At 33.9% G+C, this 57,671-nt stretch carries 50 protein-coding genes (2 of these 50 cut by a window edge); 13 read left to right on the forward strand and 37 right to left on the reverse strand.

The annotated features are described in order from the left end of the window. From AAEO57_RS05875 to murI, 5 genes are all read left to right on the forward strand, one after another. Positions 1-616: the 3' portion of an isoprenyl transferase gene (locus tag AAEO57_RS05875; protein ID WP_341690725.1), read on the forward strand. The gene continues 125 nt to the left of window position 1, outside the view; only the last 616 of its 741 coding nucleotides appear in the window; its start codon lies off the left edge, out of view; the stop codon is at positions 614-616. Beyond that, entirely contained in the window at positions 549-3,308 is a 2,760-nt protein-coding gene (locus AAEO57_RS05880) for a BamA/OMP85 family outer membrane protein (protein ID WP_341690486.1), read from the forward strand. Before AAEO57_RS05875 ends, AAEO57_RS05880 begins: the two co-directional genes overlap by 68 nt. Positions 3,309-3,351: 43 nt before the next feature. Next, complete coding sequence (locus AAEO57_RS05885; RefSeq protein WP_341690488.1) at positions 3,352-4,425, forward strand: OmpH/Skp family outer membrane protein; 1,074 nt, start codon at positions 3,352-3,354, stop codon at positions 4,423-4,425. Positions 4,426-4,439: 14 nt separating this feature from the next. Continuing rightward, a complete protein-coding gene (locus tag AAEO57_RS05890; protein ID WP_341690490.1) occupies positions 4,440-4,943 on the forward strand; it encodes an OmpH/Skp family outer membrane protein in 504 nt (167 codons plus the stop codon). Between the two features lie 236 nt (positions 4,944-5,179). Then, positions 5,180-5,953, forward strand: coding sequence for a glutamate racemase (gene murI / locus AAEO57_RS05895; protein ID WP_341690493.1), 774 nt, complete (start codon positions 5,180-5,182; stop codon positions 5,951-5,953). On the opposite strand, the gene bamG is transcribed toward murI, so the two are convergent. Together bamG and AAEO57_RS05905 are read right to left on the reverse strand one after the other, a co-directional pair. Next, positions 5,950-7,185 (reverse strand): BamG family beta-barrel-assembly machinery protein, encoded by a 1,236-nt coding sequence (bamG, locus tag AAEO57_RS05900; protein ID WP_341690495.1) that lies wholly within the window; start codon positions 7,183-7,185, stop codon positions 5,950-5,952. The two genes, murI and bamG, sit on opposite strands and share 4 nt — an antisense overlap. Further along, a complete protein-coding gene (locus tag AAEO57_RS05905; RefSeq protein ID WP_341690497.1) occupies positions 7,186-8,505 on the reverse strand; it encodes a DUF4270 family protein in 1,320 nt (439 codons plus the stop codon). A gap of 232 nt (positions 8,506-8,737) precedes the next feature. Between AAEO57_RS05905 and AAEO57_RS05910 the strand changes: the two genes are divergently transcribed. From AAEO57_RS05910 to AAEO57_RS05930, 5 genes are all read left to right on the forward strand, one after another. Next, entirely contained in the window at positions 8,738-9,580 is an 843-nt protein-coding gene (locus AAEO57_RS05910; RefSeq protein ID WP_341690499.1) for a DUF6268 family outer membrane beta-barrel protein, read from the forward strand. Between the two features lie 16 nt (positions 9,581-9,596). Beyond that, on the forward strand, positions 9,597-10,604 hold the full coding sequence (locus AAEO57_RS05915; protein ID WP_341690501.1) for a Kelch repeat-containing protein: 1,008 nt from the start codon (positions 9,597-9,599) through the stop codon (positions 10,602-10,604). Beyond that, positions 10,594-10,929, forward strand: coding sequence for a DUF4907 domain-containing protein (locus AAEO57_RS05920; protein ID WP_341690503.1), 336 nt, complete (start codon positions 10,594-10,596; stop codon positions 10,927-10,929). Before AAEO57_RS05915 ends, AAEO57_RS05920 begins: the two co-directional genes overlap by 11 nt. Beyond that, a complete protein-coding gene (locus AAEO57_RS05925; RefSeq protein ID WP_341690505.1) occupies positions 10,930-12,036 on the forward strand; it encodes a sensor histidine kinase in 1,107 nt (368 codons plus the stop codon). 99 nt (positions 12,037-12,135) lie between these two features. After that, on the forward strand, positions 12,136-12,849 hold the full coding sequence (locus AAEO57_RS05930) for a LytR/AlgR family response regulator transcription factor (RefSeq protein ID WP_341690507.1): 714 nt from the start codon (positions 12,136-12,138) through the stop codon (positions 12,847-12,849). Between the two features lie 81 nt (positions 12,850-12,930). Here the strand turns inward: AAEO57_RS05930 and AAEO57_RS05935 are convergent, their stop codons facing one another. Both AAEO57_RS05935 and AAEO57_RS05940 read right to left on the reverse strand, forming a co-directional pair. After that, complete coding sequence (locus AAEO57_RS05935) at positions 12,931-13,455, reverse strand: gamma carbonic anhydrase family protein (RefSeq protein ID WP_341690509.1); 525 nt, start codon at positions 13,453-13,455, stop codon at positions 12,931-12,933. 12 nt (positions 13,456-13,467) lie between these two features. After that, a complete protein-coding gene (locus AAEO57_RS05940) occupies positions 13,468-14,457 on the reverse strand; it encodes a PorP/SprF family type IX secretion system membrane protein (protein ID WP_341690511.1) in 990 nt (329 codons plus the stop codon). 148 nt (positions 14,458-14,605) lie between these two features. On the opposite strand from AAEO57_RS05940, the gene AAEO57_RS05945 reads away from it, so the two are divergent. Both AAEO57_RS05945 and AAEO57_RS05950 read left to right on the forward strand, forming a co-directional pair. Further along, positions 14,606-15,505: a NifU family protein gene (locus tag AAEO57_RS05945; protein ID WP_341690513.1), complete on the forward strand. Its 900-nt coding sequence runs from the start codon at positions 14,606-14,608 to the stop codon at positions 15,503-15,505. 86 nt (positions 15,506-15,591) lie between these two features. Then, on the forward strand, positions 15,592-16,404 hold the full coding sequence (locus AAEO57_RS05950; protein ID WP_341690515.1) for a mechanosensitive ion channel family protein: 813 nt from the start codon (positions 15,592-15,594) through the stop codon (positions 16,402-16,404). 1 nt (position 16,405) lies between these two features. On the opposite strand, the gene tsaB is transcribed toward AAEO57_RS05950, so the two are convergent. From tsaB to AAEO57_RS05985, 7 genes are all read right to left on the reverse strand, one after another. Continuing rightward, complete coding sequence (gene tsaB, locus AAEO57_RS05955) at positions 16,406-17,080, reverse strand: tRNA (adenosine(37)-N6)-threonylcarbamoyltransferase complex dimerization subunit type 1 TsaB (RefSeq protein ID WP_341690516.1); 675 nt, start codon at positions 17,078-17,080, stop codon at positions 16,406-16,408. A gap of 33 nt (positions 17,081-17,113) precedes the next feature. Next, positions 17,114-18,403 carry an efflux RND transporter periplasmic adaptor subunit gene (locus AAEO57_RS05960; protein ID WP_341690517.1) on the reverse strand — a complete coding sequence of 430 codons (1,290 nt, stop codon included), beginning with the start codon at positions 18,401-18,403 and terminating at the stop codon, positions 17,114-17,116. Positions 18,404-18,409: 6 nt separating this feature from the next. Beyond that, entirely contained in the window at positions 18,410-19,861 is a 1,452-nt protein-coding gene (locus AAEO57_RS05965) for a TolC family protein (RefSeq protein ID WP_341690519.1), read from the reverse strand. An 81-nt stretch (positions 19,862-19,942) separates the two neighbouring features. Then, a complete protein-coding gene (locus tag AAEO57_RS05970; RefSeq protein ID WP_341690521.1) occupies positions 19,943-21,064 on the reverse strand; it encodes an efflux RND transporter periplasmic adaptor subunit in 1,122 nt (373 codons plus the stop codon). A 39-nt stretch (positions 21,065-21,103) separates the two neighbouring features. Beyond that, complete coding sequence (locus AAEO57_RS05975) at positions 21,104-22,369, reverse strand: ABC transporter permease (RefSeq protein WP_341690523.1); 1,266 nt, start codon at positions 22,367-22,369, stop codon at positions 21,104-21,106. 2 nt (positions 22,370-22,371) lie between these two features. Beyond that, complete coding sequence (locus AAEO57_RS05980) at positions 22,372-23,616, reverse strand: ABC transporter permease (protein WP_341690525.1); 1,245 nt, start codon at positions 23,614-23,616, stop codon at positions 22,372-22,374. Next, positions 23,609-24,310 (reverse strand): ABC transporter ATP-binding protein, encoded by a 702-nt coding sequence (locus AAEO57_RS05985; RefSeq protein ID WP_341690528.1) that lies wholly within the window; start codon positions 24,308-24,310, stop codon positions 23,609-23,611. Before AAEO57_RS05985 ends, AAEO57_RS05980 begins: the two co-directional genes overlap by 8 nt. A gap of 173 nt (positions 24,311-24,483) precedes the next feature. Here AAEO57_RS05985 and AAEO57_RS05990 point away from each other — a divergent pair, with 173 nt between their 5' ends. Beyond that, positions 24,484-25,890, forward strand: a complete 1,407-nt coding sequence (locus tag AAEO57_RS05990) for a DUF4403 family protein (RefSeq protein ID WP_341690530.1) — start codon at positions 24,484-24,486, stop codon at positions 25,888-25,890. An 11-nt stretch (positions 25,891-25,901) separates the two neighbouring features. Here the strand turns inward: AAEO57_RS05990 and AAEO57_RS05995 are convergent, their stop codons facing one another. The 26 genes from AAEO57_RS05995 to AAEO57_RS06120 all read right to left on the reverse strand — a co-directional run. Continuing rightward, positions 25,902-26,168: a hypothetical protein gene (locus AAEO57_RS05995; RefSeq protein ID WP_341690532.1), complete on the reverse strand. Its 267-nt coding sequence runs from the start codon at positions 26,166-26,168 to the stop codon at positions 25,902-25,904. Further along, positions 26,158-26,700 carry a DUF420 domain-containing protein gene (locus tag AAEO57_RS06000; protein WP_341690534.1) on the reverse strand — a complete coding sequence of 181 codons (543 nt, stop codon included), beginning with the start codon at positions 26,698-26,700 and terminating at the stop codon, positions 26,158-26,160. Before AAEO57_RS06000 ends, AAEO57_RS05995 begins: the two co-directional genes overlap by 11 nt. 2 nt (positions 26,701-26,702) lie before the next feature. Beyond that, on the reverse strand, positions 26,703-27,392 hold the full coding sequence (locus AAEO57_RS06005; protein WP_341690537.1) for an SCO family protein: 690 nt from the start codon (positions 27,390-27,392) through the stop codon (positions 26,703-26,705). A 10-nt stretch (positions 27,393-27,402) separates the two neighbouring features. Then, on the reverse strand, positions 27,403-28,059 hold the full coding sequence (locus tag AAEO57_RS06010) for a hypothetical protein (RefSeq protein WP_341690539.1): 657 nt from the start codon (positions 28,057-28,059) through the stop codon (positions 27,403-27,405). Between the two features lie 78 nt (positions 28,060-28,137). Beyond that, on the reverse strand, positions 28,138-28,488 hold the full coding sequence (locus AAEO57_RS06015; RefSeq protein ID WP_341690541.1) for a cytochrome C oxidase subunit IV family protein: 351 nt from the start codon (positions 28,486-28,488) through the stop codon (positions 28,138-28,140). A gap of 18 nt (positions 28,489-28,506) precedes the next feature. Beyond that, positions 28,507-29,493 (reverse strand): cytochrome c oxidase subunit 3, encoded by a 987-nt coding sequence (locus AAEO57_RS06020; RefSeq protein ID WP_341690544.1) that lies wholly within the window; start codon positions 29,491-29,493, stop codon positions 28,507-28,509. Positions 29,494-29,535: 42 nt separating this feature from the next. Further along, positions 29,536-30,123: a cytochrome c oxidase subunit 3 gene (locus AAEO57_RS06025; protein WP_341690546.1), complete on the reverse strand. Its 588-nt coding sequence runs from the start codon at positions 30,121-30,123 to the stop codon at positions 29,536-29,538. Positions 30,124-30,125: 2 nt separating this feature from the next. Then, positions 30,126-31,028, reverse strand: a complete 903-nt coding sequence (gene cyoE / locus AAEO57_RS06030) for a heme o synthase (RefSeq protein WP_341690548.1) — start codon at positions 31,026-31,028, stop codon at positions 30,126-30,128. A 155-nt stretch (positions 31,029-31,183) separates the two neighbouring features. Beyond that, entirely contained in the window at positions 31,184-33,325 is a 2,142-nt protein-coding gene (locus AAEO57_RS06035) for an energy transducer TonB (protein ID WP_341690550.1), read from the reverse strand. Beyond that, complete coding sequence (deoC, locus tag AAEO57_RS06040; RefSeq protein ID WP_341690552.1) at positions 33,325-34,068, reverse strand: deoxyribose-phosphate aldolase; 744 nt, start codon at positions 34,066-34,068, stop codon at positions 33,325-33,327. Before deoC ends, AAEO57_RS06035 begins: the two co-directional genes overlap by 1 nt. An 84-nt stretch (positions 34,069-34,152) precedes the next feature. Then, complete coding sequence (locus tag AAEO57_RS06045) at positions 34,153-34,491, reverse strand: VanZ family protein (protein ID WP_341690554.1); 339 nt, start codon at positions 34,489-34,491, stop codon at positions 34,153-34,155. 37 nt (positions 34,492-34,528) lie between these two features. After that, on the reverse strand, positions 34,529-34,909 hold the full coding sequence (gene gcvH, locus AAEO57_RS06050) for a glycine cleavage system protein GcvH (protein WP_341690555.1): 381 nt from the start codon (positions 34,907-34,909) through the stop codon (positions 34,529-34,531). 84 nt (positions 34,910-34,993) lie between these two features. After that, entirely contained in the window at positions 34,994-42,262 is a 7,269-nt protein-coding gene (sov, locus tag AAEO57_RS06055; protein WP_341690557.1) for a T9SS outer membrane translocon Sov/SprA, read from the reverse strand. 25 nt (positions 42,263-42,287) lie between these two features. Continuing rightward, a complete protein-coding gene (gene ruvA / locus AAEO57_RS06060; RefSeq protein WP_341690559.1) occupies positions 42,288-42,869 on the reverse strand; it encodes a Holliday junction branch migration protein RuvA in 582 nt (193 codons plus the stop codon). Positions 42,870-42,932: 63 nt separating this feature from the next. After that, positions 42,933-45,224 carry an NADP-dependent malic enzyme gene (locus AAEO57_RS06065; RefSeq protein WP_341690562.1) on the reverse strand — a complete coding sequence of 764 codons (2,292 nt, stop codon included), beginning with the start codon at positions 45,222-45,224 and terminating at the stop codon, positions 42,933-42,935. Between the two features lie 154 nt (positions 45,225-45,378). Continuing rightward, the gene (locus tag AAEO57_RS06070) at positions 45,379-45,804 is read right to left on the reverse strand and encodes a CBS domain-containing protein (RefSeq protein WP_341690564.1); all 426 of its coding nucleotides are present in this window, start codon (positions 45,802-45,804) and stop codon (positions 45,379-45,381) included. A 235-nt stretch (positions 45,805-46,039) separates the two neighbouring features. Beyond that, positions 46,040-46,963 (reverse strand): tRNA epoxyqueuosine(34) reductase QueG, encoded by a 924-nt coding sequence (queG, locus tag AAEO57_RS06075; RefSeq protein WP_341690566.1) that lies wholly within the window; start codon positions 46,961-46,963, stop codon positions 46,040-46,042. Then, positions 46,956-48,308, reverse strand: coding sequence for a cytochrome P450 (locus AAEO57_RS06080; protein WP_341690568.1), 1,353 nt, complete (start codon positions 48,306-48,308; stop codon positions 46,956-46,958). The genes queG and AAEO57_RS06080 overlap by 8 nt, the downstream gene beginning before the upstream one ends. An 11-nt stretch (positions 48,309-48,319) precedes the next feature. Beyond that, complete coding sequence (gene ruvB, locus AAEO57_RS06085; protein WP_341690570.1) at positions 48,320-49,342, reverse strand: Holliday junction branch migration DNA helicase RuvB; 1,023 nt, start codon at positions 49,340-49,342, stop codon at positions 48,320-48,322. Between the two features lie 106 nt (positions 49,343-49,448). Beyond that, positions 49,449-51,251 (reverse strand): cytochrome c oxidase subunit I, encoded by a 1,803-nt coding sequence (locus AAEO57_RS06090; protein WP_163408786.1) that lies wholly within the window; start codon positions 51,249-51,251, stop codon positions 49,449-49,451. A 30-nt stretch (positions 51,252-51,281) separates the two neighbouring features. Next, on the reverse strand, positions 51,282-52,472 hold the full coding sequence (locus AAEO57_RS06095) for a cytochrome c oxidase subunit II (RefSeq protein WP_341690573.1): 1,191 nt from the start codon (positions 52,470-52,472) through the stop codon (positions 51,282-51,284). A gap of 19 nt (positions 52,473-52,491) precedes the next feature. Then, entirely contained in the window at positions 52,492-54,015 is a 1,524-nt protein-coding gene (locus tag AAEO57_RS06100; protein WP_341690575.1) for a quinol:cytochrome C oxidoreductase, read from the reverse strand. A 27-nt stretch (positions 54,016-54,042) separates the two neighbouring features. Further along, positions 54,043-54,588 (reverse strand): c-type cytochrome, encoded by a 546-nt coding sequence (locus AAEO57_RS06105; RefSeq protein WP_341690577.1) that lies wholly within the window; start codon positions 54,586-54,588, stop codon positions 54,043-54,045. Positions 54,589-54,596: 8 nt separating this feature from the next. Next, complete coding sequence (locus AAEO57_RS06110; protein WP_341690579.1) at positions 54,597-55,121, reverse strand: DUF3341 domain-containing protein; 525 nt, start codon at positions 55,119-55,121, stop codon at positions 54,597-54,599. Beyond that, entirely contained in the window at positions 55,114-56,517 is a 1,404-nt protein-coding gene (gene nrfD / locus AAEO57_RS06115) for an NrfD/PsrC family molybdoenzyme membrane anchor subunit (RefSeq protein ID WP_008466839.1), read from the reverse strand. The genes AAEO57_RS06110 and nrfD overlap by 8 nt, the downstream gene beginning before the upstream one ends. A 34-nt stretch (positions 56,518-56,551) precedes the next feature. Next, on the reverse strand, positions 56,552-57,671 hold the final stretch of the coding sequence (locus AAEO57_RS06120; RefSeq protein ID WP_341690588.1) for a TAT-variant-translocated molybdopterin oxidoreductase. Its footprint extends 1,931 nt past the window's final position; the window shows 1,120 of its 3,051 coding nt (coding positions 1,932-3,051); its start codon lies off the right edge, out of view — the gene reads right to left on this strand; its stop codon occupies positions 56,552-56,554.

The following is a 57,671-nucleotide window of genomic DNA, read 5'->3' on the forward strand; positions in this document are numbered from 1 at the left end:
TAATTCTGTAAGAGAGATTATCAAAACATGCACTAAACTTAAAATTGAGTTCCTTACCTTATATACTTTCTCTTCTGAGAACTGGAATCGCCCAAAATTAGAAGTAAAAGCATTAATGAAAATATTGATTAGTTCCTTAAAAAAGGAAATAATTACTATGCAGGAAAACAATATCAAACTTACTGCTATTGGCAATCTTGATAAGTTGCCTGAGTCAGCTCAAAAACAAGTAAGAGAAACAATTGAACAAACCAAAAACAATACAGGATTAACCCTAACATTAGCATTAAGTTACGGATCCAGAGAAGAATTAACTAATGCTGTCAAAGTCATCAGTAATAAAGTTAAAAATAATATAATTTCAGTAGACACTATTGACGATTCAATTATAAATGAGCATCTTTACACGCAAAATTTACCTGACGTAGATTTAGTAATACGAACAAGTGGAGAACATAGAATAAGTAATTTTCTGTTATGGCAAATCGCCTATGCAGAATTGTATTTTACTGATGTACTCTGGCCAGACTTTAAAGCACAACATTTATATGAGGCTATCATTAGTTATCAAAAAAGAGAACGCAGATTTGGAAAAACCAGTGAACAAATTAAATAATATCTTAGTGTTGCAAAAAAAAATACAAATAATACTTACCCTGTTTATTTTGGGTAGTTTTTCTCAAATAAAAGCTCAGGAAAGAATCCCTTTCGACCAGGGAAAAAAATACATCCTAGCCAAAGTCTCTGTAGTTGGTAAAATAAGCTTCAATGAACAAACTGTTGTAACGTTTTCCGGTTTACAAAAAGGACAGGAAATTACTGTTCCCGGAGAAGAAATTAGTGGTGCAATTAAAAAATTAGGGAAACTTGGTCTTTTTGACGAAATCGCTTTTTATGTAAATAAGGTTGAAAACGACAGTATTTATCTGGATTTAAACATCGTAGAACTTCCTAAATTAAACGAAGTAAAATTTGTCGGAATCAAAAAAAGCAAGGTTGAAGGCTTGATAAAAGACAACAACCTTACAAAAAGTAAAATCGTAAATGAGAATTTAATCACTACGACGAAAAATTACATCGAAAACAAATACAAAAAAGAAGGCTTTTATAACACAAAAGTAACCATCACAACGACTCCTGACACTACCGCAGGAAAAAATGTAAATATGCTTGTACGTGTTGACAAAGGCGACAAAGTAAAAATCAGCAGTATCGATTTCACAGGCAACAAACAACTTACTGAAAGCCAGCTAAAAAGTGCCATGAAAGACACCAAGGAAAAAAATTTCCTAAGAGTCTTTAAAGCTTCTAAATTTATTCCGGAAAAATACAAAACCGACTTAGAAAAAGTGGTTGCTGCCTATAAAGAAAAAGGATATCGTGATGCTCGTATTATATATGACTCTGTCAAATATAACAAAGATAAAAACATGCTTGCGATCAAGATTAATCTTGAAGAAGGAAACAAATATTATTTTGGAAATATTAAATTCTTAGGAAATACGGTTTATTCTGATCAACAGCTTAACAGTTATTTGGGAATAAAAAAAGGGGAAACTTATAATGGAGTTTTACTCGAAAAAAGAATCGCAGATAAAACAAAACCTGACGGTGAAGACATTACAAACCTTTACCAGAATAATGGTTACTTATTTTCGAATATAAACGCAGTAGAAACAAGAACTGCAAACGATACTATTGATTTTGAAATTCGAATTACGGAAGGACCAATTGCTTATTTCAATAAGATCACTGTAGTTGGAAATGACAAAACAAATGACCACGTTATTTATCGTGAACTTAGAACCAAACCGGGTGAAAAATACAATAAAGAATTATTAGTACGAACCATTCGTGAAATCGGACAATTAGGATTTTTCGATCCTGAAGCAATTGATCCTAAATTCAAAAATGTCGATGCAGGTGCGGGAACAGTTGATATTGAATATAACTTAGTTGAAAAAGGTTCCAGCCAGGTTGAACTTCAGGGAGGTTACGGCGGTGGAGGTTTCATTGGAACCTTAGGATTGTCTTTTAATAACTTCTCGGCAAGAAACATGTTCAAGAAAGAAGCTTACAAACCACTACCTATGGGAGATGGTCAAAAAGTTGCTCTTCGTCTTCAGGCAAGTACTTATTTTCAGACGTATAGTTTATCATTCTCTGAACCATGGTTTGGAGGTAAAAGACCTGTACAATTTAATTCCTCTATTTCATACAGTAAACAATTTAATTATAGCTACGGTCGAAATGTAAATAAAAGTCAGAGTTTTAACATTTTTACCGTACAGGTTGGACTTGCCAAAAGGCTAACAGTTCCTGATGATTATTTCGTATTATCTCAATCTGTGAGTTACCAGCATTATGATTTGAATAATTATTTTACAGGACTATTCACCTTTGGTAACGGAGCTTCCAGGAACCTTGCGTATACAGTTGGGCTAACAAGAAGTAATAAAGGAGTTAACCCAATATTCCCGACATACGGTTCAGAATTTAGTGTTTCTGCCAAAATAACACCTCCTTATTCATTGTTTAATGGAATTGATTATTCTGACTTAGGAAATCAGAAAGAATACAAAACCCAATATACAGGTGAAAATGGAAGTGATGCAAATGGAAAACCATTAACGAAGGGTGATTATGTAAATATACTTGGCACAACCTCAGCAGGCCAAGTACTTTATAATAGCGTTGGATCTGATTTCGCAAGTGCCGATACTGATCAGGCAAAAGTAGACCAACAAAAATACAACTGGCTTGAATATTATAAAATTAAATTCAGAGCAGACTGGTACAATAAAGTATACGGTAAATTAGTTTTAAGAACATTAACTGAATTTGGTTTCATGGGGGCCTATAACGCTGACAGAGGTATTGTGCCTTTCGAACGTTTTTATTTAGGTGGAGACGGTATGGCCAATTATTCTATGGATGGTAGAGAAACAATTGGTCTTAGAGGATATGAAAACAACTCATTGACACCGGTAAATAGTCTAGGTCAACAAGTTGGCGCAACAATTTATAACAAATTCTCAATGGAGTTACGTTATCCTATTACGCTTAAACCATCAGCATCTATCTATGCATTGACATTTTTAGAAGCAGGTTCTGCTTATAACGGCTTTAAAGACTATAACCCTTTTAACTTATATCGTTCTGCCGGTTTTGGTTTACGTGTATTTATGCCAGCATTTGGATTATTAGGTATTGATTACGGTTATGGATTTGATGCTCAACCAAATGAACCAAATAAATCTAAGGCCCATGGACAGGAAATTCATTTTATTATTGGACAACAATTTTAAAAAATAGTATTTTGGTTAAAAATTTTGAAATAAAAGGAATGTTATGAGAAAACAATTTTTATTTATATTTTTAGCCTTGATTGTAGCAAATACAAGTCAGGCACAAACAAGATCTACTAGAATTGGCTACATCGACATGGAATATATTTTAGAAAATGTTTCTGATTACAAAGAAGCCAAATCACAATTAGATTTAAAAGCCACCAAATGGAAGCAGGAAATTGAAACCAAAAAAATAGAAATCAATAAACTCAAAGAAAGTCTTAAAGCTGAAAAAGCCTTATTAACGAAAGAACTTATTGAAGAACGTGAAGCCGAAATTAAATTTCAGGAAAATGAAATGCTCGAATACCAGCAAAAACAATTCGGAGCCGACGGAAATTTAATGCATCAGAAAGCAGCTTTAGCAAAACCTATACAAGATCAGGTTTTTACTGCGGTTCAGGATATTGCTGAAGCTAAAAATTATGATTTTATTTTTGATAAATCTTCAGATCTGACAATGCTCTTTTCTGCCAAAAGATTTGATATAAGCGATCAGGTTATCCGTATTTTAAACAGAACTGAAAAAAGGGAACAACTATCTAAAAAGCAATTAAAAGAACAGGAAGCCAAAGAGAAACTTGAAAATGAAATTGATGAGAATCCCTCTATGGCAGAAAGACAAAAAGCTCTGGACGCAAGAAAAGCAGCAAGAGAAAAACTTGTTGCTGACAGAAAATTGGAACAGGAAGCCAAGAGAAAAGAATATGAAGACAGAAGAAATGCTATAGCTGCTGAAAAAGCAGCCAAAAAAAATGGCACGGTTTCTGAAACTGCCAAAACAGACACAACAGCCAAACAGGCAGCTACAGGAACAACAACTACAGAAACCGTAAAGACAGATGCAACATCAAAACCAGCCACAACAGGAACTGCTACTGAAACGGCAAAACCAGCAACTCAGCAGAATACAACTACAGAGCCTGTAGTTAATAAGGCTGAAGAAAGACAAAAACTTTACGAACAACGTAAAAAAGAATTAGAAGAGAAAAAGAAGAGAATTTTAGAAGAAAGAGAGGCGGCTAAAAAAGCTAAAGAAGCCGAAACACAGAAAACAAATACGACCAATAATTAATTAATTTTTTTAAAATGATGAAACAAATCAAAACTTTACTAATTGCTGCAGTGCTTATTTTGGCTGCAAACAATTCAATGAATGCGCAGGCTAAAACAGCTCATGTGGATGTTAGCGAGATTATGTCGAAGATGCCAGCTATGCTTGATGCTCAAACTCAATTACAAAAATTAAGCGGAACATACGATGCTGAATACAAAAAAATGATTGACGAATATCAAACAAAAATCAAAAAGTATGAGGCAGAAGCTGCAACAGCAACTGAAGCAGTAAATGCGGAGCGTTCTAAAGAAGTTCAGGACATGCAAAAAAGAATTGGCGATTACAGAGACAATGCTCAAAAAGAGCTTCAGCAAAAAGAAACTGATATCGTAAAACCTTTAATGGAAAAAGTAAAAGCTTCTATCCAAAAAATTGGTAAAGCAAAAGGTTACCAATACGTATTAGACGGTTCAACTCTTTTATTAGCAGATGGTCCAAACATTACTGCTGATGTTAAAAAAGATTTAGGATTCTAAAAACCGATTTCCTTATTACAAAAATGGTTCAACTTGAGTTGAGCCATTTTTGTTTACATTAATTTTTTTTTGAAAAAGAGAAAAAACAACAAGAAAAATTTTGTCTATATCAATTAAATTAAAGAAATACATAAGCCATATCTTTATTGTATATTTCACTAAATTTCTAATTTATTTAACCTTAAAATACAATAAAAAACACGAATTTAGATTCTGAAAAAATGTAATTTTGTTTTATGACCAACAATAATCCTATAGGCGTTTTTGATTCCGGAATTGGAGGAACTTCAATATGGAGCGCCATTCACGACTTACTCCCTAACGAAAAAACCATTTATTTAGCTGACAGTAAAAATGCTCCTTATGGTCAAAAATCTAAAGATGAAATTGTTGCCTTAAGCAAAAAAAACGTCGATTTTTTAATTGAAAATAACTGTAAATTAATTGTTGTCGCTTGTAATACTGCTACTACAAATGCCATTAGGGAACTTCGCGCTGATTATGATATTCCGTTTATTGGTATTGAACCAGCCATAAAACCGGCTGCCCATAATTCTAAAACACAAGTTATAGGTATTCTGGCTACAAAAGGAACATTAAACAGCGAGTTATTTAACAAAACTGCCGAAATGTTTCAGGACACAAAAATAGTGGAGCAGGTTGGTTACGGACTGGTTCAGCTTATTGAAAACGGCAATCTCAATTCGCCGGAAATGACCAGGCTATTAGAATCTTATCTTCAGCCAATGATCGAAGCCAACATTGATTATCTTGTACTGGGATGCAGCCATTATCCTTATTTGATTCCACAGATTAAAAGAATCATTCCTGAACACATTCAGATAATTGATTCAGGAGAAGCAGTGGCAAGACAAACCAAAAACATTTTGCGTGAAGTAGGTTTTTCTGATGCTGAAAAAAGCGAACCTCTATTTTATGTCAATTCAAACCCTGCTGTTTTAAAATCAATTTTGAATAATAAATACACCGTGATTCAAAAAGATTTTTAATCTATTTTTCGCTTAACAAACCAAATTCCATCTAATGACAAATTAAGTGATAATTTATGGTAATTCTCTTTTATCAGTCCATCTCCAATTTTTCCTTTTTGTCCATAAGAATATGAAATATTAAGAGCCGAATAAGTATTATCGATTGGCAGGCTGATTCCGAAGGAAATAGCTGCATTGTTGACCTTTTTTCCATCGACTTCTAGATAACCTGTATTATAATTTACTCCTGCTCCGTACTGAACACCATCCCAATAGCTTCTTAAGTTTTTATTTCTTTTAAAAGTAAATCCTAAAGCCAGACGGTCCTGATTAACAAAATTACCGTACAATTCTGACTGGTTGGTATCACTCCACAAACTCTTTTCATAATCAAGAGTCATTGTCAGATTGTTCCTGAATCTCTTACTGATACCAAAACCGATTTCTAAAGGCAGGTAATAATCATCTGTATCTGAAGCTGCATCCGACTCTATTGTACTTTCATTTGAGCTGCTTACCGTTGCTACTGACTGAACTTTGGTAGCCTTAACCTGCGAAGGCATTTTAAAAGTAGAAGCAATGGTAAAGGTCGAATCTATTTTATACTGGACTCCCAAATCTGCACGTACACCGCTATAATTTGTTTTTTTATCAATAGTAGATATTGAATTTGAAATCGTATAACTTCTTTGGTCAGTAATATTTCCAAATAGTACAGTTCCCATAATACCAACAGATAATTTTTTATTGATGCGATACCCGTATGAAACATCAAAATTATTTAATCCTCCAGAACCTTCTGCATCTAAAGTATAATATTCTGAACTGTTGGCAACTGGTAGTTTGAGTCCTGAGATTTTAAAAGTAGCACTTGAATAAGGTCGCAGACCGATTCCGAAAGCAGATTTTTTACTTACAGCAAATGCAAAAGCAATATGCGAAAACTGAAAGTTATTACGTTTTTCAGTTCTGGAACTGCCCTGAAAAGTTGTAGCAATAGCTTTACCTCCTACTTCAAACAGAAAATGGTTTTGTGGCAGATATCCTAATGAAGCCGGATTCAGGTTATTGATAAAAGTATCTGATGGCAGCGCTATTCCTGAAGATCCAATTGAAGGAATGGAGCCATAATCCGCATCATAGACACTCCCTAAACCATAAAGAGAATAAGGAGAACTGGAAATACTTTGCGAAAATGAAGTCACATACATTAAAATGAAGCAACTCAAAAAGATGATTTTATTTTTCATTTAATAAGAGAGGTAGTAAATTTTCAGTTGAATTTTATTGTTCAGATGTTTTTGGTCCCCCAGAACAAGCCTGTTAACCGTCTTACTTATGGTAGGCAAAACAAAGATCAGTGAAGATTTGGAATCGGATTGTTTTAGCATTTCTTTTTGCAAAAAACCACCAACCGATAGCGAATAAACCACATTTTCGTTGAATTCGTCGCTTTGTTTGTTGAGTTTTGCGTACAATGCTGTTCCGGACGAATTGTTCAGGGTACTGCTGATTCTGTTTAATTTATCTGCTACGTATACCTGCAGGGAATCAGACAAAGGAAATTTTTCAGAATATGTATTATTTACAGGTTTTAAAACCAGTTCAGCGTCTACAATAGCACCTTTATCTGATATGTATCTGAGTTGCTTTATATTGGGAAAATCAATTCGGCATGCCACACCAGTTCCAGACTGAATAAATCCCTGATGATTGGTTTCCAAACTTGATAATTTACTGTTTGAAGCCGGTAAGTTTTGAATCAAAGTTCCCGATTTATCCAAAGAAATAGCATTAAACTGTTTAGTTGCATCTACAATAGTAAAATCTTTTGTATAAGAATCTATGTCATCCCCAAGGTATTTTGAATAATACAGCCGCACTTTACTAGTCAAATCAAATCCGATCACACTTGAAGAATTCGTCGTTTCCGGAACCAGTACTAATCCTTTTAGATATTCTGCAAAACTATCAAAATCAGTAACCTCTCTCCTTTTAAATTTCAAAAAAAGCGCTTCACCAAATGCCGCATCCATTTTAACATTAATTGAATCTTTCTCTAAAGGTCTTGGTTTATACGAAATAGTTCCTAAACTTTCTGAACTATAGTTTAAGGCCGAATTATTATAAAACGAATCATCATCAGTATTCGGTTTTACCTTCTGAAGCAGCCTGTGAATACTGAATGTCTGCACTTTGGTTGTATCACCGTAGTAATAATTATCATATTTTAAAATCATCGAAATAGAATCAAAAACATAGTTTGCTGATTCTGTATCAGTGGTACTAATCAAAGAATAGGAGTCTGCAGCGAGCTGAAAATAACTGTTTGATTTCACTTTCCCAAAAACCGGATCATCATAATTTCCTACCAAAATACGGCTCTGATTAGATGTAATTAAAGAATCGAAATTTATAGTAGACATTTCGACAGTAACGGTATCGATTAAAATTACTTTGTTGTTTACCGCCAAGTAATCAGACCCCACAACAAATTCTCCTGCATCTGTATCTGTGCCGCAGGAAACCATTGCGAAAACAAAACAAACCATCAATATAAATTTATACATAATCCTAATTTTTGGACAAATATAAAAGGCGGATTTCTGCAACACACTATAACATATACGACCCCTCATTTTTCACCTATAGAAAGTAAAAAATTATCTACTACATACTTTTATGAGACAATACTCCATTGAACCCGAAATATTGCCATTCTGTCTACCAAATACAGTCATACATATATCTTCTTTTTTTTAAAACAGGCCTACTCCTACTTTTGAGCCAATTAAACAAATAATGAAAATAAAGGTTTTAATCTGGTTGGTGTTTTGGACGGGGATGTGTGGTATGAAAGCACAAGAAAAATTTGCTGTCGATTTTAATATAAAAACAGAACCTACAGAAGAAATAGATTTTAATGAAACAAGCACAGGCATTTTTATTTTAAAAAAAATCAATGACCGAAATGAATTTACAAATAAAACAGAATATACGTCTCTTAAAATCAGATATGAGACAGGAGCTTATGAAAATTTTGAAAATCTAAATCAATTTAACCGTATTCAAAACAAATTTGAATTTTCGAATAAGGTTTCTGATGCAGCCAAATTCAGTTTAGCTCTTACGCCAACAGTTAGTTTTCAACAAAATTTAGGCATTTCGGATATAAATATTTTAGGAAGATTTCAGTTCAGCCAGCAGTTAAATTCAAAAACAGAACTAAATATTGGTATTGAAAGATCAACTGTTTTTGGTTCTCCTAAATTCATTCCAACATTATCGTTTACCAGTAAATTAAGTGAGCAAAGCAGTATTTTAATTGGTTTTCCAGATTCCAAGATATCATATTCCAATAACGCCCGAAACAAATTTAGTCTAAACAATAGTTTTAACGGTAGTTTTTACAATTTGGACAACCCTGTTGAAATGTACAATACAGCAGCCAAAATTAGTACATCTCAAATGACCACTGCTCTTGAATATGAAAGAAACATGGATAAAAACTGGTTTATCAATTTTAAGGGAGGTTATGATTTTGATAAAAAATACCATCTTTTGGACGACAATAATCATAAACTATATGATTTTAATACCGGTAACGGATACATTTTTAGCATTGGGATCAAATACAAACAATAAATAAATTTAACACACTATGAATAATTTAAAAAAAGGAATATTATTCGCGGCATTACTTTCCGGCCTTTTTTTCACCGGCTGCAGTAACGATGATGAAGATGATGAACTTGTAGGAAACTGGATTAAAAAATCTGCGTTTGACGGACCTGCTAGATCTAGCGCTACAAGCTTTGTAATTGGAGATTACGCTTACATTGCAACAGGATATACCGGAGATGAGTATTTAAAAGATTTATGGGCTTATAACTCAAACGGAGATTACTGGGAACAAAAAGCAGATTTTACAGGAACAGGAAGAAGTTCCGCATCCAGTTTTGTGCTTAATGACAAAGGATATGTTGGCTTGGGTTACGATGGTACTAACAAGCTTAAAGACTTTTATCAATATGACCCGATTGGCAACACATGGACGCAAAAAACAGATTTTGCAGGAACAGCACGCTATGGAGCTGTTGGCTTTCAGGTTGGTGGAAAAGCTTATTTTGGAACAGGTTATGATGGAAATTATCTGAAAGATTTTTACCAGTACAACGACACTAATAATGCCTGGACACTTGTCAGCGGATTTAGCGGAAACAAAAGACGTAATGCAACTGTTTTTGTTATCAATGACAAAGCTTACCTGGGAACAGGGGTAAATAACAGTGTAAATCAGGAAGACTTCTGGGAATTTAATCCCTCAACCGAAGTCTGGACAAGACTCCGTGATATTGATCAGGATGATGATGATGATTACAGCTGGAACAATGACTATGCCATTACCCGTTCAAATGCATCCAGTTTTAGCTTAAACGGATTGGGCTATGTTGTTGGTGGTGAAGGAATCAAAACGGTCTGGGAATATAACCCCTCAACTGATTTATGGGTAGAAAGAACTGCACTGGAAGGAGCGGCAAGAACAGATGCTGTAGGCTTTGCAATTAACAATAGAGGTTTTTTAATGCTGGGACGCATCGGCTCTACTTATTTTGATGATGCCTGGGAATTTAAACCACTAGAAGTACAAAATGACGATGATAATTAATACCCCAAATCTAAAATTCTTCCGGTATGGTTTCCGGAAGAATTTACTTTTTATTTTATTCTTCATTTTATTAATGGCCTGTTCCAAAAAAGAAACACTTGAGGCCGAATCAATAAAAACAGCATCCGGCTGGGGATATACAATTTCATATAATGATAAAATTTTAATAAAACAGACTATTATTCCCGTAATTAGCGAAGTCAAAAGTTTCAGTTCTGAAGAAGATGCTTTGAAAGTTGCAGACTTGGTCATAAAAAAAATCAGTCGGAATACATCTCCATCGGTAACCAAAAATGATTTAATTTTATTAAAAATAAAAATGTAAATGAATATCGGTACCCTTAAAAATACAAATTCAGACAAAGTTTTATTCCATGTTACCATTTGGACTTTTTTTATATTGACATCCCTGATTCAGTTCTATGAAAGTCCTTTTAGAATCAGTAATGATTTTTATGTACAATGGGGAACAGGTATCATTTTGTTTTATCTGAACTATTTTTACCTGGTACCTCTTTTGCTTTTAGAAAAAAAATACTGGCTTTATTTTGTTTTTGTACTGGTGCTTATTTTACTTTTTATGGTAATCCGGATTAATTATTTTATCCCTGAATTTAATCATTTAAGGCCACAAAACATGATGCCGCCAAAGATGATGCCCGAAGAAGTCAAAATGTTTTTGAAAAATCAGGGAAGAGGTCGTATGCACAAACAGCCCTTTTTTTTTAAAATCGGTCCTTCGTTTTTTTATCTTTTAATTACTGCCATTAGCGCTATTATAAGAACCTTAACCGAGTTTTATCAAAACCAGCAAAATAAATTAATAGCCGAAACTCACAGAACTAATACCGAATTGAACTATCTGCGTAAACAAACGAATCCGCATTTTTTATTTAATTCGCTTAATAGTATCTATTCTTTGGCTCACAAAAAATCTGATTTGGTCCCTGATGCCATCGTGACATTATCTGAACTCATGCGCTACATGTTATATGAAACAGATAATAAAACGGTGGCTTTAGAAAAAGAAATTGACTACATTCAGAATTATATCGAATTACAAAAACTAAGGCTCAATAATATTGAAAATATCGTCATTAATGTTCATGGCGATACCCGAAATAAATTTATTGAACCCTTATTGCTAATTTCATTTGTAGAAAATGCGTTTAAATACGGAACTGATTACAAAGGTGCTGCTTACGTAAAAATCAAGATTTTTATTTTGGAGAATACCCTCGATTTTTGGATTGAAAACACTATTGAAAATCATGTTAAAGATCCTGAAAATTCAGGAATCGGGCTTGTAAATATTCAAAACAGACTGGATTTGCTTTATCCGGATGCACACGAACTTACAATTAGGCAGGACAGTCAATATTACCGTGTACATTTAAATTTAAAACTGGACAAAATCCAGACTGAAATCTAATAAAATCTTACTGAATTTTAACTAAATTTTAAAATGTAAGTACTTAGTTTAAAACTACTTTTGATTCTTAAAAACAATTATTAAATTAATTCGAAACAAATGAAATGTGTAATTATTGATGACGAGCCATTAGCAGTTGACTTACTAAAAGATTTTGTCAGCAAAGTAGATTCGTTAGAATTAATAAGCACTTTTAACAATGCTATTGATGCTGTATCTTTTATTAACCAAAACAATGTAGATTTAATTTTTCTGGATATTCAGATGCCTCATTTTTCGGGTATTGAGTTTTTAAATACAATTGAAAAAAAGCCGCTAATTATTTTTACAACCGCTTATTCTGATTACGCTGTTGAAGGTTTTAATCTTGGTGCAGTAGATTATTTAGTAAAACCCATTCCGTTTCACCGTTTCTTAAAATCAGTTGTACGGGCTCAGCAAATTTTTAACCCAACAGCTATTCAGTCTAATCCTGAAATCCCTGTCACTACTGAATCTGAACAGGACTTTATGTTTGTTAGGGCAGAATATGAGAATGTAAAAATAAATTTTTCGGATATTCTATTTATCGAAGGATTAAAAGATTATGTCAAAATCTATACTACTGACAATAAGTTTACTCTGACCTTAATTAGTCTTATAAAACTGGAAAATTTACTATCAAATAAAGGTTTTTCAAGAGTTCACAGATCTTACATTATTAATATTAAACACGTAAAATCGATACAAAAAAACAAAGTTTTAATCAGTGACAAACGAATTCCGATAAGTGAAAGCTATAAAAATACTTTTTTTGAAAGAATCAATTTATAATTAAGTATCTCCCAAAATAAAAAATCACAAATTCAATAATTTGGAATCTATTATTGAATTTGGAACTTGAAAAACACATATTTATAGTTTTTCTTCGTTTTTAAACCAGCCAGAATACATTACATAATTATTAGAAATTCGTTCGATTTCACCGGCAAAATCTGACTGATCAATATCTTTCACTTTTTTGGCTGGCACACCTGCGTAAATACTCCCTGAAGTTACAATTGTATTTTGAGTTACAACTGCTCCGGCAGCTATAATCGAATTGCTTTCGACAACACAATTATCCATTACTATAGCCCCCATCCCAATTAGAACATTATCATGGATTGTACATCCATGTACAATAGCGTTATGTCCAATAGAAACATTATTACCTATGATCGTTGGGTGTTTTTGATAAGTACAGTGAATGATTGCCCCATCCTGAATATTCACTTTATTACCGATTTTTATAAAATTAACATCACCCCTAATTACAGCATTAAACCAAACACTGCATAAATATCCAAAAACCACATCTCCTACAATAGTTGCATTTTCGGCAACATAACAATCCTCAGGAATTACCGGAGATTTACCATTTACAGCTTTTATTAACATATTATTCCAATTTTAATTTATAGCAGGACAATTACAATCGTAACGTTCTCTTTTACAAAACAGGTTAATCCCTAAAGTTATCTGATGGTAACCTCCTGTATCAAATTTTACATCACCCGTTACATTTGAGTATGTATAGGCAAACATGAAATTTTTATAATTAAGACCAATTATAGGTGTAATATACTGTAATTTTTGATCTTTGGTACCGCTACCCGATATGTATTGTGCTCCATCAAAATTTCTTCTATAAGATAATGCCGCCCAAATACTTCCAAAATCCATGTTTTTGTAGGCTTTTAAATTCAGGTCAATCGATTTTTCTTTGGTTTGTTCAAATAGCTGAAATAAAACAGAAGGCTCCCAGGTAATATTTTCTCTTTTTCCAAAAACGTAACCTACGCTCAATAAAAACTTTCTCAAATTATCAGTTTCATAATCAGTATATAACTCTCTTCTGGTCTCAATAAGCCCCTGAATAGTGGCATGTGCATAAAAATCCAAAAAATTATACGATGCTCCCACATCTACATTAAAATAAGAATCATTTTGAATGGATCCAAAAACTATAGGGTCAAAAGTTCCGCCAAATGAAGTTTCGTCTAACTGACTTTGAATTAAACCTCCGCTAATACCAAAAGAAAGCTGGTTTAAATCCAGTTCATCTCTTGAAAACATAATATGATGAGCATAAGTAAGTTTAACTCCTTTTTGCGAATGATAGCCATTTTTATCATTAAAAACAATAATTCCTCCACCAGACCTCTCGCCTATTTTGCCATTAAAACTTAATGTCTGCAAAGACGGAGCATCATCCTGACCAAACCACTGTTTTCTTGCTGTCAGCCTTATTTTGGCACAATTTGCAGCACCTGCCATAGAAGGATGTATCAAATAATAATTATCTGACAAATAATCTGAATATACCGGAATCCCCTCTTGCGAATAAGAGTAATATGAAGTAATAACAAAAAGAAATAAAATACTGATTTTCAATTTCATGAAGAAAACTATAAGTGTCTATATTTTTAGAATTCCAAAAAATGTAAGTAAGATTGATTACAAAAGGAATCTTAATTTTTTTATTAAAAAATCAAATATAGCTATTAGTAGAAAATAACTTTACTAAATTTACAAAAAATATACAGACATGGCAAAAATCACTATAAAAGAAACTCAGAATCCAACTATTATAAAATTTGAATTTGATGATTTTATCACTTATAATCAAAACTTTGAGTTCAAAAATATCGATGAAGCACAATCATCTCCTCTGGCTCAGCAATTATTCTACTTACCATTTGTAAAAACCGTCTATATTTCAGGCAATTTTATTGCTGTTGAAAGATTTAGCATTGTAGAATGGGATGATGTTAAGGAAGCAGTAGCTGAACAAATTGAAGCATTTGTTAATAAAGGAGGAACTATCATTAATGTTGACGAAAGTAAACCTAAGAAACAACCCATTACAGTTTATGGGGAAACCACTCCAAATCCTGCTGCTTTAAAATTTGTAGTAAGCAGAATGCTGACCAAAAATGCTGTTGAATATAAAAATATCGATCAGACTGCCTCTTCCCCATTAGCAAAAGAATTATTTAAATTCCCTTATGTGAAAGAAGTTTTTATTGATGAGAACTATATTTCTGTAACAAAGTACGAAATCAATGACTGGCAGGAAATCACACTTGAACTTCGAACTTTTATTAAACAATATATCGAAAATGGGGGTACTGTTTTAGACGAAAGTCTTCTTGAAACCTCTGTTAAAAACGATGCTACCAAGGATGAGGCTTTTGATAAACTAGATGTAACATCACAACAAATTATCAACATTTTGGAAGAATATGTAAAACCGGCCGTTGCTGCAGATGGCGGAAACATTGCTTTTGATTCTTATAATGAAGACAATAAAGTCGTAAAGGTGATTTTACAGGGAGCCTGCAGCGGTTGCCCGTCATCAACATTTACCTTAAAAAGCGGTATCGAAAACATGCTAAAAAGTATGCTGAATGATGAGAAAATTACTGTAGAAGCTTTAAACGCATAATACCTTTTCTATAAAAATAAATGTTTTTATATTTGCATTATTAATTCTAAACCTTCTCTTTTGAGAAGGTTTTTTTATCTAAAAATATGGACGTAAACCCAAACCAGATTTCAACTTACGCAACAAAATTTATTGATGTCCTGATTGATTATTCTCCAAAATTAATTTCGGCTTTTTTAATTTTATTTATTGGTCTTTATGCTATTAGACTAACAAACAGAATTATTAGAAAAGTTATGGTTAAAAGAAATTTAGACCCCACTTTATCTAAATTCCTAGCCGACATATTACTTTGGGCTTTACGAATTCTATTGTTTGTAACCGTAATTTCAAATCTCGGGGTACCAACTTCATCATTTGTTGCTATTTTAGGAGCAATGGGTTTAGCAGTAGGTTTATCATTGCAAGGCTCGCTTTCAAACTTTGCTGGCGGAATGCTAATTATTCTTTTCAAGCCGTTTAAAGTTGGGGATACGATAGAGGCTCAGGGGGTAATTGCTACAGTTCTGGAAATTCAGATTTTTGTTACCAAAATGCTGACAGCTAATAACCAGACTGTTTTTGTGCCAAATGGAGCATTATCTAATGGAAATATCATCAATTATTCTATGCAGGGTGAACGAAAAGCCGATTTAACTTTTGCTGTTTCCTATGATTCGGATATCAAAAAAACTAAAGATATTTTACTGAATGTACTAATTAAAAATCCGAAAGTCCTTAAAACTCCAGCGCCCGAAGTTTTTGTAAAAAATTTAACAGCAAGTTCTGTTGAGTTTGCGGTACGTCCGTGGGCAAAAAACGAAAATTACGGAGCGGTTTTTTCTGAAACTTTAGAAAATTGCAAAACAGCATTAGACGAGGCTGGGATTTCAATACAACCGTATACACTTCAAAAATAAATTACTGTTTTTTCGAAGGAGTATTAATCATAAAATCTTTTAGATAATAAGGTTCAAAATAAGCGACATCTACAGTGTCGCTTATTTTGTATTTATCATAACTGATTTTACTCATCGCTGCTGCCGAAGGATATTTGATATCTTCTAAAAACACAAAATTTTCTTTTGTTAAAACTGATCTGCATTTTTCTGCACAATCACCTACAAAATAAATTGTACCTGCCAAATCGCTAAAAGAATCATCAGTGATAACTTCAGCCTGAATAGCTCTTTCTGTTTCTAGTTTAGAATTAAAAATAGCACTGTAAACTTCCATTCTTCTGGCATCCAGCATCGGAATAATTTTCCCCTCAGAAATTTTGGCCTGCGATGCCAAAGTCTTTAACGTATCTACTGCTATCAACGGTATATTTAATGCAAAACATAGTCCTTTTGCTGCAGAAACACCAATTCTTAAACCAGTATAAGATCCCGGTCCCTGACTTACGGCAACTGCTGCTAAATCATGAACTGAAATCCCTGATTGAGCGATTACTTCTTCAATAAAAACATGTAATTTTTCAGCATGTGAATAACCTTCTTCTGCAATTTCTTTGCATATAATTGTTTCACCATTTTTAGCAATTGCTACTGAACAATTTTTGGTAGCGGTTTCGATATTGAGAATAAAAGACAAAGTGTTTTATTTTAAAAGTTAATTAATAACGAGTTATTTCTTCGGAGTTTCAGCCTTTTTAAGCTTTACTTTATCACCCGAATTTAACTCTTTAGAAACCGTTGTATACGGTCCGGTAATTACAATATCACCCGGTTTTAATCCAGACATCACTTCAATATTTGTATCGTCCTGAATGCCCGTTTTTATAATTCTGATTTTGGCTTTATCACCCACTTTTACAAAAACGCATTCAAATTTTTTATCGCTTTTTGGTGCTGCTTTTTTCTCATTCGGATCTTCAACTTTAAAATCTTTAACAGCCGTAGTATCCGATTTTACCATAACAGAACTAATAGGCACTGCCAGAACATTTGTTTTAGTTGTTGTAATAATATCAACCGTTGCAGTCATACCAGGTCTAAATGGCGAATACGAAGTTGGCTTTCCTTCCAGCAAATCCTGATATGATTCTTTTAAAATACGAACCTTTACTTTAAAATTAGTTACCTGATCTGACGTTAGAGTTGTACTTGCCGAATTTGAAATACTGGTTACAATACCTTTGAATTTTTTCTTCAGATAAGCATCTACTTCAACATTAGCTTCGTCTCCAATTTTTATTTTTACAATATCATTTTCATTCACATCAACTTCAACCTCCATATTATTAAGGTTTGCCACTCTTAAAAGTTCTGTTCCGGCCATTTGCTGGGTTCCTAAAACGCGTTCTCCTAACTCTACATTTAGTACAGAAATAGTTCCATCTGCCGGAGAATAAATCGTGGTACGTCCTAAGTTATCTTTTGCTTCATTTACAGATGCAGAAGCACTCTGAACATTATAGTAAGAACTCTGTCTTGTAGCTTTAGCCACTTCAAAAGAAGCAATAGCTTTGTCCCAGTCCGATTTTGAGATAACTCCCTTATCATATAAAGTTTTATTACGCTCATAATTTGCTTTTGCCTCTTTAAAACTTGCTTCTGATTGTGTTAGCCCTGCTTTGGTTCCGGATAGATTTGAAACTGAACGATTGTAACTTGAAGTATATAAATCCGGGTTTATTTTTACTAATAAATCACCTTTTTTAACAACCTGACCTTCTTTGACATTCAATAAAATAATCTCTCCCGAAACCTCTGGCGAAATTTTAACCTCAATTTCCGGCTGGATTTTCCCTGTCGCCGAAACTGTTTCGACAATGGTAGAAGCTACTACTTCTGATGTTTCTACTTCTTTTCCTTCATCCTTATTTCCAATAATACCGGCTTTTGAAAGACCAATTAAAGCAACTATAATTACTAATGCTCCTCCTAATAAGAAATAAACTGTTTTTTTTGACATAATAAATTATTTTGTTGGAATTGGAACTATTGGAATTCCAAAGTAAAATTCAAGTATCTTTATTTTGAACATGTAATCATATTTCGCTCTGATAACGTCTGATTGCGCATTAGTCAGCAAAGTCTGCGCCTGAGTAAAATCGAAGGAATTCATCAATCCGACATCGTACTTTTCTTTGGCATAATTATAAGACTGTTGTCTTGCTTCTAAAGTTACTGTTGACGATTCATAAGTGTTTAATGCTCCTTTAGCATCCGTAAAAGCCGTATAAACATTACGCTGTAAATCTAAACTTTTTTGCTCTAAATCAATTTTAGATTTCTCTAAACTGACTTTGTTTCGTTCTACATTATTCCTAACAGAAAAGCCATTAAAAATAGGAACACTTAACTGAAATCCAAAACTATGCCCTTTATTATCATTAAATTGATCAAATACTGGATCAGCATTTCTTAAAACAGGTAAAAAATTATTTTGTAATACTGCCTGATTAGTTCCTTCAACAAAACCAATCTGAGAAGTTGGATTTGCAATATTTGGAGTAGATCCTCCTATAACATCTGAATAACTTGCTCTTGTATTAAAATTATAGAAAGCACTTAAAGTTGGCTGATAAGCTCCTTTTGCAATAGCAACATTTTTTTCAGCGATTTCCAGATTAGCCTGTGCCAATTTCAACTCTGTTCTTGTTTCTTTTGCCTTATTGTAAATATCGACCGGACTTTGAGCCATAATATTATTTTCATCCTTTGCATCCGTGTCATCAATTACATCAAAATCAGCAAACTCCTTTAATTGTAAAAGCTGCGCTAAACTTAATTTAGAAATTAATAAATTATTCTCGGCTACAACAATTGCTTGCTGATCGGTTGCGACTGTAGCCTTAAGGTCAAACAAATCACCTCTTGGAATCGTACCTGCTTTTACCATCTCCTCAGAACGCGCCAATCTTTTCTCATCTATTAAAAGCTGCTCTTTTCTTACTTTTACATTCTCCTTAAAGGCAAGAATCTCTAAAAACGCATTTGCAACATTCAATGAAATATCCTCTTGCATTTTTAGCAATTGATATTTTGATGCAACTACAGAAAGCTTAGCTCTACGGTATGCATTTTGATTTTGCAAACCTTTGTAGATATCAACTCCGGCGCTTACTCCTAAAGAAGAATACTGAGTTGTCTGATTACGCAAAAGTCCGGTTGTAACGTCCTGGTTCAAACCAATATTCCATGAGTGTGATGCGTTACCGTTTACACTTGGAAGATAATTACCAAAAGCATCTTTTTTATCAATATCAGCATTTTTGACATCCAGCTCCGATAATTTAATTGTGATATTGTGATCTAATGCGTATCGTACAGCTTCTTCTAGTGTCCATTGTTTTGTTTGTGCCTGAGCAGATAATCCTAGTCCGACCAGAAGAGCAAAAACAAAACTATTATATTTATTTATTTTCATATATTTTGAAATGAAAGCACAGCAAAAACACCATGCAAATTTAACGTTTTATAAGTCCAAAAATCTCTTTAAATAATCAAATTATTTTTTTTCTCCTTCTCCTTCGTTGATTAGTCCCTGATTCCATATTTTTATTTTATCAGATGATTTAACACCACTTTTAACCTGAACGTAAATACCGTCGCTTACTCCCAGAACTACATCTCTTCTTTGAAACTTTTGAGGAGCGGTTTCGATTTCAACATAAGGTTTTTGAGTTTTTTTATCAAACTGTACCAATGATTCTTTGATTGCTAAAACTTTGTCTGCTTTCTCTAAAATAATAGAAGCATTTGCACTTAAACCTGCTCTGATAAAAGTTGCATCCCTGTTCTCTAAAGAAGCTTTAATTTCGAACTGAATAGCACCGTTTTCAACTACTCCTTTGGGTGCTATATAAGTTAAAACAGCTGTAAATTTTTTGTTTTCTATGGCTCCTACTGTAATCTCAATAGGCATTTTCTCTTTTATTTTACCTACTTCTGATTCATCAATTTTCCCAATAAAAATCATTCTTCCCACATCTGCAACACTTGCTATTGTGGTTCCTTCATTAAAATTATTACTTTCAATGACCTGATTTCCAACTTTTACCGGTACGTCCAAAACCATTCCGTTTACAGTAGAACGAATCAGCGTATTTGCATAACTTCCTAATGAGGACGTGGTTCCAGTTTTTACAATATCAAGACTTTGTTTTGCTGACAGATAATTTTGTTTCGCCTGTTTATAAGCCAATTGGGCTGCATCAAAATCGTTTGCAGAAATTACATCTTTTTCAAATAATGTTTTTTGTCTCTGATAGATTTTCTCCTGATTATCTAAAGCAATTTTAGCTGTCTGAACCTGATTTTGAGTACTGCTCACATTAGAAACATTCGCAACTACTTTGATTTTCGCAATCATATCACCAGCTTTGATTTTTTCACCCGCCTTAATATAAACAGATTCAATAATCCCCGAAATATTTGGTTTGATCAGAACCTCTTCATCTGGCTGGATATTTCCTGTTGCAATCGTATTTTTTACAATCGTTTTAATTTCAGCTTTTTCTGTTTTAAAAACAACTGGCGACTCCTGATTTTTAGCATACAGATAGTAAAGTGCGCCAAAGAAAACTATAGCAATAAAAATTAAAATGGTTACGGTTACTCCTTTTTTCATTTTGTTTGTTGTTAATTCGATTATATTTTGATTGATAATTTATTCTGTTCGTAAAGCATCCACCGGTTTCACATTAATTGCAGTCTGTGCAGGTATAAATCCCGCTAATAATCCTGAACCAACAAGAATTAATAAAGCTACAAATACGACCCCTAAATCTACGCTTGGATTTGCAAACATAGTATTGCTGTTTGGAGGCATTGAATCTAAAAACATGTTTAAAAGTGCAATTAGCCCTGTTGCTACAGCAATTCCTAGCATGCCTGAAATAATTGTTAAGAATATAGATTCTGATAAAATTTGCCCTCTGATAGCACCGGGAGTTGCTCCTAAAGCCCTGCGAATCCCTATCTCTTTAGTTCTTTCTTTAACCACAATAAGCATAATATTAGAAATCCCGATTACTCCGGAAATCAGAACCAAAGTTCCTACAAAATATGCAATAATTTTTAAAATATTAAAAAGGCTTTGTACTTTATTAAACTGTTCATACAAATCGAAATTTCCAACGGCACGATCATCTTCCGGATTTACGGAGTGAAGTGCTTTTATTTTTTCTAAAATCTTTGGTTTTAACTCTGTAATAGATGTTTCGTCTTTTGCGGTAAGCGCCATCCAGCCTACTTTATCTCCGTAATTGAAAGCCTGCTGAAAAGTAGTGAAAGGAATAAAAATATTTTTTTGCTCCTGCTCTGCATTTCCACCTTGTTGTTTCGATTTGTAAACCCCGACAACCATAAAATTAATACCGTTGATTTTTACATAAGTCCCAACAGCTTCTTCTTCCTTTCCATAAAGTTCTGCAATTACACCTTTTCCAATGACTGCTATTTTTCTTCTTTCAAGAATATCCTGCTGATTGATAAAACGCCCTTTTATGATATCCATTGGCTGCTGCTTAATCAGTTCAGGATAGTCTCCATAAATAGTAAATGCCGAAGTTTTTGTTCCCCTAACCACATTATTGGTTCCGTTAAAATCTCCTAATTGATTTCGAGGTGAAACGTATAGTAGATCTGGGAAAGCCTCTCTTAAAGAAGCAACGTCACTATTTCTAAAATCATAACGTCGTACTTTGGGCAGCCCTTTATAGGCTTTTGATGTAGTCTGGCTCCACATAAACATAGTATTTGTGGCTATTCCGTCAAAACCTTTTTTTACGCCATTTTCCAGTCCGTTTCCTGCAGCCAGTAATATTACCAAAATAAATATACCCCAAAACACCCCAAATGCAGTTAGAACCGTTCTGAAAACATTGGCTGTTAAAGCCTGCAAAATCTCATCCCAATTATCTTTACTAAACATATTTATTCGTCTCTAAGTGCTACAATAGGTTTTATTTTAGCGGCTCTGTATGCCGGAAAAAAACCAGCCATTGCTCCTGCAAATACAAGTAAAACAAGTGTTGTTAAAGCCACACCAAAATCTACTTCGGGATTTCTGAAATATTCGCTCTGAACCATTGGCCCAACAAATTCTAATAATAAAAGACTTGCCAATAAACCTGCAAAACCTGCTATAGTGGTTATAAAAATAGATTCATGAAGAATCATGGAAATAATAGAAAAAGGAGACGCTCCCAACGCTTTTCTAATTCCAATTTCTTTTGTTCTTTCTTTTACAACAATAAGCATAATATTACTTACTCCAACAACTCCGGCGATAATGGTACAAATTCCCACCCACCAAAAAAACAGCCTTATAAAAAGATTCAAATCATAAAATTGTTTAGCTTCTTCAACAGAATTGTAAACTCCTATGGCACTTTCATCGTTTGGTGCAATAACATTTTTACTTTTCAGCAGCTCTTTGATACCCTCTGTAAATTTTTTAGATTGCGCCAAAGCTTCTTCGTAATTCTCTTTTTTATTCAGAACAAACTGCATTCCGGTTATTTTATCACCAGCTCCATAAGCTCGTTGATTCGTAGTCATTGGCATGTAAATTCTGGATTCTTCGCGCTCTCCCGAAGGATCCATAAAAACGCCAATTACTTTAAAATTTATACTATTGATTAAAATCTCTTTTCCTATGGGATCTTGATCTTTAAATAAGTCTTGTTTAACTTTCAAACCAATAGCTGCTACCTTTTCGTTATTTTTCAAGTCATTACTATTGATAAAACGTCCATTTACAATAGTTGCATTTTCGAGATACAAATAATCTGGACTCACTCCTCTAAACTGATAATTTCCGGATTCTTTGCCATAACTTATAATTCCTCCCCACGTATTTCGAACAGACGTTTTTTTATCAATCTCGTTATCAAATTTTTTAGCAGAAAGTTCATAATCACTGTTTCTTAACTGAATTTCTCTTCCCGGATTTAAACCTTTATATTCCTTTGTAGTTTTTTCAGACCAGACTTCAATTATTCCTTTAGCATCATTTTCAAATTGCTTTTCAATTCCGTTCTGAAGTCCCTTACCAGCACCCAGTAAAATCACCAAAATGAAAATTCCGGAAGCCACAGAGACTCCGGTCAGAAAAGTTCTTAACTTGTTTTTGGAGATTGCTTCGAATATTTCCTGCCAACGCTCAATATTAAACATACGCTGAAGCTCTAACTTGTTCTATTTTTTTATCATCAATGATTAATCCGTCTTTCAGGACAACATTTCTTTTGCACATTGCGGCAATATCAGGTTCGTGCGTAACAATCAAAATGGTCTTTCCTTCATCATTAATCCCTTGAATAAGTTCCATAACTTCATAGGAGGTTTTTGTATCAAGAGCTCCGGTTGGTTCATCTGCCAATAAAACTTTTGGATTTGATGCCAAAGCTCTTGCAATCGCTACGCGTTGTTTCTGCCCTCCTGACAGTTCATTTGGCAAATGGTGTGAGTGAGATCCCAAACCAACTTTCTCCAGATATTTCATCGCAATATCATAACGTTCTTTTCTCTTAACCCCCTGATAATACAAGGGCATTGCCACATTATCCAGTGCAGTTTTATAATTTATTAAATTAAAAGACTGAAAAACAAATCCTAAAAATTTATTTCGATATTTTGATGCGATTGTTTCATTAAGTTTTTTTATCGGAGTTTTATCAAGAATATAGCTGCCCGAATCTGCTTCATCCAGAATCCCTAAAATATTCAGAAGGGTGGATTTTCCAGAACCCGAAGATCCCATAATAGCAACTAACTCGCCTTCCTCTATATTAAAATTTATTCCTTTTAGTACATGCAATTCTGAACTCCCCATTTTATAGGATTTATGCAAATCTTTGATTTCGATCATAATACGAATGAATTTTAAGACAATAATAACATTTTAATTACGCATTTTATGGTAAAAAAAAGTTAATAAATTTTATCTGACTTTTAAAATAAGACTACATTCTTCACTAATTGTTACACTTTTTTCAAAAAATATAAATGTTTTCTTAATTTTGCTTCGCTAAAACCTTTCACATGAAATTTCTTTCTTTTTCAGTTCTTTTCATAATCTTAACATTATTAGTTAGCTGTTCTACTTCTCAAAAACTGGCTACTTTAAAGCCAGAACCTGACGATGCAAGTCCGTTGATTTATGATAGTAATCCTTCATTTATTAATCTACCTATTACAGTAAAATTAAAAGATATTGAAAATCAAACCAACATACTTTTAAACGGATTGATTTACGAAGATAATAATATTGAAGATGATGATATCGAAATAAAAATCTGGAAACAGGCTCCAATCAAGATTCAGAACGATCCGGTAAATACAGATAAAAAGATAAAAACCATTTTGCCTTTAAAAGCAAACATCAAATACAGAATTGGCACTAAAAAACTGGGAGTAGAGCTTTACGATACACGTGAATTCAATCTTAATGGCGTAATTACTTTATCCAGCGAAGTTACTTTAACCAACTGGAAACTCAGTACAAAAACGGAATTCAAATCTCTTAACTGGAACGAAAGTCCAACAATGACTGTTTTTGGAAAAAATATGCCTATCACTTATTTAGTAAATCCGGCAATTTCTATTTTCAAATCAAAAATTGAAAAAAGTATTGATGAAGCAATTGAAAAATCAATGGACTTTAAACCGAATGTTTTATCGGCTTTAGAAAAAATCTGCACGCCTTTGAAAATGAATGAAACTTATGAAAGCTGGCTGCGAATTGTTCCTGTAGAAGTATATTCGACCAACGCAAAACTTAAAAATGATTTGTTTTTACTGAATATGGGAATGAAATGTAATATGGAAACTATTATCGGAAAACAACCTGAATCTAAGTTTAATGCCTCTAAAATTGTTTTGAAACCAATAGCTAAAATTCCAAATCAAATTACAACTAACATTGCAGCTGTATCAAGCTACGTTGACGCTTCAAAAATCATGACTAAAAATTTTGCGGGACAGGAATTTGGAACCGGAAGCAAAAAAGTCACCGTGAAAAATGTTGAAATTTGGCATAAAGACGCAAAAATGGTAATTGCTCTCGATGTTTTAGGATCTGTAAACGGAACCATTTATTTAACCGGTTTTCCTCAATATAATCCTCAGACCAAGGAAATTTATTTCGACAAACTAGATTATGTTTTAGATACAAAAAGCAAATTAATGCGAACTGCAAACTGGCTGGCTCAGGGTTATATTCTGAAAAAAATGGAAGAAAGCTGTCGATATTCCATACAGCCTAATTTAGAAGAAGGCAAAAAAAGTATGGCCGCTTATCTTAAAAATTACTCGCCAATACCAGGTGTTTTTATTAATGGAAAAATGGAGGATATTCAGTTTGATAAAATTCAATTAACAAATCAGGCTATTATTGCTTTTATCAAAATAAACGGAACGGTAAATGTCTCTGTTGATGGATTAAAATAAAAAAAGACCGATTATTCGGTCTTTTTACTTTTCGACTGGTACATTTTATAAATTAAAACTCCAATTATTGCAACAAGCAAATACGGAATCACCATTAAATAAACTATTCCATCATTTACAGCTTCTGCTTTTTTTATGTTTGATTCTCCCGAAAGAGCCGCACGACACATCGCACACTGGGCATTAGAAGAAACTCCATTAAGGAAAAATAAAACCACAAAAAACAAAAATTGGAATTTGGATCTTAAGATTTGGATGTTATTTTTTTTAGTGTGCATAATAAGGAGAAATCATTAGATAAACCACAACACCAGTAACGGCTACATATAACCAAAGCGGAAAGGTAATTTTAGCAATCTTTCTATGCTTATCAAATCTTTTTGCCAAAGCTCTCACATAAGTAATTAAAACCAATGGAATAATAGCAATCGACAATAGTATGTGAGTAATCAAAATAAAGAAATAGATTAACTTAACAATTCCATCTCCTCCAAATTTTGTTGAATCAGCAGTCATATGATACGCTACATACATTACTAAAAACGCCACTGATAATAGAATCGCCGTTGTCATTAAGCGTTCGTGAACTTTCTGATTCCCTTTCTTAATTGCAATGACAGCCAAGACTAAAACTACAGCCGTAATACCGTTTATTGTTGCATATATTGGAGGCAGAAACGAAAGCGGTTCTACATTATACCCAAAATCTTTTAGCTTTACACCAAACAAAATAGCTACTACAACCGGGATGACAATTGAAACCGCAATAATAAATTTATTGTATTTTTTTTCTAATGAATGATCTTCCATTTTTATTCTTCTAATAATATTTTAATGTCCTGCTGAATATCTCTTACTCCTTTTTTGTCTAAACCGTCATAGTATAAAATCGGGTTTCCAAATTCATCTTTTCGGCAACGAATGTTTCCCTCTTTATCAATCAAAGCAAATAACCCTGAATGCTCAAATCCTCCGCTTACTTTAGCATTTTCTCCTGCATACAAATTAAAACCCTTGTTTGACAAATCCATAATAGTGGATTTGTCACCCGTTAAAAAATTCCAAGTAGAAGATTTTACACCGAGTAACTTTGCATGGTCTTTTAAAACCTGAGGTGTATCATGTGCCGGATCAATTGTGATGGAAACAATACCAAAGTTAGGATTCCCAAAAAAAGTTTTTTCGATTTCTAACATGCTTAAGTTCATTTTTGGGCATATTGACGGGCAAGTAGTAAAGAAAAATTCCAAAACATACACTTTCCCTTTGTATGTCTCATTTGAAACCGTAACATTATCCTGATTAGTCAGCTCAAATTTTGGAGCTTTCCCAATCGTCAGTAAATTTGCATCTGCACTAGATTTTCTTTCACCTACGTTATCTAGTCGATTCCCTTTTACAACTTCTCCATTTTTAATCCTGTCAACAATTTTAGGTACTGCATAAATTCCGAAGATTAAAATAATAAACGAAATTCCGATATATGATTTATTTTTAAACATTCCGTTTTATTTAAAGTTGTTTAGTGGCATTGTGGTTCTTTTTAAGAGCTGCACGATATTCATATAAAATAATTTTAAAATCATCCAGCATCTCATTACTCAATTCAGAAGGATGAAAAGTATTATAACCTTCTTTGTATTCTTCTTTTTGATCTTTAGCCACGCCTTTTCTGCCTCTTAAATTTCTTTCTTTATCAACAATATAAACATTAGAAGTCCCTAAGTTTTTATCCAGTTTTCCTTTTAAACGCAATTGATCATAAAATTTCTGAATATCTTCCTTTGAAGCAAAAACAAAATTCCAATTTTTGACATCAGTAAAAGGAGATAAGGCATCAACAATTTTCTGAGCGTCATTTTCAGTTCCCATAGGACATAAAATCACAAACTGAAGATCTTCAAAACCATTATACCGTTTGTAAATTTTTTCGTTAAGATTAAAATAATTACCTCGATTGTTTAAAATATCAGAACCCGCAAAACCAAGAACAGTAATCTTTTTATCCAGTAAAACTTTTTTGCCGCTTAAAGATTTCCAATTTCCAAAATCATTAATTTTTGGTGTAATTACAGGCAATGTTGTAAAACTATTTACACCCGAAGCAAAAAACAAATAGGCAACAATTGGTAAAACAAAAAGCGCAAAGAGAACTATATTTTTTTTCATTGTAAGTGCGGAAATTATTGAGGTACAAAAATAAAAAAAGCTCCGTTAAACGGAGCTTCTTTTCGAATTAATATCATGTTAAAAATTCCATTTAATAGTAGAATCTTTAAAAACCCCATAAATATAATGTCCTTCAGTTAAGAGAATAAACAATAAATACAGAACAAGGAAAATAACAGGCGAAACAACAGACCATCTAAGGCTGCTTTTTTCACCTTCCATGTGCATAAATGCCCATACTATAAAATATGCTTTAACCATTGTCAGAATATAGAAAATCCAGTTTAACAAATTCAAACCGACAAAATGATTAAACTCTAATGATCCTGGCTTATAAATACCTAAAATAACTTCTACTATAGTTATTGCCGATAAATATATAAAAACAGTCCAGATTCTTTTTGTATTTGATGCGTGCTCGTGTGACATAATAATTAAAATCTAAAATTAAACTAAGTAGAAAACTGTAAATACAAATACCCAAACTAAATCTACAAAGTGCCAGTATAATCCAACTTTCTCTACCATTTCGTAGCTTCTTCTTTTCTCGTAAGTTCCTAATAAAACATTAAAGAAAATAATAATATTAATAATAACTCCTGAAAATACGTGGAATCCGTGAAAACCTGTAATAAAGAAGAAGAAATCAGCAAATAATTTACTTCCATATTCATTTCTTGTCAGGTTAGCTCCTTCTACTACATATTTTGCATTTGCTAAATTTGTTTCAGACTCTTCTCTTGACAAAACAGTTTTTTTCTTATGTTCAGTAAGTTTTTCAGTTCTGATTAATAATTCAGGATGCGCTTTAAATCCAGCCTGAACTTCAGCAACTGTATAGGTTGGCTGTGTTTCTGCATCTTCCATGAACCAGGTTGAATGGCTTCTTGTCAAAGCTTCTCTTTGTTCTGGTAATTTTACTGCAAAATCTGCAAGAGCAACTCTTTTACCATCTTTGTCAACAAACTGCAACAAACTTCCTCCTGCTGTTTCTACTGCACCATACTCTCCTTTAATGAAGTTTTTCCATTCCCAGGCTTGTGAACCAACGAAAATAAAACCTCCAATAATAGTTAAGAACATATAAATTGCAACCTTAGTCTTTTTCAACTGATGACCTGCATCAACAGCCAAAACCATAGTTACAGATGAGAAAATCAAAATAAAAGTCATCAATGCCACATAATACATTGGAGCCGAAACACCATGCATAAATGGAAAGTGAGTAAACACTTCGTCAGCCAACGGCCATGTTTCAATAAATTTAAATCTTGAAAAACCATATGCAGCAAGGAATCCAGAGAATGTCAAGGCATCTGATACGATAAAAAACCACATCATCATTTTACCATAACTTGCTCCTAATGGCTGGATATCATCTCCGCCTCCCCATGTTTTTTCGTTGTTATTTGCAGTAGTAACTGTCGCTTCCATAAAAGATATTCGTTAAAAAGTTCCCAAATTTACGTTTTTTTCTTATTTAAAGAAATATAAAAACAAAAATAATAATACCCACAAAAGGTCTAAAAAGTGCCAATACATCGCACCTAGTTCTATTCCAAGAGTTTGAGTTGAATTGTATTTTTGTTTAAAATGATTATAAATTATAATTAAAAGTGAAATTAACCCGCCCACTAGGTGCAATAAGTGCATAACTGCAATTACATAAAGGAAAGTTGTGGTAATTGAACTACCCTGACCTGTCATATAATAACCGCTTTCTATAATCTGACCGAATCCCACAAATTGCAAAATTACAAACAGAACTCCAAGAACTAATGTACCTAAAAGAAAAGCACTAGTAGTACTTCTGTTGTCGTTTGAAATTGCTCTCTTAGCAAGATAAAAAGTAACACTACAACCAATGATTACCGCTGTACTAAAAAAGAATGCACTTGGTATCTGAAAGTTCTGCAACCAGTCTGCCCTAGATTTACTTACTACAAATGCACTGGTAAGTCCGGCAAACATCATAGTCATACTTACCATTGCGAATAACAAAATCAGTTTTGCCGATTTTGATTTTCTCACTTGTTCTTCGTTTATTTTCATTGTCATTTCCATAACTATCTTAAAAATTTATCTACTATATACACAATCTGCAATAACGAAATATACGAAACGCTTACCAGCATTAAGGTTCTTGCAGATTTTGCAGTTCTTAACTTATATAACCGTACTGCATAAAACAACATCCAGAGTCCTAATAAGAAAACTAATATTGCAGCTACTGGAGTAAGATACAATTGACCTGTATAACCTAACACCGGTAATAATGAAGCAATAACCAGCCAAACTGTATATAAAATAACCTGCAAGGCTGTCCCGTTATCTTTTTTTCCGGTAGGAAGCATAAAAATCCCAGCCTTTTCATAATCCTCATATAAAAACCATCCGATCGCCCAAAAATGAGGGAACTGCCAGAAAAACTGAATTAAGAACAAGGTACCTGCCTCTATTCCAAATTCTCCTGTAGCCGCAACCCATCCTAACATAAACGGAATTGCCCCTGGAAAAGCGCCTACAAAAACAGATAACGAAGTTACCGTTTTTAAAGGTGTATAAATACTTGTATATAAAAATATTGAAATTGCTGCAAACATCGCCGACTTTGCATTTATGGTATAAAGTAAAGCAATTCCTGCAATTGTAAGCAAACTTGCAACCAGTAAAGCTACTTTTGGAGACATCCGTCCCGAAGGAACAGGACGGTTTTTAGTACGATCCATTAATGAATCAATATCCTTTTCGATTACCTGATTAAAAGCATTTGAAGCTCCAACCATACAATAACCACCAACCATCAAAACTGCCAAAACACTCCACTGAAAAGGGTTTTCAGCATTCACGCCTAACAAATATCCCGCAATTGAAGAAAACAAAACACTGATAGCTAAACCAGCTTTGGTAATCTCTTTGAAATCCAGAAATATTGATTTTAATGAAATTGTATTTTTAGTAGCGTTCAATACTGTAATTATTTGTCTATTTTTTTGAGTGGTGCAAATGTACAAATTAGATTATAGAATTCTGAACTATAAAATTAGATTTTTTCGATAAAACCTTTACAAAATAAGGACTTGCCAATATTTAACACATTTCTCTCGAAAAATCTTATTAAATATTAATAATCAAAATACCAGTTGAAGAGATCAGAACGCAATCCTATTGTAAACCAGGTTGTACTTTGCTTAAAAGTAGTGGCCGTGTTTTGCATCGGATCGAAATTTCTATAAATGAAACTTCCGTAAAGTTTCAGATTTGTCATAGGATTTATTAAGTAACCACCCTGAATATCTGCAATAAAAATGTTGGTTTTGTTCCCCTGCCCCACTTTTACACCAGTGTCGTAAGGACGTTTCTCTTCATAACTTTTATAAATATTCCCTCCATAATTAAAAGAGTCTTCTGCAGTATCAAAATCTAAACCTCTTTTCCCTACAGTAAGTTTCGCATCAGCAAAAAGACGGCCTTTGTGATAACGCCCTATAGCGATTAGTTCTTCAAAATTACCTCCCCACTGATGCCCTACACTTTGATTGTTATGTCCGTAATTAGTAATAACAGCACTATGCGAATATACATAAGGGCGCACATGATTGTATTCTAACTGAAGTAGTAAATCCTTAACCCTGAATGCATTAAAATATTTAGCTCCTAACTGATAGCCAAATTTACTTTTCCAGCTGTTCTCTCCTGCCTTTATTTCACTAAATGAAAATTCATCAATCAAAAACTGCCCATATAAATTGACATTATTGTTCCATTTATATTTAGAGGTAAATCCTAAAAGAGCATTTCCACTTTTAGAAGACGACGCAAACTCAACTGAACGATAAAATATTATAGGATTTATAAAATTCACATCGAAACCTCTATTATTGGTATCTGTCCAGACAACAGATTCAAAAAAACCTAAATTCAGTCTGTTTGAAACATTCCAGCTCAAATAATGGTTTGCCATATATTTTGACGCATACGTTTTTTCTACCGTAACTTCCGGACGAACATCTTTTAGCCACATATAAGTACTGGTGTATTTTATTTTCCAGAAAGTGGTGTTAATTTTAAAATAAGGAGAAGGGCTCACTCCATCACTTTGAAGCAAAGAACGGTATCCGTCTCCAAGAAAATTTCTTCCATAACCCAAATGGAAATCAAAGAATTTACTTGGTGAATATGAAATATTAGCTTCTGCTAAAGGAAAATCATAAGAGTCGGTTTTGAACTGTTTTGCAATTCCCATACCCGGAATAATAGCTGGATTTCCTCCTGAAGGTTTTAAAGAGTTGGCATAATCATTATAGTAACCTGCAAATCTTCCCTGACTTTCAAAAATTGTAGTGGTAAAATTAATTTGTTTTCCCAAACCTCCTCTAAAATTTACAGCACGTGTGTTTACATAAGTATACGATGCATCAAGATCAGAAGCCTTACCCAGTTGCAAATCCACAATTGGATTAAAAGACAACCAATAATCTTCTCCCTGAATCTGAACCATATTTTCATTCCACCACTTCCTACCCAACCATGTTGAAGTCTTTTTTTGAAGCGATTCATTTACCGCTTTTAAGTTATAATATTTTGAAACCTCTGCATAAGTATAAGGCTTCGAAGCCGTATGATTATTGCTCCCCACCTGATTCATAGCGCCATCAAACTGTGCATAATAACTATGAGAAAAAGGAATATTCAAATGACTTTCGAATTCAGGATTATTGTATTTTTTATACACAATACTATCCAGTTCAGTCATTGGTTTTTCTGTTGGTTTTATAATTTCGGCAGCAGCCAGAGTTTCTGCTGCAATTTGCTCAGAACTTTTTAGTGGTACATTAATTGAAATCGTGTATTTAGAATATGTTGCAGTACCGTTGTAGGTTGAAGGTTTTATATTAGGAAATTTTTCAAAAACACGTTTGGCTTCTTTACTCAAATCATCATTTGTTGCATTTACGTAAATCACCTTAAAAACTCCGTTCGCATCCACTTCAAATAACACTTTAACTTCGCCTTTATAATTTGCCTGTTTTAAATTTTCAGGCACTTCAAAATTTTGATACACGAAATCCTGAACTTCTTTATAAAAACAATTTTCTAAGTTTTTAGATTCTAAATTTTCGCAATTAGGAAAAACCGGAAAACGTTCAGCGGTGAAACCCGGCTTAACAGAAGATTTATTTGTTTCCTGAGAAAAAACAGACAAGGATAATAACGTCAGGCAGAAAGTTAAAAAACTTTTATTCAAAATAGTATTGATTTTCATTAGTATTGATTTGTGGTATTTTCTCCATTTGCAATTGCCTTTGCAGATGAAGTTCCGATTCGTTTCACTCCTAAACGAATCATTTCTATTGCCTCTTCGTATGATTTAACACCTCCGGAAGCTTTTACCGGCAATGGAGAAGCATTTTCAAGCATCATAATTATAGCAGGAATAGTAGCTCCATTTGGCAAATCACCCTGAGTTTTATAAAAACCCGTTGATGACTTTACAAAGACCGAAGCGAACTCTTCTTCTTTAAAATTTGAAACAACAATATTTTTTATTAAAGATGAAAGCTGAATAATTTCTTTTTCGTTTAAAGCGGCTGTTTCAATAATCCATTTTACTGTTTTATTATTTGCCAGTCCTATTTGTGTTGTTATTAAAACCTCCTGTTTTACTAATTCTGTATCTCCATTTTTGAAGGCTTCATAATTACAGACAAAATCCAGATCATCTGCGCCGTTGGCTATTGCTTCATTTGCTTCCTTAATTTTTGTCTCCAAATCTGATTTCCCTTCCGGAAAATCTATCACTGTACCAACCAAAAGATTCGTATTTGCCTTTGAAATCATTTTTTTAGCCAAAGCAACATATTCCGGCCGAATCATGATTAGCTTAAAACCTTCATTAATAGCCTCAACGATTGTATTTTCAACCACAATATCATTTTCCGTTTCCGAAAGACCGGCCTGAGAAGCAGTTTTTAAGTAAGTGGAATCTAAATATTGCTTGATATTCATGGCTTTAAGTTTACATGGAATTACGGCAAAAGTACATTTAAAATTCATAAAATAAAAAAACCCACCGAAGCGGGAATTTATATTTTATATTCTGTCTATCTGCTTTTTAAAAGCTATCGCCGTAAACACAGCTGCTGTGGCTCCTATAGCATTGCCTAAAATATCTGCTACATCTGACGCTCTTGTTTTGGTAAAAATACCCTGAAGTATTTCAATGGTTATTCCAAAAAAAACTGAAAATATAAACGAAATCAAATAGGCTTTATAGTCATCCGTTGCCTTTCCTTTAAGTTCCTTTTTGAAAAACAAAATCCATGAAATCGTAAACCCGAAATGAAAACAGAAATGCACTATTTTATCAATACTGGGAAAACTTACAGCCGGAATATTACCCGAGTCTGTCAGACAAAGATAGGTTATCATCCCTGTGCAAATTAGAGCCCACAATAAAAGCAGTTGTTTAGGCACCTATCAATTCTTTATATGCTTCGTCTGACAACAATGAATCAATTTCTGAAGCGTTTGCAATTTTAACCTTAATCATCCATCCTGCTCCGTAAGGATCAGAATTCACCGCTTCAGGAGTACTTTCCAGTTCTTCATTAAAAGCAATAATTTCACCTGATAAAGGCAAAAATAAATCAGAAACTGTTTTTACAGCCTCAACAGTTCCGAAAACTTCGTCTTTCTCAAGTGTCTGATCTAAAGTTTCTACTTCAACATACACAATATCACCCAACTCTTTTTGAGCAAAATGAGTAATTCCTACTGTTGCAACATCTCCATCGATGCTAACCCATTCGTGATCTTTTGTGTACTTTAAATTTGCTGGTATGCTCATAATCGTATTTGTAAAATTTGATAATTAATTTTGATGCAACAAATGTAACAATCTTATAATGAAAATTAGTTTATAATCACAAAATTAATTTCCGAAATTATATCGTAATGTAAATCCTGAACGAATATTCGTTAAAGGAAATGATGTAGAAACAACCGCTTTCGAAAACGAATGATCATAATAAAATATAGCCGTGAGGTTCTTGCTAAAAGCATAGTCGGCCGTAAGTTTTAACGCCCATATATTTTGTCCTGCTGCCAGCTGATTGTTGTCATAATCCAGATAACGAACCAAAGTCTGATTATTTCTATAGGAGAAATCCGCTTTGATATTAATGTCGCTTTTTATAATTCCGGTTGGATTATCTGCTAATGTCGATGAAAAAATCACGTCCTTAAAGCGATATCCTAAACCAACTACATATTCAAGACCTTTTACCTCTGTCAATAAATTATTATCAAAACTCATAGATAAAGCCCTGTCTTTTTTAACTTCTGTAAGTACTCTTAATGATCCTTTCAATTCAAAATCTACACGAATCAACGGACTAAACTGTTCTACCAAATTGACATTTGACATAACCGTTTTATTGAAGAAATTACCATTTACATCTGTCCCATCCGGATTTTCGTTATAATCAAAATTAGATCTAAACTGATTAATTGTATAAGAAGCCCTGTAATTATGCTGCAAAGAAAAACGTTTAAATCTGTCTTTGAAATATTTATAACGCATAAGTCCATTGTATTTTATACTCCAGTTCGGAATAGGGAAACTTCTAAAAATCCCAGTCGAAACACCAGATGCATCACTTCCTGTATAAGCCGCTAAAAAGGCAGGCAATAAAACAGCCTGATTGCTTTTTCCAAAACCTATCGGATATCCTTTATTGGACTCATATAGCTTATAATTTGGATCTGTTTCAGGTGGTATCGGATTATTTGAGTCTCCATATCTTGGAATCGCATTTCCTGCTCCATAATGTTCTTCAGCCAGGCGGTTAGCGATTGTTAAACGGTTTTCTCTAAAATCATCAAACGCTGCAGACTGATTAACATCACTTGTAGAAAATGCAGTTTTGATTAATACTGTAGAAATAGAAAACATTCCGTATGTGTAAGGCGACAAAGGCTTATAATACAACCCTCCTATAGAATCCCTAACGGTATATTGTTCTGATGAATTTTCAGAGTAAGATCTATCCATAGTCAAATCCACTTTAAAATCAGGGAATAAATCAAGGTTTGCAGTTACCTTTAACAATTTAGTATTTACCTGAGTATAGTTTTGATTGAAATTCTGATAACTTGTCAACCATCCATTTTTCGCAGCTTCATAACGCACGTCGTCCTGACTTCCAAAAATAAAGCCTAAAGTTGGCTTTGAGGTTCCTAAAAATCCGATACCTGGCGTATATCCCGGTAAAACAGTTCCGCTATTTTCGGTATAATTTATCTGAACATTTTTTACACTTGTCAAAACTCCGATTAAACCATCATAAAAAGGGCTTCTGGCCGCAACAGGCTTATTGGTATTTACTATTTTCTCTCCTGGTTTTGGAGGCGCAGTTGGCTTTGGTTTTGCTGCCTTTGACCCCGGGGTTAATCCTAAATACTTATACAACATTGTCATATTTAGAGTAGTGCTCAGTGTATTCGAATTTGCATTCTGAATTGTGTTCCCTAAATTGTATGTTGTAGTAGAACCATCCGGATTTTCTTCAACATACTCAGACAATGCTGTTGAAGAACGCTGCCAGTTATAATCTGCCGTATAGGAATAATTTGCTTTTACAAAACTGAAAATCGGCAATTTATAAATTGGGATATCGTAATTTAAAATCAACTGCTGCGTGTGCTGATTAGGTGTTCCTATATCAAAATAATCATCCCAGATATTAAAATCTTCTTTTGGCGTACTATCATCATTCATATAATTTTTTACGATATTATTTGAAGACGCGTTATAGTTTAATTTTAAAGATTTTGTGAGGTTAAATCCAAACCCGTATTGATAATTGTAGGCAAAATTTCTTCTGTACAGAGCATCCAAACCTATTCCCTGAACATCCTCAACCTGTCTGAATTGCTGACGGTTGCTTTGTCTGATAATATTGGTATTGAATGAAATATTAGAAGGCAAATAATTAAAATTGAAGTCGCTCAACAATTTCCAGTATTCACTTTTTTTCATGAATTTCGTCTGCTTGAAAGGCACAACTTCTTTTGGCTGAAACGTATAAGCATAGTTTACAGACGAGTTTGACAATTCATCTTCATAATCTTCAATTTCATAATCATGACGTTCTACCTGATTATAGGATTGAGAAAATGTAAAATTCTCTACATCGTAAACATGAGCCTTTTGCTCAGGAGCTCTGTCTTTTCTTACACCAATGAAATTGATACTTTTGCGTTTGGTATAATCTATCGCCCTGTTTTTAATATTGTCTTTTTGAGCCTGATCGGTAGTTTCATTTAGCAGTTGCTCCAATTTAATATCCTGATTAAAAGGATCATATTCTGGCGTAATTACCTCTTCACCAATAGCATAATTAAACGGAAGGTTTATGCCCCATTTAGGAGGTAATAATTTTCCTAAATTTAAATTTGTAACAATATTATACTGCTGAATATCTTCACGGTCTCTTTCGTTTGCTCCTTCTTCAATAGATCCAAATCCGATAGTACTTTTTCGGCCAGTCGCTGAAACAGTAGCAAAATCGGCCATATTGGTATCGATGTTTAAAATAGCTGCCATACCGCCTTTATTATCCATATCAGACAGACGAAGCTCATTAAACCAGACTTCTCCTTTTATCTTTTTCTCATTGGCAGCACCGCTATTACCACTATTACCATTTTTCAAACCTACCATTAAATTTCTAACCATCCCAAAATTAGGATTTCCTTTGATCCCTAATTTCAATCTGCTATCACCATCCCTTAAATCAATATCTCCTGTAATATCTCCGTCTTCGTCAGGGTAATAAATGCCATTAACATCTCGTTTTGAAGGATCTATGCTCATTCCCTTTATTTTCATTTTGGTCAATAAAGAAAGAGCTAAATCCATTGCGTTCTGCTCAGGCCAGACTAAATCGGGATTTATATTACAGCCTCCTCCAGTTGGAGTTACTTTTAACGGAATTTCAATCTGATAAAAGTTTTCTGTAAAATCATTCCCAAAACGAATAAAAGCTATCATCTCATTATCACCAAGAGCAACTTCTTTTTCCAATGATTCAGCATGAAGAAACATTTTCAGTTTTTTGTACTGACGCATATCAAGACTTACATTTTTAAAAGCAGCTCTTGAATCCTGTTCTTCCAATCCGTTTCCTGATACACGTAATGCCAACGATTGTTCGTTTTGATTGATTACTGTATTATTATTATACAACTGCTCTCTCTGAACATTTGGCGGCATAACATAATTTACCGGGCATTTTGTACTGTTTTCCTGAATATTTACTGCCTGAACATCAAAATCTGTTCCGTCTCCCGCTGGGTTTGTATCTGATGCGTCAAGAGTACCATCATACCTCCTCCATTCACCTCTTACTAAATCTAAAGCTCCAAAACGCACTGTAATCTGTTCGTTAAATCCGGTCATAAACATTCTCATAAAACGGATAGACCTGAAATCAGAAATATTACCAATTTTATTTTGAGGCTGAGTAACAGGTATTTTAAACTGAATCCATCTGGCTTGTGTAGTTGTTCCATTAGGCAAAACATCACTTACTACATTCTTAATATCTGTAATATAATTTTGTCCTATTTCCATCCCTTTCCTGATATCAATACTATATTCATAATACGCATTAATCGTATTCATAGTATTATCCCGATTGATATCCTCAACATCAGGTAAAGTCGTTGATCCTCTGTTGGCATCATTTATATCTACCGCTGAGTTTCCATCAACACCATTATATTTTTTGTAACGGTTCAGAACGTCTCCATCAGTATTTAGAAAATAGGTATAATTATCTGCTGCAGGATCATCTTCTCCTGCATAATTGGTATAAATAGAACCCTCTCTGCTATTTGGCAAACCATCTAACCCAACATCCTGGTTAGCCCTGTTCCCCGCATTATTATCAAAAGCATAAATTAAGGATTGCGAAGCCGGAACATCTCCCCAATGTGCAATTCCCGTAGTTGGCTGAGCTATGATTTGATCCGGACCAAGTCCGTTTTCGTATTGCTTTCTTCCATCTTTCAAAATATCTTCAGAAACTTCCCCCAGGTTAAAATATATTTTTCCAACATTTGAAGCCTGAGCTGAAGCATTTCCTTCGTAAGGATCCAGTACCCAAAACTGAATATACTCAACGTTACTTTGCTCAAAATTGGTCGAATTTAGAGAACGCATAATTCCTCCGAAATTGGCGTTTGCCGGATTTGTGGAAAAATCAGGATTATTATTATAAGGCCCTCTTTCAGAAGGATAGTAAGTTAAATCAAGGGTATTGATTACTTGCAGCTGACCTTGTGCAATATCTGTGTTTGGATATAACTCTTTACTATAAATCCTTCTGCTAGTATTCAACGATAAATCGTCATTTGATATTCCATCTGGTTTTTGGGTGTAAAAAATCGGATCGATAGAATACCAAGCGAGTTTTGCTCTTTTATAGCCATACTCAAGACTGTTCAAATCTGCTCCAAAAGTTTTATCTCCTGCATTATTGATAAATGGTGTCGAAGCCAGTGTCCATGCATAAGCAGATCGCATATCTATGGTTGTTTGCGAACCTTCAAAATCATCTACATATATAGTAGCTTCTCCTTCAAAATCACTGGCTTTTGGTGCATCCGGCTTTAAAAAAGCAACCTCCCCTCTTATCGAAAGGTTAGAAGGTACATCTGTATCAATGTTTGGAAGTTTATTTACCAGTCTTGTAAAAAATGGAATTTCAGTTGAATAATTTCCGTTAAACCCAAAAATAGTGTTATTTACAGATTCCTGACCGTAACTTGATTTTTGAGTAAATGGTCTTTCGGTCATTTTTAAATAAGTCCCGCCAATTAAAAATTTATCCGATATTTTATGTTCTACATTGAATCCCATAAATCTTCTGGTCTGTTGCCCAAAAACCGAATTATTTTCCAACGAAACTTCTATAGGAGTGTTTGAAGCCTGCAAAGAAGGATCTAAAATCTGAACCCTTCCTAACTGATAATCGACACTATAATCAATACCTTCAACTAAAACCCTTCCTCCGGCAGTGACCACAACAGAACCTTGCGGAACATTAAAAGCTCCGATAGGAATTCCGTCATTTCCTGATGATTTGTATTTTCCTCTTAATAAAAATTTATTTTTATCGCTATCCTGTAAGGCTCCCGCCTGAGTAGATTTATACATGTTTCTGAACACATATTTCTTTTGGTTCGGATTATATGTTCCCGGGGCATCATAAGATTCACCAGGACTTGTTTTTAATTTTTCAAACAGACGTTCTCCAAAAGGCTCTTTTCTTGTAAAAATAATTCTTCCGTTTTGGGCATCAACCGTAATTCCCTGTACAAAATCAAAAAAACCATCTCCTCCTGCTTGTGGATCATTATTATAATTTAAACGATCTACATCAAAAACATTTAGTAAAGGAGTATCCTTTACTTTCATATCTGCGTCAGGGTTTGAAGGAAAATCCGAACCTTCAACAGGAGTTATATAATTTATTGGCGAAGGATCTGTATAAAGGATATTAAACCTAAAATCGTCTTGTTTTATCTGATAAGCTCCCGGAATTTGATAAATATTTTTCATCATCAGATTCCAAACCGGATTATTAACATTTGTCAAACTGCTTTTTAGCATTTTCAAAATCAAACTTTGTGTAATAACGGCCTGATTATTATTTTGAGCACTCCCTGTCACTACTGTACCGTCAACCCCATCACTACCAAACTCTCCTACCTGATACACTTGTCCGCCAACAGTATATTCATAGGCTACAGCCAAAATTTCATCGTTAGCCAAACGCTGCTGCAAAGAGATGTATCCTAACTGAGGATTAAATGTATACTCAGTAGTTGTTAATTTTCTGGCATTTTCAAGTATTGAGTAATCTCTACCTTCGCTTCTGTTAGGATCAGCATTATTAAAGCCTTTGCTGGCAGTAACAATCTCCCTAATATTCGAATTTAAAAAACCACCGTTATTAACTATTAAGGCAGGATCATATTTATTATTCTCATTATCAGTTGGAGAATCAACCGGCTTGTTAAAAAATCCAGTAGAGGTATCTACAACTACGACTTCAGAGTCAGGCATTCCTGTAAGCTGTGCTTCTCCTAAATCCTGAAGTGCGATAACATTTCGTAAATTATTGCTTGTCGTACTAACACGATTTTGTTTATTGGTTACCCAAATTTCCAATCTTGTAATTTGTACCCGACTATCAATCAAAGGATAATTCTTTAACGAAGCATCGTACCTGTCTCTAAAATATTGTGATAAAAAGAAGTGTCTGTCGCTGTCATAATCCAAGGCATACAAATCAAAATTTTGAACAGTTCCTCCGCCTTCTGCAACCACACTTTTTGTTTGTGACTTTTGTTCTGAGAAAACTCCGGTAACTGTTGTTTTTCCAAATTGAAGTTGCGCTTTTACACCAAACAGACTCTGAGCCCCTCGAATTAATGTGCTATTCAAAGGCATACTCACGTTGCCGACCTCTATCTTCTGAACAATATCATCTTCTGTTGGAGTATACGCAAGTTTGAAAAGATTTTGAAAAGCAAATGTAGACTGGGTATCATAATTAGCATTCACTTCTAATCTGGTACCTACCTTACCCATTAAACTCATACTTATTCTTTGATCAAAGTCAAAAGTTAGACTTGATCTATTTCTTGGAGAAAAAGATGGATTATCCTGCTTGCTATAGCGTAATCCCAAATCCATTTCAACAGAACCTGTAGGTTTTACATCAATTGTATTGCTCCCGAAAATTGATTCAAAAAGGCTTGAATTAATATAATATCTTGGTAATAAATTTTTCTTAGCTTCTTCACTACCGTTTTTTTTACCATCAATAGCGCTCATTTTCTCTCTGAAGTAATTTCTTCTTGATTCTTTCAGAAGTAAATCTTCGTATTCTTTAGGTGTTAAAACCAAAGGATAATCGATGGAAAAACCATCTACTGATTTTGTATAAATATATCGGTCTGAGACTGGATCGTACTTATATCCCGAAAGTACACTTGGCGGGTTCTGCAATTCTAGTTTACCAACTGAAAACCCTGTCTGGGTAGTATCCTGAGTTGTTGGATTTACCTGGGCACGCAAAGCATTACCACAAAATAAAACCAGTAAAAAAAGTAAAATTTTACGCATACAATTCAGGTGTCTTTAATAGTAATTACAAAGCTTTTAAGGCTTTTTTGATGATGGTTTCTACAGTAGCCTCAGGATCCTCTTTTACGATTCTTTCAACAACTTTTTCCGAGGCTTTCCTAACAAAACCTAAAACTTCTAAAGCAGATAACGCCTCATCTCGGTTTGTATTGTTTTGAACAATAGAAACTTCATCTAAATCGTATAATTTTAAGACTTTTTCTTTCAAATCTAATATTACTCTTTGGGCTGTTTTATTCCCAATACCCTTAATAGACTGTATAATACCTACATCACCCGAAGCAATTGCATTTATAATTTGCTTTGGCTCGATAGAAGAAAGCATTGTTCTTGCAATATTAGCTCCAATACCCGAAACTGATATCAGCATCCTGAATATTTCTCTTTCAGATTTTTCTACAAAACCATATAAAGTATGCGCATCTTCTTTAATTAAAAGATGCGTATACAATTTTATAAATTCATTGTCAGGAATTAATGAAAAAGTATGAAGAGAAATATTGACCTGATACCCGACGCCGGCACAATCAATAATAACTTCTGTTGGGTTCTTCTCGACTAATTTTCCTTGCAAATGTGCTATCATAATACTAATTGTGGTGCCAAATATAACAAAATTAAGACAATATTAACAACCGTATAATCCCTGTTATTTTATCTGTTTATTTTTTTTCAATTCTTTTTCCTGAGCATCAATAACCGCAATCGCAGCCATATTGACCATCTCTTCAACACTTGCACCTAATTGAAAAATATGAATCGGCTTAAGCATTCCCATCATTATTGGTCCGATAGAATTAACTTTGTACAATTCTTTTAATAATTTATATGTAATATTTGCGGCCTCTAAGTTAGGAAATACAAGTGTGTTTACTTTTTTTCCTGCCAATTTAGAGAAAGGAAATTTCTCCTCAAGCATTTCTGAATTCAAAGCAAAATCGGCTTGGATTTCTCCATCAACAATCATATCCGGGTAATTTTTATGCAAAAAAGCAACTGCTTCTCTTACCTTTGAAGCGTTTTGATGGGTTGATGAACCAAAATTAGAATAAGAAACCATTGCAATAACAGGCTCGACCCCAAACATTTTAGCCGTTTTAGAAGTCATCACAGCGATATTTACCAAATCTTCCGCAGAAGGGTTTATGTTAATTGCTGTGTCCGATAAAAACATAGGTCCTCTGGCTGTCAACATCATGTTTGTTGTTGCTACAAGTGAAGCTCCATTTGCTTTACCTATTAATTGCAGCATTGGTTTTAAAACTGAAGGATAGCTTCTTGAGTGTCCGGTAACAACTGCATCTGCATCATTTTCATTTACCATCATTGCGGCAAAATAGTTTCTTTCGCGCATAAATCTCTGAGCATCTAATAAAGAAACCCCTCTTCTTTCCCTTGTTTCGCAATATGAATTTGCAAATCTGTTACGTCTGGCTTCTTCTTCGTTTGTTTTAGGATCGATAATTTCTACATCTGCATCAAAGCCTAACTCTTTCTTAAGTTCTAAAATGATTTCCTTATTACCTAATAGAATTGGAAAACCAATACCCTCTTCATATACAATTTGAGCCGCTTTTAAAACATTAAGATGCTCTGCTTCAGCAAAAACAATTCTTTTCGGGTCTATTTTGGCGCGGTTTGTTATCAAACGTACCATTTTATTATCATTCCCTAAACGCTCTAACAGCTTTTCTTCATAAGCTAACCAGTCAGTAATTGGATTTTTGGCAACACCCGATTCCATAGCCGCTTTTGCCACTGCAGGCGCAACTACAGAAATGAGTCTTGGATCAAATGGTTTAGGAATAATATATTCACGGCCAAAGCCTAACTTTGTTGCGCCGTAAGCCACATTTACCTGTTCCGGCACAGATTGCTTTGCCAATGAAGCCAGTGCTTTTACAGCGGCCATTTTCATAGCTTCATTGATTTTTGTAGCCCTGACATCCAAAGCACCTCTAAAGATGTAAGGAAAACCTAAAACATTATTTACCTGATTAGGAAAATCTGAACGACCTGTGGCCATAATAACATCCTTACGGGTTTCTAAAGCTAAATTATAATCGATTTCAGGATTTGGATTTGCCATCGCAAACACAATAGGGTTTTCCGCCATTGATAACAACATTTCTGGTGACAAGATATTTCCTGAAGATAGCCCTATGAAAACGTCTGCATCTTTTACAGCCTCTGCCAGATCAATTTTGGCACCTTCCACAGCATACTTCAATTGTAATTCTGAAAGCGAAGGATTATCTTTTGTTAAAAGTCCTTTACTATTAAACATTAAAACGTTTTCTACTTTAACACCCAACGATACATATAGATCGGTACAAGCAATCGCAGCTGATCCTGCTCCAGAAACTACAACTTTTACATCTTCTGCTTTTTTTCCTGCCAATTCTAATGCATTAATTAAAGCTGCCGAAGAAATAATCGCTGTACCATGCTGATCATCATGCATTACAGGAATATCTAACTCTTCTATAAGTCGCCTTTCGATTTCAAAAGACTCCGGTGCTTTAATATCTTCAAGATTAATCCCTCCAAAAGTTGGAGCAATATTTTTTACGGTCTGAATAAATTCTTCAACGTCCTTTGTTGCAATTTCAATATCAAAAACATCAATATCAGAGAAAATTTTAAACAACAAACCTTTTCCTTCCATAACAGGTTTCCCTGCTTCCGGACCTATATCACCAAGACCTAAAACAGCTGTACCGTTTGAAATTACGGCTACTAAATTTCCTTTTGCTGTATATTTATAAACATCTTCAATGTTTGCCGCAATTTCTAAGCATGGCTCTGCAACTCCTGGAGAATAAGCCAAAGACAAGTCTCTTTGGGTTGCATATTTTTTAGTTGGAACTACCTGAATTTTTCCTGGAGTTGGTTCTGCATGATACAATAACGCTTCTCTCTTTTTAGTATCTTTATTCATTCGTTATCACTTTAATGTGTCTTACAAAGATATAAGACTTGGGCTAAAAACTATTTGTTTTTAATTATACTTTTACTGAAAAAGACTGATTTTTTGAATAAAAAAAATAGCCCGATATAATTTCGGGCTATCTACATTTTTATTATTTAAATTGTTATTGTGAAATATAAGAGTTAAGATGATTTATAGTATCCTTTTGTAACTCAATAATCGCTTTTACAACATCACTAATCGAAATAATCCCCACAACGATTCCTTCTTCTAAAACCGGTAGATGTCTTATTCTTTTTGTGCTCATGAGTTCCATACAATCTTCTAAATTATCCGAAAGTTTGACTGTAAAAACTGTGCTTTCCATAATTTCATCAACTAAAGTCTCTTTTGATGATTTATCTTTTAAAACAATTTTTCGTGCATAATCCCTTTCAGATAATATCCCTTTTAACTCTGAACCATCGATAATAAGAATAGCGCCTATATTTTTTTCGCCCATTACTTTCAATGCTTCATAAACAGTTCTTGTTGAGTTTACGGAATAAACATTTTTCCCTTTTGCGTTTAGTATTTGATTTACAGTCATATCTGAAAAATTTTAGGATTATAAAGTTAAAAAAAATTGAACACATAGAGATAAAGATCAACCATTTTTAATACCTAATAAATTCATTTTTAAATCATTACAACATATTTAACTATTTCTAAATATTGTCTGAAAGAAAAGAATCATTCACAACCGCTTTTTTGTGAAAAACACAACGTTTTTACATTTTATCCGAAATTAAACTCCTTTATAAATATGTTTTTTTTTTATAAAATTATTCCAGAAACTTAATATTTCTTTTGAGACCATCAAACTTAGTTCTCTTGACCGGAGAATTTTTAAAAACTACACGAAAGGTTTCTTCAGTTATTTCCACCCAGTCCTTTTTGGAAAAAGAAAGCAACTCAGGATTCGGGTTGAATAAAGGTTCGGCATGAGGTTTAGAAAAACGGTTCCAGGGACAAACATCCTGACAGGTATCACAGCCAAACATCCATTCATCAAATTTACCTTTCATTTCGTATGGAATATTTTCCTTCAGCTCAATTGTATAATAAGAAATACATTTGCTGCCATCTACTACATACGGAGCAACTATGGCCTGGGTCGGGCAAGCGTCTATACAGGCTGTACATGAGCCACAATGATCTGTTACTGCGTGATCGTATTCTAAATCTAAATCTAAAATCAGTTCTGCAATAAAATAAAAAGAACCTACTTTTTGAGATAATAAATTACTGTTTTTACCAATCCAGCCCAAACCACTTTTTTTCGCCCATGCTTTATCCAAAACCGGAGCAGAATCTACAAAAGCGCGTCCTGAAACCTCTCCAATGTTCTCCTGAATAGAATGAAGAAATTCTTTTAGTTTTTCTTTGATAACAAAATGATAATCATCACCATAAGCATATTTTGAAATTTTATAACTCTCGCTATTCTGCACCTCAGACGGATAATAGTTTAGCAACAGAGATACCACACTTTTTGCATCATCAACCAATAACGTAGGGTCTAAACGCTTATCAAAATGGTTTTCCATATAGGCCATTTGACCATTATAATTATTTTTTAACCATTTTTCAAGTCTGGGCGCTTCTTCTTCCAAGAAACCTGCTTTCGATATACCACAAGAAAGAAAACCAAGTCTTTTTGCTTCAGCTTTTATAAATTTCGAATATTTTTCTTTGGAGTTAATCATATCTTTTAGAAAAAATAACTTCAATTCCAACAGGCTTTAGGGTGATTAAAGGGTTAAAATTAATAACATTCCCAACCGAAGTAATTTTGTATCTTCTGATAATGTGAGCTATTACCAAACACATTTCATAAATAGCAAAACCTGCACCTATACACATTCTTGAACCTGCTCCAAAAGGATAAAAATATTGCATAGACTGTTTTTTCTGTTCCCCTAGAAATCGATCTGGATTGAATTGATCTGGGTTGTCCCAATATTTTGGATTACGATGTAATTCATAAAAAGAAACACCTATTAAAGTTCCTTTCTTAATATTAAATTCACCTACAGCATCATCTTCAACATTTTGTCGGTCTGTTATCCAGGCCGGAGGATACAAACGCATTGACTCATTCAAAACTGCATTTATATAAGTCATTTTTTGGAGTTGTTCCACAATATTTTCACTTTCCGCTTGAACCTTAAGAATTTCTTCAAATACCTTTTGCTGTACATCTGAATGACTTCCTAATAATTGCAATGTAAAAGTGAGAGCGTTAGCAGTGGTTTCATGTCCCGCTATAAATAGAATTTTTATTTCATCTATTAATTGTTCAACAGACATTCCATCCCCTGTGTCTTCATAACGAGTTTCCAAAAGCATATTCAGCAAATCATTTACTTCATTTTTAGAAGCAACCCTTTCTTCTATAATGCCTCTAATAATTTCATTGTTTTCCTCTGCTAATTGAAGGTGTTCTTTTACCTGACCACTAATTGAAAACCACCATGCTTTATGTGGCAATCTAATTTCTTTAATTAGAAAATTCTGAACCGCTTCGATAATGTACTTTATACGATTCAGTTTTTCTTCTTCAATAGAAAATTGAAATAATGATTTAGCCACAACATTAAATGCCACTTCGCTCATTTTAGGAAAAAGATCCACTTTTTCATCTACAACAATTTCTTTTAGCTCAGAGACAATAGTCAAATTCATATTATCAACCAGCTGATTCATTTTTTGTTTATGAAAAGCGGGCTGAATAAGTCTTCTTTGCTTCAGCCAAAATTCACCATCCACAGTCAAAAGACCTTTTCCTAAATATTTGGAAAGATAAAAAGACTGGAATTTAGACTTATAATAATTCTTTTGATTTTTCTGAAGTATATACTGAGCCACTTCGTTGTCCCTTGACAAAATAATGTGACGCGATTTACCTATTCTGATAGAAAATGAATCGCCAAACTGGTCAAAGTATTTTTTATGATAAGGAATAGGATTTTTACGAACTCCTTCCGCATCCGCAAAAAATCTTAAAATAGAGAGCTTTGTCGGATAATTATATTTTTTACTTATAGACATTCCTATCAGTATTAAAACAATTCTCCTTGAGAATTTGTATTTACTTTTCCAAGATGTTTATAAGCCTTATCCGTAACTTCTCTACCTCGAGGCGTTCTCATTATAAATCCTTCCTGAATTAAAAAAGGTTCATAAACTTCCTCAATGGTTTCACTGCTTTCAGAAACAGCTGTCGCTAAAGTTGAAAGCCCTACAGGACCTCCTTTAAATTTATTAATGATAGTCAACAATATTTTATTATCCATTTCATCCAGACCATGAGCATCAACATTAAGTGCTTTTAAGGCATATCTTGAAATTTCTATATCAATTCTTCCGTTTCCTTTAATTTGGGCAAAATCACGAACTCTTCTTAGCAACGCATTTGCGATACGAGGAGTTCCACGGCTTCTCCCTGCAATTTCAATTGCAGCTTCCAAATCAATAGGCATTTTTAAAATAGACGCACTTCTTTCAACAATTGTTGTCAAAAGTTCAGTAGTATAATACTGTAACCGAGAAGATATTCCGAAACGGGCACGCATAGGAGCTGTTAACAATCCGGACCGGGTCGTAGCGCCAATTAAAGTAAAAGGATTCAAATTGATTTGAACTGTTCTTGCATTTGGACCAGATTCAATCATAATATCAATCTTGAAGTCTTCCATTGCAGAATACAAATATTCCTCAACTACTGGACTTAAGCGATGAATTTCATCAATGAACAAAACGTCTCTTTCATCTAAATTAGTTAATAAACCAGCTAGATCACCCGGTTTGTCTAATACAGGTCCAGAAGTAATTTTGATTCCAACTTCAAGCTCATTTGCCAAGATATTAGCCAATGTAGTTTTACCAAGTCCAGGAGGCCCATGAAAAAGTGCATGATCAAGTGCCTCACCCCGCTGATTAGCAGCAGCCACAAAAACTTTTAAATTTTCTAAAACTTGATCTTGTCCGGCAAAGTCATCAAATGACAGCGGACGCAATCTTTTTTCAAGATCTAACTCTTCTGGGTTGTATCCTTTTGTTGTAGGATCTAGATTTTCATTCATCTTACAAAGATAAACAAAGTAATCAGTTTCTAAAACAGTAAAAGTTCGCAGATAAAAATTTTACGAAACAAAAAGACCATCATTTCTGATGGTCTCTTAAAATATTTTAGTGGTGTAAAACTTCTTCACCTTCTTTCATTGGTACATTTTGAGGAACAAAATCTACATCATGATTTGGGTTACTGTAGTCATACGGCCAACGATATACATGAGGAATTTCTCCTGGCCAGTTTCCGTGAATATGCTCAACTGGAGTTGTCCACTCTAAAGTTGTAGATTTCCAAGGATTTTGAACCGCTTTCTTACCGTAGAAAATACTACTAAAGAAGTTGTATAAGAATACTAATTGGAATGCACCTCCTACAAGAGCAAATGTCGTAATTAAAACATTTACATTTTGTAAATCATCAAATAACGGGAAGTTTGTGTTAGTATAGTAACGTCTTGGTAAACCAGCTAATCCGATAAAGTGCATTGGGAAAAATACTCCATAAGCACAAACTGCAGTTACCCAAAAGTGAATATAACCTAAGTTTTTATTCAACATTCTTCCATACATTTTAGGGAACCAGTGGTAAATACCAGCAAACATTCCGTAAAGTGCAGAAATACCCATTACTAAGTGAAAGTGAGCAATTACAAAGTAAGTATCGTGAACGTTAATATCTAAAGTACTATCTCCTAAAATGATTCCTGTTAAACCTCCAGTGATGAAAGTAGAAACCATTCCAATAGAGAATAACATCGCAGGGTTGAATTGTAAGTTACCTTTCCATAAAGTTGTAATCCAGTTAAATGCTTTTACAGCAGATGGAATTGCAATCAATAAAGTTGTAAAAGTAAATACAGATCCTAAGAAAGGATTCATTCCTGAAAGGAACATATGGTGACCCCAAACGATTGTTGATAAAAATGCAATTGCAAGAACAGACATAATCATTGCTCTATATCCAAAAATAGGCTTACGAGAATTCGTTGACATAATTTCAGATACTAGACCCATGGCAGGTAAGATTACAATATAAACCTCAGGGTGACCTAAAAACCAGAATAGGTGTTCAAATAATACTGGAGATCCTCCTTGATAATGTAATACCTCACCAGCAATATAAATATCAGATAAGAAGAATGAAGTTCCAAAACTTCTGTCAAAAATCAATAATAAAGCTGCAGATAATAAAACAGGAAATGAAATAACACCGATAATTGCTGTTACGAAGAATGTCCAGATGGTAAGAGGTAGTCTGGTCATAGACATACCTTTTGTTCTTAAGTTAATAACTGTTACAATGTAATTTAAAGATCCCATTAATGAAGATGCAATAAAGATCGCCATTGAAACCAACCATAAAGTCATACCTGTACCTGATCCTGGAATCGCTTGTGGTAAAGCACTTAATGGAGGATAAATAGTCCAACCTGCAGAAGCTGGTCCAGCTTCAACAAATAAAGAACATAACATTACGACCGCAGATAAGAAAAATAGCCAGTATGAAATCATATTCATAAATCCTGAAGCCATATCTCTTGCGCCAATCTGAAGAGGAATAAGTAAGTTACTGAAAGTTCCACTCAAACCTGCAGTAAGTACAAAGAATACCATTATGGTACCATGAATTGTTACTAAAGCAAGATAGATATCATTTGCCATTACACCATCAGGTGCAAATTTATCTCCTAATAAAACATTAAATATTTTAAAAGATTCTTCAGGCCAAGCTAATTGCATTCTAAAAAGCAAAGACATAGCAATACCAATAATCCCCATTATAATACCTGTAATCAAGTATTGCTTAGCGATCATTTTGTGATCAATACTAAAAATATATTTAGTAATGAACGTGTCTTTATGATGATGTTCGTGCTCGTGATCGTGTCCGTGATCGTGACCGTGCGCTTCTGCTGACATATATGTATACTTTAAATTTTCTTAATAATATTATTTAACTGCAACTTTTGCTACAGCTGCTTTAACAGTATCAATAACTGCTTTAACAGTATCTTTTATTTTTGCAGTTGTATCTGTAGCTGGCTCAACTCCTTCAGCTGGTTTCTCAGCAGCCGCAGCTGTTTTAATATCCTGAGCTAAAGTTGTTTTTTCACTTAACCACTTTTTATAATCTTCAGGAGAATCCACAACAACTTTCATTTGCATATTGTAGTGAGAAGCTCCGCAAATTTTATTACATAATAATAAGTAATCAAATGTGTAAGGATCTAAAGCTGTACCACCTTTTGCAATAAGTTCTGCACTTTTCTCTGCTCTTAATTTGTTGATATTTGCAACTTTCTCAACCATAAAAGGCAACTCTCTATATTCAGCAGTTGTGTAAGTTGGAACGAAAGCAAATTCAGTTACCATACCAGGAACACAGTTCATTTGAGCTCTAAAATGAGGAAAATAAGCTGAGTGTAAAACGTCCTGAGAACGCATTTTGAAATGTACTTTTTTCCCTTTAGGAATATGTAATTCAGTTACTACGATGTCATCCTGAGCATTAGGATCTGACATATCAACACCTAAAGTATTAACCCCTTCAATTAAACGAACATTAGCTTTTCCTAGAACATTATCCTGTCCTGCATATCTTGCAGTCCACTTAAATTGTTGAGCATACAATTCAATCTCTACAACATCCTCATCTTTATCAACAAACATAATGTTATTCCATGCATACAATCCGTAAAGAATTAAAATTGCCAAAACAACAGATGGAATAATACTCCAAATTGCTTCTAATTTATTACTATCAGCAAAAAATAAAGCTTTTTTATCTTTGTTCCCTTTATATTTAAAAGAAAACCAATATAGTAAACCCTGAGTAATAACCTGAACTGTAAAAATTAATACCCAAGTAATATTCATTAAATTATCTACTAAAAGACCATGCTCTGAAGCAGGCGTATGAAGAGCTAAATTACCCCATTTCAGTAAACCATAAATAGTGAAGATATAAATGAAAGCCAAAAAGCCGAACATAATATACCCCTGAACATTGTTATCATTATCAGATGCAACCTGAGAATCGTCCGAAGAAGATCCTACCTGAGTAAGATCAAATATCTTGGTCAATTGCCATAATGCAACTGCTAATAAAACTAAAACTATAATTACCAACAAACTTGTCATCTGTTTATTTCTTTAAATATTAATAATGAAAATGTTTACTTTCTTCTATGAAAGGATTTCTTTTTGCTAACAAAGGCGACTTACTTAAAGCTGTAAACACTACGAAAATAAATAAACCTAAGAAGAAAAGAATAGATGCAATTTCAGGAACTCCAATAAACCATCTGTCACCAACTGTACCAGGCATAATCATATTAAAGAAGTCAACATAGTGACCTAATAAGATAACAATTCCAGCCATTACAATAACCCAGTTAAGACGTTTGAAATCTGTGTTGATTAATATCAATAACGGGAATACAAAGTTCATAACCACTGCTCCAAAGAAAGGCAGATTATATAATTGGATTCTTGTTACGAAATAAGTTACCTCTTCAGGGATATTTGCGTACCAAATCAACATAAACTGAGAGAACCACAAATAAGTCCAGAATACACTAATACCAAACATAAATTTAGCTAAATCATGGATATGACTTGTATTTACATATTCCAAATATCCTTTAGATTTTAAGTAAATCGTTACTAATGCAATTGCCGTGATACCACTTACAAAGAATGAAGCGAATACATACCATGCAAATAACGTACTAAACCAGTGCGGGTCGAAAGACATAATCCAGTCCCAAGCCATGATAGACTCAGAAACAATGAAGAACACTAAAAATCCTGCAGATGCTTTGAAATTCTTTTTGTAGTAAAGATCGTCATTAGCCTCATCTTGTGCTAAACAGTTTTTTCTTGAAAAATGACGGTAAACATTCCATCCTATCAAAAATACAGCTGCTCTAAGAATCCAGAAAGGGAAATTTAAATATCCTGATTTTCCTGCAATGATTGCATCATAATTTGAACTTTTAGGATCAGTTACTCCTTCACCCAACCAAACAAATATATGATTAAAGTGTAAACCACATAAAACTAAAATTATAAAGAATATAATAGAACCTGCTGGTAAATAAGCTGTAATACCCTGCATAACTCTAAACAATACCGGAGACCATCCAGCCTGAGCTACTTGTTGGATAGCGTAAAATGCTAACACTCCCATTGAAAGCAACAAGAAGAAAATACAAGCAACATACAAAGCAGACCAAGGCTTGTTTTGCAATTGGTGCAAAACATGTTCTGCATGAGCTTTAGGATCATGTCCATGAGAGACTTCTTCATGCTTTTCTGCTTTCACTTCATGATTAGCAACAGCTGTTTCATGTGCTACTTCAGTTTTTACTTCATGAACTGTGTCTTCATTTGCAACAACTGAATCTTTATTAATTGCAACAGCTGCATGCGCTTCTTCAGCTTCTTCATGATGAGCAACCTCTTCAGCTTTTTCTTCGTGAATAGCTTCAGTTTTTTCTTCATGATGAGCTGCAGCAGCTTCATGATGACCTCCACCATGCTCTGATGCTTCTTTTTTAAGAAGAGTTTCAACCTCTTCAATATTTTTAGGAGCGTTTAAAAAACCATATCCAATCCCTAATATACCAACGGCCATTAGAATGATAGAAAAAGTTTTTAATTTACTTGAAAATGTGTACATATCTATTACGATCAGTTTGTTCAACAATTATAATTGGCTTTTTAGTTTTAGAACATAGTCAGCAACTAACCAACGTTCGTGGGCACTTAATTGATTTGCATGTGAACCCATTGCATTTAAACCATAAGTTTCTACGTGAAAGATACTTCCTTCAGTGATTTCTCTGTCTTTATAGCTAGGTACTCCAAGAAATTTTTCTCTTTCAACCAATTTACCTTTACCATTTCCAGTTGCACCATGACAACTAATGCAATAAATTTCAAAAAGCTCTTTTCCCTTTCCTGAATTTCTGTCTTCTTCAGTTAAAGGCGATTTTAAATTAGCTTTTGCTAATTCGTAACCAGCAGTTGAATTTTCATATTCATAAGGCTCAAAACCTCTGTTAATTGTTCCTTCAACAGGAAGCTGTCCTTCTTTTCCTCCTTTAAATACTTTTGCTTCGGAGTAAGTTTCATAACCTACAGATTCATACATATTTGGAAAATACTGATAGTTTGGTGCCGAATTATTGTGGCAAGATGAAACTAAAATAGTTATACCAACTAAAAGTGTTATTTTATATATCCTTTTCATAGCTACAATTAATTCTTTTCTATTACTTTAACTTCAACAGCTCCTGTACCTTCGAAGAAAGAAACTAATTCAGCCTCATTATCGTTTACAGCAACTTCCATTAAAAAATGGTCATCAGTTGTTCTTACATCTGGGTTTTCAGCTTCTTTAAATGGCCACAATCTACTTCTCATATAAAAAGTAATTACCATTAAGTGAGCTGCAAAGAACACAGTCATCTCAAACATAATTGGCACAAAAGATGGCATATTTTGAATAAAACTGAAACTAGGTTTACCTCCAATATCTTGTGGCCAATCATGGATCATGATATAACTCATCATTGTAGTGGCAACAGAAATACCAACACACCCGTATAAAAAAGCACAAATTGCTAATCTTGTTGGCGCTAATCCCATGGCTTTATCCAATCCGTGAACCGGGAATGGAGTAAAAACCTCTTCAATATGATGGTGAGCAGCTCTGGTTTTCTTTACTGCATCGATCAAAATATCATCGTCATTATAAATGGCGTATATTACTTTATTACTCATGATGTGAATCTTTACTATTTGCTCTTTCTCTAATGTAATTATCTCCAGTTCCTTTCAAAATTGTTTTAACCTCTGCCTGAGCAATTACAGGGAATGTTCTAGAATAAAGTAAAAACAACACAAAGAAGAAACCAATTGTTCCAATGAAAATTCCAATATCAACAAATGTTGGTGAGAACATTGTCCAAGAAGATGGAAGGTAATCTCTATGTAAAGAAGTAACAATAATTACGAATCTTTCAAACCACATCCCGATGTTTACTACAATCGAAATAATGAATGAGAACATGATACTTGTTCTTAATTTTTTGAACCACATAAACTGAGGTGAGAACACGTTACATGTCATCATCGACCAATATGCCCACCAGTAAGGTCCAGTAGCTCTGTTTAAGAATGCATATTGCTCATATTCTACACCTGAATACCAAGCTACGAATAACTCAGTGATGTAAGCCACACCCACAATAGATCCAGTAATCATGATAATGATGTTCATTAATTCGATATGCTGTAATGTGATATATGCTTCAAGGTTGGAAACTTTTCTCATAACGATCAACAATGTGTTTACCATCGCAAATCCAGAGAAAACCGCTCCAGCAACGAAGTATGGAGGGAAAATTGTTGTATGCCATCCAGGAATTACAGAAGTAGCAAAGTCCATAGATACAATCGTGTGTACAGAAAGTACAAGAGGAGTAGCCAAACCAGCTAATACCAAAGATACTTCTTCAAAACGTTGCCAGTCTTTAGCTCTACCGCTCCATCCAAAACTTAAGATAGAATAAACTCTTTTGTTAAATGGAGTAATAGCTCTATCACGAAGCATTGCAAAGTCAGGCAATAAACCAGTCCACCAGAACACCAATGATACTGAAAGATACGTTGAAATCGCGAATACGTCCCAAAGTAAAGGTGAGTTAAAGTTTACCCATAAAGATCCAAATTGATTTGGAATAGGTAATACCCAGTATGCTAACCATGGACGTCCCATGTGAATGATTGGGAAAAGACCTGCTTGAACTACCGAGAAGATAGTCATTGCTTCCGCAGAACGGTTAATAGCCATTCTCCAACGTTGACGGAAAAGTAATAATACCGCAGAAATTAATGTTCCGGCGTGACCAATACCAACCCACCAAACGAAGTTAGTAATATCCCAAGCCCAGCCAACTGTTTTATTTAATCCCCATGTTCCGATACCGGTAGATACGGTGTAAATTATACAACCTAACCCCCAAAGGAAGGCTATTAATGCGATTGAAAATACAATCCACCATTGCTTGTTTGCAGGCCCCTCAACAGGTGCAGCTACATCTACAGTTACATCGTGATAAGATTTATCACCAATAACTAAAGGTTTTCTAATGGGTGCTTCGTAGTGAGACGACATAATCCTTTATATTGTTTCTTAATTAATAATTTTACTAAGTATTTCTAACTTTAACATGGTAAACCACATTAGGTTTTGTACCTACATGCTCTAATAAGTGGTATGATCTTTCGTCAGCCGCTAATTTAGCAACTTTACTTTCTTTATCATTCACATCACCAAATATCATCGCTCCTGAAGAACAAGCACTAGAACAAGCTGTTTGGAATTCACCATCTCTAACTGGACGGCCTTCGTTTTTAGCTTTCAATTTAGTAGCTTGTGTCATTTGGATACACATAGAACATTTCTCCATAACACCACGAGAACGTACGTTAACGTCAGGATTTAATACCATACGGCCTAAATCATCGTTCATATGATAATCGAACTCGCTGTTTTTGTTGTATAAGAACCAGTTAAAACGACGTACTTTATATGGACAGTTGTTAGCACAGTAACGAGTACCAACACATCTGTTGTAAGCCATATGGTTTTGACCTTCACGACCGTGAGAAGTTGCAGCAACTGGACAAACTGTTTCACAAGGTGCGTGGTTACAGTGTTGACACATTACAGGCTGGAATGCAACTTGAGGATTATCTCCTGCTTTTTCCATTTCATTAAATGTAGATAATGAACTAGACAAACCAGCAATTCCTTCTTTTCTTTCGTTATCACCTTCAAAAGTGCTTTCAGAAGAATAATATCTATCGATACGTAACCAGTGCATATCACGGCTTCTTCTTACCTCTGCTTTACCTACAACTGGAACGTTGTTTTCTGCGTGACAAGCGATAACGCAAGCTCCACATCCAGTACAAGCATTTAAGTCAATTGAAAGGTTGAAGTGGTGCCCAGTTGTACGATCGAATGATTCCCAAAGATCCACAGTAGTAGCCTCAACTTCTTGGTGATCTAAAGATACCATTGGTTTTTCATTCCAATGCTCAGCATCTTTAGTATTAAATATTTCTAAAGTAGTTTCTTTAATAATATCTCCTCTACCCATTAAAGTTTTCTGACCTTGAACACAAGCAAACTCATGTACTCCACCAGCTTTAGCAATAGATACTGATTGAACATTATTGAAACCTTTATATAAAGCGTAAGCATTTAAACCTACTTGCATTTCTTCTTTTAGAGCTGCTTTACGTCCATAACCAAGAGCTAGA

This window comes from Flavobacterium calami, from assembly GCF_038290035.1.
In the GTDB taxonomy this organism is placed as follows: domain Bacteria; phylum Bacteroidota; class Bacteroidia; order Flavobacteriales; family Flavobacteriaceae; genus Flavobacterium; species Flavobacterium calami.

Bases quoted from the DNA above. Each gene is read 5' to 3' on its own strand.
- AAEO57_RS05880 (WP_341690486.1), top strand. From the start codon at position 549: ATGAGGCTATCATTAGTTATCAAAAAAGAGAACGCAGATTTGGAAAAA.
- AAEO57_RS05885 (WP_341690488.1), top strand. From the start codon at position 3,352: ATGAGAAAACAATTTTTATTTATATTTTTAGCCTTGATTGTAGCAAAT.
- AAEO57_RS05890 (WP_341690490.1), top strand. From the start codon at position 4,440: ATGATGAAACAAATCAAAACTTTACTAATTGCTGCAGTGCTTATTTTG.
- murI (WP_341690493.1), top strand. From the start codon at position 5,180: ATGACCAACAATAATCCTATAGGCGTTTTTGATTCCGGAATTGGAGGA.
- bamG (WP_341690495.1), bottom strand. From the start codon at position 7,185: ATGAAAAATAAAATCATCTTTTTGAGTTGCTTCATTTTAATGTATGTG.
- AAEO57_RS05905 (WP_341690497.1), bottom strand. From the start codon at position 8,505: ATGTATAAATTTATATTGATGGTTTGTTTTGTTTTCGCAATGGTTTCC.
- AAEO57_RS05910 (WP_341690499.1), top strand. From the start codon at position 8,738: ATGAAAATAAAGGTTTTAATCTGGTTGGTGTTTTGGACGGGGATGTGT.
- AAEO57_RS05915 (WP_341690501.1), top strand. From the start codon at position 9,597: ATGAATAATTTAAAAAAAGGAATATTATTCGCGGCATTACTTTCCGGC.
- AAEO57_RS05920 (WP_341690503.1), top strand. From the start codon at position 10,594: ATGATAATTAATACCCCAAATCTAAAATTCTTCCGGTATGGTTTCCGG.
- AAEO57_RS05925 (WP_341690505.1), top strand. From the start codon at position 10,930: ATGAATATCGGTACCCTTAAAAATACAAATTCAGACAAAGTTTTATTC.
- AAEO57_RS05930 (WP_341690507.1), top strand. From the start codon at position 12,136: ATGAAATGTGTAATTATTGATGACGAGCCATTAGCAGTTGACTTACTA.
- AAEO57_RS05935 (WP_341690509.1), bottom strand. From the start codon at position 13,455: ATGTTAATAAAAGCTGTAAATGGTAAATCTCCGGTAATTCCTGAGGAT.
- AAEO57_RS05940 (WP_341690511.1), bottom strand. From the start codon at position 14,457: ATGAAATTGAAAATCAGTATTTTATTTCTTTTTGTTATTACTTCATAT.
- AAEO57_RS05945 (WP_341690513.1), top strand. From the start codon at position 14,606: ATGGCAAAAATCACTATAAAAGAAACTCAGAATCCAACTATTATAAAA.
- AAEO57_RS05950 (WP_341690515.1), top strand. From the start codon at position 15,592: ATGGACGTAAACCCAAACCAGATTTCAACTTACGCAACAAAATTTATT.
- AAEO57_RS05960 (WP_341690517.1), bottom strand. From the start codon at position 18,403: ATGTCAAAAAAAACAGTTTATTTCTTATTAGGAGGAGCATTAGTAATT.
- AAEO57_RS05965 (WP_341690519.1), bottom strand. From the start codon at position 19,861: ATGAAAATAAATAAATATAATAGTTTTGTTTTTGCTCTTCTGGTCGGA.
- AAEO57_RS05970 (WP_341690521.1), bottom strand. From the start codon at position 21,064: ATGAAAAAAGGAGTAACCGTAACCATTTTAATTTTTATTGCTATAGTT.
- AAEO57_RS05975 (WP_341690523.1), bottom strand. From the start codon at position 22,369: ATGTTTAGTAAAGATAATTGGGATGAGATTTTGCAGGCTTTAACAGCC.
- AAEO57_RS05980 (WP_341690525.1), bottom strand. From the start codon at position 23,616: ATGTTTAATATTGAGCGTTGGCAGGAAATATTCGAAGCAATCTCCAAA.
- AAEO57_RS05985 (WP_341690528.1), bottom strand. From the start codon at position 24,310: ATGATCGAAATCAAAGATTTGCATAAATCCTATAAAATGGGGAGTTCA.
- AAEO57_RS05990 (WP_341690530.1), top strand. From the start codon at position 24,484: ATGAAATTTCTTTCTTTTTCAGTTCTTTTCATAATCTTAACATTATTA.
- AAEO57_RS05995 (WP_341690532.1), bottom strand. From the start codon at position 26,168: ATGCACACTAAAAAAAATAACATCCAAATCTTAAGATCCAAATTCCAA.
- AAEO57_RS06000 (WP_341690534.1), bottom strand. From the start codon at position 26,700: ATGGAAGATCATTCATTAGAAAAAAAATACAATAAATTTATTATTGCG.
- AAEO57_RS06005 (WP_341690537.1), bottom strand. From the start codon at position 27,392: ATGTTTAAAAATAAATCATATATCGGAATTTCGTTTATTATTTTAATC.
- AAEO57_RS06010 (WP_341690539.1), bottom strand. From the start codon at position 28,059: ATGAAAAAAAATATAGTTCTCTTTGCGCTTTTTGTTTTACCAATTGTT.
- AAEO57_RS06015 (WP_341690541.1), bottom strand. From the start codon at position 28,488: ATGTCACACGAGCACGCATCAAATACAAAAAGAATCTGGACTGTTTTT.
- AAEO57_RS06020 (WP_341690544.1), bottom strand. From the start codon at position 29,493: ATGGAAGCGACAGTTACTACTGCAAATAACAACGAAAAAACATGGGGA.
- AAEO57_RS06025 (WP_341690546.1), bottom strand. From the start codon at position 30,123: ATGGAAATGACAATGAAAATAAACGAAGAACAAGTGAGAAAATCAAAA.
- AAEO57_RS06035 (WP_341690550.1), bottom strand. From the start codon at position 33,325: ATGAAAATCAATACTATTTTGAATAAAAGTTTTTTAACTTTCTGCCTG.
- deoC (WP_341690552.1), bottom strand. From the start codon at position 34,068: ATGAATATCAAGCAATATTTAGATTCCACTTACTTAAAAACTGCTTCT.
- AAEO57_RS06045 (WP_341690554.1), bottom strand. From the start codon at position 34,491: ATGATAACCTATCTTTGTCTGACAGACTCGGGTAATATTCCGGCTGTA.
- gcvH (WP_341690555.1), bottom strand. From the start codon at position 34,909: ATGAGCATACCAGCAAATTTAAAGTACACAAAAGATCACGAATGGGTT.
- sov (WP_341690557.1), bottom strand. From the start codon at position 42,262: ATGCGTAAAATTTTACTTTTTTTACTGGTTTTATTTTGTGGTAATGCT.
- ruvA (WP_341690559.1), bottom strand. From the start codon at position 42,869: ATGATAGCACATTTGCAAGGAAAATTAGTCGAGAAGAACCCAACAGAA.
- AAEO57_RS06065 (WP_341690562.1), bottom strand. From the start codon at position 45,224: ATGAATAAAGATACTAAAAAGAGAGAAGCGTTATTGTATCATGCAGAA.
- AAEO57_RS06070 (WP_341690564.1), bottom strand. From the start codon at position 45,804: ATGACTGTAAATCAAATACTAAACGCAAAAGGGAAAAATGTTTATTCC.
- queG (WP_341690566.1), bottom strand. From the start codon at position 46,963: ATGATTAACTCCAAAGAAAAATATTCGAAATTTATAAAAGCTGAAGCA.
- AAEO57_RS06080 (WP_341690568.1), bottom strand. From the start codon at position 48,308: ATGTCTATAAGTAAAAAATATAATTATCCGACAAAGCTCTCTATTTTA.
- ruvB (WP_341690570.1), bottom strand. From the start codon at position 49,342: ATGAATGAAAATCTAGATCCTACAACAAAAGGATACAACCCAGAAGAG.
- AAEO57_RS06090 (WP_163408786.1), bottom strand. From the start codon at position 51,251: ATGTCAGCAGAAGCGCACGGTCACGATCACGGACACGATCACGAGCAC.
- AAEO57_RS06095 (WP_341690573.1), bottom strand. From the start codon at position 52,472: ATGACAAGTTTGTTGGTAATTATAGTTTTAGTTTTATTAGCAGTTGCA.
- AAEO57_RS06100 (WP_341690575.1), bottom strand. From the start codon at position 54,015: ATGTACACATTTTCAAGTAAATTAAAAACTTTTTCTATCATTCTAATG.
- AAEO57_RS06105 (WP_341690577.1), bottom strand. From the start codon at position 54,588: ATGAAAAGGATATATAAAATAACACTTTTAGTTGGTATAACTATTTTA.
- AAEO57_RS06110 (WP_341690579.1), bottom strand. From the start codon at position 55,121: ATGAGTAATAAAGTAATATACGCCATTTATAATGACGATGATATTTTG.
- nrfD (WP_008466839.1), bottom strand. From the start codon at position 56,517: ATGTCGTCTCACTACGAAGCACCCATTAGAAAACCTTTAGTTATTGGT.